The sequence below is a fragment of the Streptomyces sp. NPDC046716 genome (genome assembly GCF_040645755.1).
Classification (GTDB): domain Bacteria; phylum Actinomycetota; class Actinomycetes; order Streptomycetales; family Streptomycetaceae; genus Streptomyces.
In genome coordinates this window covers 1-56,186 of record NZ_JBEYYU010000044.1, presented here as the reverse complement: position 1 = coordinate 56,186, position 56,186 = coordinate 1, and the positions used below count along the sequence as shown (strand labels likewise).

55 protein-coding genes and 1 riboswitch (1 of these 56 running past the window's edge) are annotated in these 56,186 nt (G+C 71.8%); of the genes, 41 read left to right on the top strand and 14 right to left on the bottom strand.

Features of this window, described 5'->3' with window-relative positions:
- Window positions 1–77: the 3' portion of an ABC-F family ATP-binding cassette domain-containing protein gene (locus ABZ930_RS28615; protein ID WP_361553698.1), read on the top strand. 1,561 nt of this gene lie to the left of the window's left edge; the window shows 77 of its 1,638 coding nt (coding positions 1,562–1,638); the start codon falls outside the window, past its left edge; its stop codon occupies window positions 75–77.
- A gap of 64 nt (window positions 78–141) precedes the next feature.
- Here the strand turns inward: ABZ930_RS28615 and ABZ930_RS28610 are convergent, their stop codons facing one another.
- The 3 genes from ABZ930_RS28610 to ABZ930_RS28600 form a co-directional block, all read right to left on the bottom strand.
- Entirely contained in the window at window positions 142–2,496 is a 2,355-nt protein-coding gene (locus ABZ930_RS28610) for a Tex family protein (RefSeq protein WP_361553695.1), read from the bottom strand.
- 91 nt (window positions 2,497–2,587) lie between these two features.
- Window positions 2,588–3,463, bottom strand: coding sequence for a hypothetical protein (locus tag ABZ930_RS28605; RefSeq protein WP_361553692.1), 876 nt, complete (start codon window positions 3,461–3,463; stop codon window positions 2,588–2,590).
- Window positions 3,464–3,518: 55 nt separating this feature from the next.
- A complete protein-coding gene (locus ABZ930_RS28600; protein ID WP_361553689.1) occupies window positions 3,519–4,274 on the bottom strand; it encodes an enoyl-CoA hydratase/isomerase family protein in 756 nt (251 codons plus the stop codon).
- 221 nt (window positions 4,275–4,495) lie between these two features.
- Between ABZ930_RS28600 and ABZ930_RS28595 the strand changes: the two genes are divergently transcribed.
- Window positions 4,496–4,969 (top strand): ATP-binding protein, encoded by a 474-nt coding sequence (locus tag ABZ930_RS28595; RefSeq protein WP_361553749.1) that lies wholly within the window; start codon window positions 4,496–4,498, stop codon window positions 4,967–4,969.
- A 3-nt stretch (window positions 4,970–4,972) separates the two neighbouring features.
- On the opposite strand, the gene idi is transcribed toward ABZ930_RS28595, so the two are convergent.
- The 3 genes from idi to galE form a co-directional block, all read right to left on the bottom strand.
- Entirely contained in the window at window positions 4,973–5,566 is a 594-nt protein-coding gene (gene idi, locus ABZ930_RS28590) for an isopentenyl-diphosphate Delta-isomerase (protein WP_361553686.1), read from the bottom strand.
- Window positions 5,567–5,681: 115 nt separating this feature from the next.
- On the bottom strand, window positions 5,682–6,611 hold the full coding sequence (locus tag ABZ930_RS28585; RefSeq protein ID WP_361553683.1) for a cation diffusion facilitator family transporter: 930 nt from the start codon (window positions 6,609–6,611) through the stop codon (window positions 5,682–5,684).
- Between the two features lie 169 nt (window positions 6,612–6,780).
- Entirely contained in the window at window positions 6,781–7,773 is a 993-nt protein-coding gene (gene galE / locus ABZ930_RS28580) for a UDP-glucose 4-epimerase GalE (RefSeq protein WP_361553680.1), read from the bottom strand.
- A 276-nt stretch (window positions 7,774–8,049) separates the two neighbouring features.
- On the opposite strand from galE, the gene ABZ930_RS28575 reads away from it, so the two are divergent.
- The 20 genes from ABZ930_RS28575 to ABZ930_RS28480 all read left to right on the top strand — a co-directional run bounded on the left by ABZ930_RS28575 (window position 8,050) and on the right by ABZ930_RS28480 (window position 29,204).
- The gene (locus ABZ930_RS28575; protein ID WP_361553746.1) at window positions 8,050–9,807 is read left to right on the top strand and encodes a DUF5941 domain-containing protein; all 1,758 of its coding nucleotides are present in this window, start codon (window positions 8,050–8,052) and stop codon (window positions 9,805–9,807) included.
- Window positions 9,804–10,556, top strand: a complete 753-nt coding sequence (locus ABZ930_RS28570; RefSeq protein WP_361553677.1) for a phosphocholine cytidylyltransferase family protein — start codon at window positions 9,804–9,806, stop codon at window positions 10,554–10,556. The genes ABZ930_RS28575 and ABZ930_RS28570 overlap by 4 nt, the downstream gene beginning before the upstream one ends.
- Window positions 10,544–11,611: an iron-containing alcohol dehydrogenase family protein gene (locus ABZ930_RS28565; RefSeq protein ID WP_361553674.1), complete on the top strand. Its 1,068-nt coding sequence runs from the start codon at window positions 10,544–10,546 to the stop codon at window positions 11,609–11,611. The genes ABZ930_RS28570 and ABZ930_RS28565 overlap by 13 nt, the downstream gene beginning before the upstream one ends.
- Window positions 11,589–12,368, top strand: a complete 780-nt coding sequence (locus tag ABZ930_RS28560; protein WP_361553671.1) for a CDP-alcohol phosphatidyltransferase family protein — start codon at window positions 11,589–11,591, stop codon at window positions 12,366–12,368. Before ABZ930_RS28565 ends, ABZ930_RS28560 begins: the two co-directional genes overlap by 23 nt.
- A 44-nt stretch (window positions 12,369–12,412) precedes the next feature.
- Window positions 12,413–13,258: a glycosyltransferase family 2 protein gene (locus ABZ930_RS28555; RefSeq protein ID WP_361553744.1), complete on the top strand. Its 846-nt coding sequence runs from the start codon at window positions 12,413–12,415 to the stop codon at window positions 13,256–13,258.
- A 95-nt stretch (window positions 13,259–13,353) separates the two neighbouring features.
- Window positions 13,354–14,301, top strand: a complete 948-nt coding sequence (locus ABZ930_RS28550) for an ABC transporter permease (protein WP_361553669.1) — start codon at window positions 13,354–13,356, stop codon at window positions 14,299–14,301.
- The gene (locus ABZ930_RS28545) at window positions 14,294–15,079 is read left to right on the top strand and encodes an ABC transporter ATP-binding protein (protein ID WP_361553667.1); all 786 of its coding nucleotides are present in this window, start codon (window positions 14,294–14,296) and stop codon (window positions 15,077–15,079) included. Before ABZ930_RS28550 ends, ABZ930_RS28545 begins: the two co-directional genes overlap by 8 nt.
- 429 nt (window positions 15,080–15,508) lie before the next feature.
- On the top strand, window positions 15,509–16,411 hold the full coding sequence (gene hpnC, locus ABZ930_RS28540) for a squalene synthase HpnC (protein ID WP_361553664.1): 903 nt from the start codon (window positions 15,509–15,511) through the stop codon (window positions 16,409–16,411).
- The gene (gene hpnD / locus ABZ930_RS28535) at window positions 16,408–17,370 is read left to right on the top strand and encodes a presqualene diphosphate synthase HpnD (protein ID WP_361553661.1); all 963 of its coding nucleotides are present in this window, start codon (window positions 16,408–16,410) and stop codon (window positions 17,368–17,370) included. Before hpnC ends, hpnD begins: the two co-directional genes overlap by 4 nt.
- Window positions 17,370–17,549, top strand: a complete 180-nt coding sequence (locus tag ABZ930_RS28530) for a hypothetical protein (protein WP_361553658.1) — start codon at window positions 17,370–17,372, stop codon at window positions 17,547–17,549. The genes hpnD and ABZ930_RS28530 overlap by 1 nt, the downstream gene beginning before the upstream one ends.
- Window positions 17,546–18,958 (top strand): hydroxysqualene dehydroxylase HpnE, encoded by a 1,413-nt coding sequence (gene hpnE / locus ABZ930_RS28525; RefSeq protein WP_361553655.1) that lies wholly within the window; start codon window positions 17,546–17,548, stop codon window positions 18,956–18,958. The genes ABZ930_RS28530 and hpnE overlap by 4 nt, the downstream gene beginning before the upstream one ends.
- Window positions 18,959–19,047: 89 nt before the next feature.
- Window positions 19,048–20,106 (top strand): polyprenyl synthetase family protein, encoded by a 1,059-nt coding sequence (locus ABZ930_RS28520; protein WP_361553741.1) that lies wholly within the window; start codon window positions 19,048–19,050, stop codon window positions 20,104–20,106.
- Between the two features lie 103 nt (window positions 20,107–20,209).
- Complete coding sequence (gene shc / locus ABZ930_RS28515) at window positions 20,210–22,195, top strand: squalene--hopene cyclase (RefSeq protein ID WP_361553652.1); 1,986 nt, start codon at window positions 20,210–20,212, stop codon at window positions 22,193–22,195.
- Complete coding sequence (locus ABZ930_RS28510; RefSeq protein ID WP_361553649.1) at window positions 22,195–22,854, top strand: 1-hydroxy-2-methyl-2-butenyl 4-diphosphate reductase; 660 nt, start codon at window positions 22,195–22,197, stop codon at window positions 22,852–22,854. Before shc ends, ABZ930_RS28510 begins: the two co-directional genes overlap by 1 nt.
- A gap of 6 nt (window positions 22,855–22,860) precedes the next feature.
- On the top strand, window positions 22,861–23,883 hold the full coding sequence (gene hpnH, locus ABZ930_RS28505; RefSeq protein WP_361553647.1) for an adenosyl-hopene transferase HpnH: 1,023 nt from the start codon (window positions 22,861–22,863) through the stop codon (window positions 23,881–23,883).
- Window positions 23,884–23,890: 7 nt separating this feature from the next.
- Entirely contained in the window at window positions 23,891–25,054 is a 1,164-nt protein-coding gene (ispG, locus tag ABZ930_RS28500) for a flavodoxin-dependent (E)-4-hydroxy-3-methylbut-2-enyl-diphosphate synthase (protein WP_361553644.1), read from the top strand.
- A 39-nt stretch (window positions 25,055–25,093) separates the two neighbouring features.
- On the top strand, window positions 25,094–26,983 hold the full coding sequence (gene dxs, locus ABZ930_RS28495; RefSeq protein ID WP_361553641.1) for a 1-deoxy-D-xylulose-5-phosphate synthase: 1,890 nt from the start codon (window positions 25,094–25,096) through the stop codon (window positions 26,981–26,983).
- On the top strand, window positions 26,980–28,365 hold the full coding sequence (locus ABZ930_RS28490; RefSeq protein WP_361553638.1) for an aspartate aminotransferase family protein: 1,386 nt from the start codon (window positions 26,980–26,982) through the stop codon (window positions 28,363–28,365). Before dxs ends, ABZ930_RS28490 begins: the two co-directional genes overlap by 4 nt.
- 87 nt (window positions 28,366–28,452) lie before the next feature.
- Window positions 28,453–29,061, top strand: coding sequence for an XRE family transcriptional regulator (locus tag ABZ930_RS28485; protein ID WP_361553636.1), 609 nt, complete (start codon window positions 28,453–28,455; stop codon window positions 29,059–29,061).
- Window positions 29,058–29,204, top strand: a complete 147-nt coding sequence (locus ABZ930_RS28480) for a DUF6126 family protein (RefSeq protein WP_361553633.1) — start codon at window positions 29,058–29,060, stop codon at window positions 29,202–29,204. Before ABZ930_RS28485 ends, ABZ930_RS28480 begins: the two co-directional genes overlap by 4 nt.
- A gap of 25 nt (window positions 29,205–29,229) precedes the next feature.
- Here the strand turns inward: ABZ930_RS28480 and ABZ930_RS28475 are convergent, their stop codons facing one another.
- A complete protein-coding gene (locus ABZ930_RS28475; protein ID WP_361553630.1) occupies window positions 29,230–30,030 on the bottom strand; it encodes a tyrosine-protein phosphatase in 801 nt (266 codons plus the stop codon).
- A gap of 379 nt (window positions 30,031–30,409) precedes the next feature.
- Window positions 30,410–30,581: riboswitch (cyclic di-AMP (ydaO/yuaA leader) on the top strand.
- Between the two features lie 5 nt (window positions 30,582–30,586).
- Here ABZ930_RS28475 and ABZ930_RS28470 point away from each other — a divergent pair.
- Both ABZ930_RS28470 and ABZ930_RS28465 read left to right on the top strand, forming a co-directional pair.
- The gene (locus ABZ930_RS28470) at window positions 30,587–31,336 is read left to right on the top strand and encodes a LysM peptidoglycan-binding domain-containing M23 family metallopeptidase (RefSeq protein WP_361553627.1); all 750 of its coding nucleotides are present in this window, start codon (window positions 30,587–30,589) and stop codon (window positions 31,334–31,336) included.
- 211 nt (window positions 31,337–31,547) lie between these two features.
- Window positions 31,548–32,333: an SGNH/GDSL hydrolase family protein gene (locus ABZ930_RS28465; protein ID WP_361553738.1), complete on the top strand. Its 786-nt coding sequence runs from the start codon at window positions 31,548–31,550 to the stop codon at window positions 32,331–32,333.
- A gap of 23 nt (window positions 32,334–32,356) precedes the next feature.
- On the opposite strand, the gene ABZ930_RS28460 is transcribed toward ABZ930_RS28465, so the two are convergent.
- The 3 genes from ABZ930_RS28460 to ABZ930_RS28450 all read right to left on the bottom strand — a co-directional run bounded on the left by ABZ930_RS28460 (window position 32,357) and on the right by ABZ930_RS28450 (window position 34,780).
- Window positions 32,357–32,974 (bottom strand): TetR/AcrR family transcriptional regulator, encoded by a 618-nt coding sequence (locus ABZ930_RS28460; RefSeq protein WP_361553624.1) that lies wholly within the window; start codon window positions 32,972–32,974, stop codon window positions 32,357–32,359.
- A gap of 89 nt (window positions 32,975–33,063) precedes the next feature.
- Window positions 33,064–33,783 carry an alpha/beta hydrolase gene (locus ABZ930_RS28455; protein ID WP_361553621.1) on the bottom strand — a complete coding sequence of 240 codons (720 nt, stop codon included), beginning with the start codon at window positions 33,781–33,783 and terminating at the stop codon, window positions 33,064–33,066.
- A gap of 40 nt (window positions 33,784–33,823) precedes the next feature.
- Window positions 33,824–34,780 carry an alpha/beta hydrolase gene (locus ABZ930_RS28450; RefSeq protein ID WP_361553618.1) on the bottom strand — a complete coding sequence of 319 codons (957 nt, stop codon included), beginning with the start codon at window positions 34,778–34,780 and terminating at the stop codon, window positions 33,824–33,826.
- Window positions 34,781–35,021: 241 nt separating this feature from the next.
- Here ABZ930_RS28450 and ABZ930_RS28445 point away from each other — a divergent pair, with 241 nt between their 5' ends.
- From ABZ930_RS28445 to ABZ930_RS28435, 3 genes are all read left to right on the top strand, one after another.
- Complete coding sequence (locus tag ABZ930_RS28445; protein WP_361553615.1) at window positions 35,022–37,280, top strand: tetratricopeptide repeat protein; 2,259 nt, start codon at window positions 35,022–35,024, stop codon at window positions 37,278–37,280.
- A gap of 129 nt (window positions 37,281–37,409) precedes the next feature.
- Complete coding sequence (locus ABZ930_RS28440; protein WP_361553613.1) at window positions 37,410–38,426, top strand: helix-turn-helix domain-containing protein; 1,017 nt, start codon at window positions 37,410–37,412, stop codon at window positions 38,424–38,426.
- 95 nt (window positions 38,427–38,521) lie between these two features.
- On the top strand, window positions 38,522–39,100 hold the full coding sequence (locus tag ABZ930_RS28435) for a DNA starvation/stationary phase protection protein (protein ID WP_361553610.1): 579 nt from the start codon (window positions 38,522–38,524) through the stop codon (window positions 39,098–39,100).
- A 42-nt stretch (window positions 39,101–39,142) separates the two neighbouring features.
- Here the strand turns inward: ABZ930_RS28435 and ABZ930_RS28430 are convergent, their stop codons facing one another.
- Window positions 39,143–40,333, bottom strand: coding sequence for a Glu/Leu/Phe/Val dehydrogenase dimerization domain-containing protein (locus ABZ930_RS28430; protein ID WP_361553607.1), 1,191 nt, complete (start codon window positions 40,331–40,333; stop codon window positions 39,143–39,145).
- Between the two features lie 206 nt (window positions 40,334–40,539).
- Here ABZ930_RS28430 and ABZ930_RS28425 point away from each other — a divergent pair, with 206 nt between their 5' ends.
- A complete protein-coding gene (locus ABZ930_RS28425; protein WP_361553604.1) occupies window positions 40,540–41,700 on the top strand; it encodes an MBL fold metallo-hydrolase in 1,161 nt (386 codons plus the stop codon).
- 284 nt (window positions 41,701–41,984) lie between these two features.
- On the opposite strand, the gene ABZ930_RS28420 is transcribed toward ABZ930_RS28425, so the two are convergent.
- Entirely contained in the window at window positions 41,985–42,734 is a 750-nt protein-coding gene (locus ABZ930_RS28420) for a dienelactone hydrolase family protein (RefSeq protein ID WP_361553601.1), read from the bottom strand.
- Window positions 42,735–42,794: 60 nt separating this feature from the next.
- Window positions 42,795–43,238, bottom strand: a complete 444-nt coding sequence (locus ABZ930_RS28415; RefSeq protein WP_361553598.1) for a VOC family protein — start codon at window positions 43,236–43,238, stop codon at window positions 42,795–42,797.
- Between the two features lie 250 nt (window positions 43,239–43,488).
- Here ABZ930_RS28415 and ABZ930_RS28410 point away from each other — a divergent pair, with 250 nt between their 5' ends.
- The 8 genes from ABZ930_RS28410 (at window position 43,489) to ABZ930_RS28375 (ending at window position 50,740) form a co-directional block, all read left to right on the top strand.
- The gene (locus ABZ930_RS28410; protein WP_361553595.1) at window positions 43,489–45,255 is read left to right on the top strand and encodes an ATP-binding protein; all 1,767 of its coding nucleotides are present in this window, start codon (window positions 43,489–43,491) and stop codon (window positions 45,253–45,255) included.
- A gap of 149 nt (window positions 45,256–45,404) precedes the next feature.
- The gene (locus ABZ930_RS28405) at window positions 45,405–45,839 is read left to right on the top strand and encodes a roadblock/LC7 domain-containing protein (RefSeq protein ID WP_361553592.1); all 435 of its coding nucleotides are present in this window, start codon (window positions 45,405–45,407) and stop codon (window positions 45,837–45,839) included.
- Window positions 45,840–45,841: 2 nt separating this feature from the next.
- A complete protein-coding gene (locus ABZ930_RS28400) occupies window positions 45,842–46,213 on the top strand; it encodes a DUF742 domain-containing protein (RefSeq protein WP_361553589.1) in 372 nt (123 codons plus the stop codon).
- Entirely contained in the window at window positions 46,191–46,790 is a 600-nt protein-coding gene (locus ABZ930_RS28395) for an ATP/GTP-binding protein (RefSeq protein WP_111661226.1), read from the top strand. Before ABZ930_RS28400 ends, ABZ930_RS28395 begins: the two co-directional genes overlap by 23 nt.
- Window positions 46,787–47,353 carry a GAF domain-containing protein gene (locus ABZ930_RS28390; protein WP_361553585.1) on the top strand — a complete coding sequence of 189 codons (567 nt, stop codon included), beginning with the start codon at window positions 46,787–46,789 and terminating at the stop codon, window positions 47,351–47,353. The genes ABZ930_RS28395 and ABZ930_RS28390 overlap by 4 nt, the downstream gene beginning before the upstream one ends.
- A gap of 188 nt (window positions 47,354–47,541) precedes the next feature.
- A complete protein-coding gene (gene tdh / locus ABZ930_RS28385) occupies window positions 47,542–48,570 on the top strand; it encodes an L-threonine 3-dehydrogenase (RefSeq protein WP_361553582.1) in 1,029 nt (342 codons plus the stop codon).
- Between the two features lie 27 nt (window positions 48,571–48,597).
- Window positions 48,598–49,794, top strand: coding sequence for a glycine C-acetyltransferase (locus ABZ930_RS28380; RefSeq protein WP_361553579.1), 1,197 nt, complete (start codon window positions 48,598–48,600; stop codon window positions 49,792–49,794).
- Window positions 49,795–49,837: 43 nt separating this feature from the next.
- Window positions 49,838–50,740 carry a LysR family transcriptional regulator gene (locus tag ABZ930_RS28375; protein WP_361553576.1) on the top strand — a complete coding sequence of 301 codons (903 nt, stop codon included), beginning with the start codon at window positions 49,838–49,840 and terminating at the stop codon, window positions 50,738–50,740.
- 33 nt (window positions 50,741–50,773) lie between these two features.
- Here ABZ930_RS28375 and ABZ930_RS28370 read toward each other — a convergent pair whose 3' ends face one another.
- On the bottom strand, window positions 50,774–51,910 hold the full coding sequence (locus ABZ930_RS28370) for an SUKH-4 family immunity protein (protein ID WP_361553573.1): 1,137 nt from the start codon (window positions 51,908–51,910) through the stop codon (window positions 50,774–50,776).
- A 137-nt stretch (window positions 51,911–52,047) separates the two neighbouring features.
- On the opposite strand from ABZ930_RS28370, the gene ABZ930_RS28365 reads away from it, so the two are divergent.
- From ABZ930_RS28365 to ABZ930_RS28345, 5 genes are all read left to right on the top strand, one after another.
- Window positions 52,048–52,650 (top strand): helix-turn-helix domain-containing protein, encoded by a 603-nt coding sequence (locus tag ABZ930_RS28365; RefSeq protein WP_361553570.1) that lies wholly within the window; start codon window positions 52,048–52,050, stop codon window positions 52,648–52,650.
- Window positions 52,647–53,189 carry a GNAT family N-acetyltransferase gene (locus ABZ930_RS28360; RefSeq protein WP_361553567.1) on the top strand — a complete coding sequence of 181 codons (543 nt, stop codon included), beginning with the start codon at window positions 52,647–52,649 and terminating at the stop codon, window positions 53,187–53,189. The genes ABZ930_RS28365 and ABZ930_RS28360 overlap by 4 nt, the downstream gene beginning before the upstream one ends.
- Before the next feature lie 114 nt (window positions 53,190–53,303).
- Window positions 53,304–54,260, top strand: coding sequence for an alpha/beta hydrolase (locus tag ABZ930_RS28355; protein ID WP_361553564.1), 957 nt, complete (start codon window positions 53,304–53,306; stop codon window positions 54,258–54,260).
- A 47-nt stretch (window positions 54,261–54,307) separates the two neighbouring features.
- On the top strand, window positions 54,308–54,667 hold the full coding sequence (locus ABZ930_RS28350) for an MmcQ/YjbR family DNA-binding protein (RefSeq protein WP_361553561.1): 360 nt from the start codon (window positions 54,308–54,310) through the stop codon (window positions 54,665–54,667).
- A 79-nt stretch (window positions 54,668–54,746) separates the two neighbouring features.
- Window positions 54,747–56,096 (top strand): MFS transporter, encoded by a 1,350-nt coding sequence (locus ABZ930_RS28345; RefSeq protein ID WP_361553558.1) that lies wholly within the window; start codon window positions 54,747–54,749, stop codon window positions 56,094–56,096.
- Window positions 56,097–56,186: the final 90 nt, after the last annotated feature.

The following is a 56,186-nucleotide window of genomic DNA, read 5'->3' as shown; positions in this document are numbered from 1 at the left end:
ACGACCGCAGGATGCTCAACGCGATCACCACGACGCGCCGGCTCGAAATGGACGCGGGCAGGATGAGCGCCCCGTAAGGGGCGCGGGGAACTGCGCGCTCAGCCACAACGAACCCGCAGTTCCCCACCCACCCGACCGGCGCTACGCCAACCCGGCCTTCTTCAACGCGTCGGCCATGGCGGAATTGGCCGGCGCGGCAGCGGGCCGCCCCTTGCCCCCGCCACCGGAACCACCACGCCCACCCTGACGGGACTTCTGCTGCGGCGGCCGACGATCACCGCCGCGCCCCCCGCGCTCCGGGCCGGAGGCCTTCTCGTCGTCGAGCCGCAGGGTCAGCGAAATGCGCTTGCGCGGCACGTCGACGTCCTGCACCTTCACCTTCACGATGTCACCGGGCTTCACGACATCGCGCGGGTCCTTCACGAACGTCCGCGACAGCGCGGACACGTGCGCGAGACCGTCCTGGTGCACGCCGATGTCGATGAACGCCCCGAACGCGGCGACGTTCGTGACGACGCCCTCCAGGATCATCCCCGGCTCCAGGTCGGAGATCTTCTCCACGCCCTCCTTGAAGGTGGCCGTCTTGAAGGCGGGCCGCGGGTCGCGCCCCGGCTTCTCCAGCTCCTTCAGGATGTCCGTCACGGTCGGCAGCCCGAACGTGTCGTCCACGTAGTCGGCCGGCCTGAGCGAGCGCAGCGTCCCGGTGTCGCCCATCAGCGAACCGACCTCACCGCCGGTGGACTTCGCCATCCGCCGCACGACGGGGTACGCCTCCGGGTGCACGGACGACGCGTCCAGCGGGTCGTCGCCGCCCCGGATGCGCAGGAAGCCCGCGCACTGCTCGTACGCCTTCGGGCCGAGCCGGGCCACGTCCTTGAGGCCCTTGCGGTTGCCGAACGGGCCATGGGCGTCGCGGTGCGCCACGATGTTCTCCGCGAGACCGGCGCCGATGCCGGACACGCGCGCGAGGAGCGGCGCGGACGCGGTGTTCACGTCCACCCCCACCCCGTTCACACAGTCCTCGACCACCGCGTCCAGCGAGCGCGAGAGCTTCACCTCGCTCAGGTCGTGCTGGTACTGGCCGACACCGATCGACTTCGGGTCGATCTTCACCAGTTCGGCCAGCGGGTCCTGGAGGCGCCGGGCGATCGACACGGCGCCGCGCAGCGACACGTCCATGTCCGGCAGCTCCTGGGAGGCGAACGCGGACGCCGAGTACACCGACGCGCCCGCCTCGCTCACCATCACCTTGGTGAGCTTCAGCTCCGGGTGCTTGGTGATCAGTTCACCGGCGAGCTTGTCCGTCTCGCGCGACGCCGTGCCGTTGCCGATCGCGATCAGGTCGACCGCGTGCTCCTTGGACAGCTTCGCCAGCTTGGCGACCGCCTCGTCCCAGCGGTTCGCCGGGACGTGCGGGTGGATGACGTCGGTCGCCACGACCTTGCCCGTCGCGTCGACGACCGCGACCTTCACGCCCGTACGGAAACCGGGGTCGAGGCCCAGCGTCGCGCGCGTGCCCGCCGGGGCGGCGAGCAGCAGGTCCCGCAGGTTCGCCGCGAACACCTTGACCGACTCGTCCTCGGCGGCCGTGCGCAGCCGCATCCGCAGGTCGATGCCGAGATGCACGAGGATGCGGGTGCGCCAGGACCAACGGACCGTGTCCTGGAGCCACTTGTCGGCCGGACGCCCCTGGTTCCTGATCCCGAACCGGTCCGCGACGATCGGTTCGTACGAGCTCGGGCCGCCGTCCTCGACCGGCTCCTCGGGCTCCAGGACCAGCTCCAGCACGTCCTCCTTCTCGCCGCGCAGCATCGCCAGGACGCGGTGCGAGGGCAGCTCCTTGAAGGGCTCCGCGAAGTCGAAGTAGTCGGCGAACTTGGCGCCCGCCTCCTCCTTGCCGGACTTGACCTTCGCCGCGAGCCGGCCGCGCACCCACATGCGCTCGCGCAGCTCGCCGATGAGGTCGGCGTCCTCCGAGAAGCGCTCCGCGAGGATCGCGCGGGCGCCGTCGAGCGCGGCCTGCGCGTCCGCGACGCCCTTGTCGGCGTCCACGAACGCGGCCGCGGCGGCCGCCGGATCCACCGACGGGTCGCCGAGCAGGCCGTCCGCCAGCGGCTCCAGGCCCGCCTCGCGCGCGATCTGCGCCTTCGTGCGCCGCTTCGGCTTGAAGGGCAGATAGATGTCCTCCAGCCGCGCCTTGGTGTCCGCGGCGAGGATCCGCGCCTCGAGCTCGTCGGTCAGCTTGCCCTGCTCGCGCACCGAGTCGAGCACGGCGGTGCGCCGCTCCTCCAGCTCGCGCAGATACCGCAGCCGCTCCTCCAGGGTGCGCAGCTGGGCATCGTCCAGCGACTCCGTCGCCTCCTTGCGGTAACGAGCGATGAAGGGCACCGTCGAACCGCCGTCAAGGAGGTCGACGGCAGCCTTCACCTGCCGCTCCCGTACGCCGATTTCCTCGGCAATCCTGCCTTCGATGGACCCAAGAGTGGGTGTCGCCACGATCCCGTACCGCCTAAGTCGAATGAGGTTGCGCGGCAATTGTGGCAGGTGACACCGACAACGGGGGATCAGGGCGCCGACCGGCAGGGACTCAGGCGGCCCTGCCGATGAGGTCCGGCGGGAAGGCGCCGTTGCCGAGCGCGGTGCCGATGAACCCGGTCGCCAGTTCGGTCAGGCGGGCCACCCCGGCGTCGCCGAGGTGCTCGTAGGGGGCCCGGTCCAGCTCGTCGGTGAGCGTCTCGATCCCGGCCCGCAGCCGCGCGCCCTCCTCGGTGAGCGTCAGCTCCTCGTCCCCGGTGAGCAGGCCCCGCGCCCGCAGCCGCTCGGCCGCCGCGTCGTACTCCTCGCGGGTCCAGCCGCGCGTGGCGAGCAGGAACTTGGGGGCCATGCCCTTGCCGGTGGCGACATGGCTGACCAACGCCTCCACCGGGTCGAGACCGGCGCCGAGCAGGGCGGCGAGATGGCCGTCGCCCCGGTGCTCGCGCAGCAGCGTGGCCGCGTGCCAGTACGCCATGTGCGGCTGCTCGGGGACCGGGAGATCGGCGTGCGCGGCGTACAGCGGCCGGGCGTGGCGCGTGCAGGCCTCGGTCGCGCGCAGGGCGAGTTCGGCGGCCTCGGCCATCTCCGCGGAGGCGAGCGCCTCCTCGCCGATCAGCCGGCGCAGCGTCGTGTCGACGGCACGCGCGCGTGCGGCGAGCACGTCCTCGGGCGAGGCGGCCTGCCACACCGCGGGCACGTGCCGCGCCACCAGGTCGTGCTTGAAGTTGTAGAAGGCGGCCGTCACCGTGCCGGCGCCGACGGCCCCCATGGGCGCCGAACGTGCCGCGAAGTAGGCGGCATTGCGGTCCGCGACACCGAGGGCGGCCATTTCCCGGCCCAGATCGGGTGAGAAGTAGTGCGTGGAGTGAAACGGATTGAGCACGTTGTGGCAGCGACGGGCTGTGCGCAGGCGCGGGTCAGGAGTCATGCCCGTACGTTACCGACCGGTCGGTACGGATGGCGATACCGGGGAGCCGCCCGGCTCAGGATGTCGCGGTCCAGCTGAAGCGTGCCGCCCGGCGCTCCAGGAACGCGGCGACGCCCTCCGCGGTGTCGCCGCTGCCGCGTGCCTGCTCCGCCCAGTGGGCGTCCCGGTCGGTGCGGCCCGCCGCGAACTCCTTGGCGGCCGCCTGCGTCAGTTGCGAGCGGCCCACGAGGACGCGCGTGAAATCGGCCACCCGCGCATCGAGCTCCGCCTCGGCCAGCACCTCGTCGACCAGGCCGGTGCGCAGCGCCCGCTCGGTCCCGATCAACTCGCCGGAGAACAGCAGATACTTGGCGGTGGCCGGGCCCACCAGCGACGCGAGCCGCCGGGTCGAGGACGCCGGATAGACGATCCCGAGCTTCGCCGGAGTCACCCCGAACAGCGTGTTCTCGGCCGAGAACCGCAGGTCGCAGGCGGCCGCCAGCTGGCAGCCGCCGCCCACGCAGAAGCCGCGGACCGCCGCCAGGGTCGGCTTCGGGAAGGCGGCCAGGGCCTCCTCGGCGGCGACGGCCAGTTCCTGCGCGGCGCCCGCGTCCCCGCCGAGCGTGGAGATGTCCGCCCCGGCGCAGAAGGTGTCCCCGGCGCCGGTCAGGACGAGCACGCGGACGGCCGGGTCCGCCGCCAGGCCGTCGAGCAGCGGCGGCAGCGCGGCCCACATGGTGTCGGTCATGGCGTTGCGCCGGGCCGGGTGGTCGATGACGACGGTGGCGACCGCGTCGGTCACCGTGTGCGTGAGGGACGGTGCAGGGGACATGTGGCGGATGCTATCCAGCCCGCCCTCTCGTACTTCAAACTGAAGAGCCCTCGAAAGTGGAACAACCGGGACAGGATCGGTCAGACATCCGCCGCTGTCATGCGGCGACGGTCAAATTCCACCGATAGTCGCTGACTTCTGGTCAGTCCGGCGGTCCGGACCAGCGGATTCTCAACACTCAGAGCGTGGTGACAATCGAGCGCAAGGGCGGGGACCGGACGATGAACGACCACGGGAGCGCGCCCCCCGAGCAAGCCGCGGGCGGGCCGTTGCCGTACGAGGGGGTGTGGCGGTTCACGGCGCAGGCGGTCGACGCGTCGGTCCCGCAGGCCCGGCGGGCGGTGCGCGAACTGCTCGCCCGGCAGGGCGTGCCCGCGCCGGACGACCTGGTGCACGGGCTGCTCGTGATCGTCTCCGAGCTGGTGACCAACGCGGTCAAGCACGCCGCCCTGCTCTCCCCGATGCTGGCCGTCGAGGTCGCCGTCGGCGCGGAGTGGGTGCGGGTCTCCGTGGAGGACGACCACCCCTACCGCCCCACGGCCCTCGAGGCCACCAGCGGGCAGACCGGTGGCCGCGGGCTGCTCCTCGTACGGGAGATCACCGCGGAGGCGGGCGGCGTCTGCGACGTCGAGCACACCGCGAGCGGGGGCAAGGTGATCTGGGCCGCCCTGCCCCTCAAACCGGCGCAGGCCTGAGCCTCACCAGCCCGCGGCGGGCCCCGTCAGCTCCTTGACCGCCGGGCGGGCGGCGTCGAGCACGGTCATGAACCACGACGAGAACGGATCCTCGGCGTGTCGCTCGGCCAGCTCGCCCGCGGTCACGAAAGCGGTCTGCCCGACCTCCTCCGGATCCGGGTTCAGCGGGGCCTGCACCATTCCCACGAAAAGGTGATTGAACTCCTGCTCCACCAGGCCCGAATCGGGGTCCGGGTGGTTGTAGCGCACGGTGCCGGCCTCGGCCATCAGCGACGGCGAGACACCCAGCTCCTCGAAGGTGCGCCGGGCGGCCGCCGCGAACGGCGCCTCGCCCGGGTACGGGTGGCCGCAGCAGGTGTTCGACCACACGCCGGGGGAGTGGTACTTGCCGAGCGCACGCTGCTGGAGCAGCAGGCGCCCCTGCTCGTCGAAGAGAAAGACCGAGAAGGCTCTGTGGAGCTGTCCCGGCGCCTGGTGCGCGGCGAGCTTCTCCGCGGTGCCGATCGTCCTGCCGTCCTCGTCGACGAGTTCGAGCAAGATCGCTTCTCCGGTGCCGTTCGACGCGTTGTTCGCCGCGGTGGCAGGTGTGGTCGGCATACCCATCCTTCGCTTCGGTCCTCTGCCCCCAAGTCTGCCGTACGCGACGCACCGTCACGCTCCGCGCCGCGTCCCGCATGTCTCGCGCGTCGGACGTCTGTGCGGCCCGGCGTGATCAATGACACAGCCTCGCCTCGTGCTGCGCGTGACCGCCGGGCTCCAGCTGGAACGTGCAGTGCTCGACGTCGAAATGGCCGCCCAGGCAGTCCTGGAGGGCGTGCAGCATCTTCTCGTTCCCGAGGCTGCCGAGCGCCTCCGAGGAGACGACCACGTGCGCCGAGAGCACCGGCAGGCCCGAGGTGATGGTCCAGGCGTGCAGATCGTGGACGTCCTCCACCCCGGGCAGGTCCAGGATGTGCTCCCTGACCCGGGCCATGTCGACGCCCTTGGGCGCGGACTCCAGCAGGACGTCCAGGGTCTCCCGCAGCAGCTTCACTGTACGCGGGACGATCATGAGGCCGATGACCAGCGACGCGATCGGGTCGGCGGCCTGCCAGCCCGTGGTGAGGATGACCGTCGCGGAGACGAGCACCGCGACGGACCCGAGGGCGTCCGCGGCGACCTCCAGGAAGGCGCCCCGCACGTTCAGGCTCTCCTGCTGGCCCTTCACCAGCAGGGAGAGCGAGATCATGTTCGCGACCAGGCCGATCAGGGCGTAGACGATCGTCGTACCGCCCGCGGTCTCGGCCGGCTCCATGAAGCGCTGAACCGCCTCGTACAGGACGTAGCCGCCCACCCCCAGAAGCAGCAGGCAGTTGGCGAGCGCGGCCAGGATCTCGGCGCGGGCGTACCCGAACGTGCGCTGCTCGCCTGCGGGGCGGTTCGCGAAGTGGATCGCCAGCAGGGCCATCGCGAGCCCCAGCGCGTCCGTCGCCATGTGGGCCGCGTCCGCGATCAGGGCGAGCGAGTCGGCCACCAGGCCACCGACGATCTCCACCACCATCACGGTCACCGTGATGCCGAGTGCGACCCGCAACCGCCCCCGGTGGGCGGAGGCGGCCGTCCCCGCCGGTGCCCCGTGGCTGTGATCGTGTCCGGCGCCCATGGAACCGCACCACCCTCCGCATCGGCTCGCCGCGCCGCCCCGAGCCGGGGCGGCGATCACAGTGAACTACGGGTGGGGGGTATCCGCAAACAGTGCACTGAACACCGTTGTCATCTGCTGTGACCTGCGCAGATGCGGTTTCGGTGAGCCTCGCCGAACGGTGGCGCGATCAGTCGGCGCGCGCCTCGGGATGCCGCAGGCACCAGCCGGCCCAGGCCGACGCGACCATCTCGCGCACGCTGTGCGTCGCGGACCAGCCCAGCTCCTTCTCGGCCAGCGCCGACGACCCCACCGCGCGCGGCGCGTCACCGGGCCGGCGCGGCTCGACGAGCGCGGGCCTGGGATCGCCCGTGACCTCGGCGATCACGTCGACCAGTTCGCGTACGGAAACACCCTGGCCGGTGCCGATGTTCAGGGTCAGATCACCGCTCGCGTCCGCCCTGGAGAGCCGGCGCACCGCGGACAGATGTGCCTCGGCGAGGTCGGCGACATGGATGTAGTCACGGACACAGGTGCCGTCCGGCGTCGGGTAGTCGTCGCCGAAGATCCGCGGGGCCTCGCCCCGCGTGAGCCGGTCGAAGACCATCGGGATCACGTTGAACACCCCAATGTCGGCGAGCGCGGGCTCGGCCGCGCCCGCGACGTTGAAGTAGCGCAGACAGGCCGTCGCCATCCCGTGCGCGTGCCCGGCCGCCCGCACCAGCCACTCGCCCGCGAGCTTCGTCTCGCCGTACGGATTCACCGGAGCGCACGGCGTCTCCTCGGTGATCAGGTCCGAGACCGGGATGTCCGGGTTGCCGTAGACGGCGGCCGACGAGGAGAACACGAACCGGCGCACACCCGCCGCGGCGACCGCCTCCAGAAGAGTGGCGAGCCCGCCGACGTTCTCCCGGTAGTACAGCTCCGGCCGCTCGACCGACTCACCGACCTGCTTCTGCGCGGCCAGGTGCACGACACCGGCCACCTCGTGCTCGGCGCACACCCGGCCCACGAGCTCCGCGTCCGTCGCCGAGCCGCGCACCAGCGGGATTTCCTGCGGCAACCGGTCGGGCACCCCCGACGTCACGTTGTCGAGCACGACGACGCGCTCGCCCGCCGCCGCCATCGCCCGTGCGACGTGTGCCCCGATGTATCCGGCTCCGCCGGTGATCAGCCATGTCATGACGCACCACCCTAAGCCGGTCACGCCCCGGCCCGGGTTTGTGGCCCGGGCCCTTGATCGACAATGATGACGGGGCGGTCTCGGCAACGCGGATCGCGTGAGACAGGGGCTAATCGGGCCGTAAACGGGCGGTGAACGTCCGCTTCAGATCATCCGATAGCCTCTGCCGACATGCCGCCCGGCCCAGCCCCGTCGAACAGGGGTGCAAGGGTGCGGGGCGCCCCCTTCGTGCATGAGCCCGGCGCGCTCGCGTCGGCACCCAAGGAGTGAGTTCGTCTGTCGACCGCCATCGTCACCGGTCAGCCGGTTCCCGGGTCGTCCCTGGAGGGCGATCTGCGGGCACTCGGCTTCGACGTGCGGCTCGCCCCGGACGCGGCGGACGCCCGAGCAGCGCTCGCGGCCGTCCCCGGCGACCAGCGGGTCGCGGTCGTCGACGCGGGCTTCGTGGGTCATGCCCACGCCCTGCGCCTCGGCCTCACCGACCCCCGCTTCGCCGCCTCGGCCGTCCCCGGCGCGGTCTCCGCGCAGCCCGCCGCCCGACAGGCGCTGAGCCGGGCCGTCGCGGAGAACGGCATCGCGCCCGACGCCGTCGCCAAGAGCCTGGAGGCGGCCGGCACCGCGGTGCACCGCCCCGTCCTCGGTGAGCTCGTCGCCGCCGTGCCGCACGACCCGCAGGCCCGCAACGAAGCACGCCAGCGCGTCGCCGCCGTCGACGACGAGGCGATCCGGCTGCGCACCGCCGTCAAGGCGCGCGACGGGTTCTTCACCACGTACTGCGTCAGCCCGTACTCCCGCTACATCGCGCGCTGGTGCGCACGCCGCGGCCTGACCCCGAACCAGGTCACCACCGCGTCGCTGCTCACCGCGCTGATCGCGGCGGGCTGCGCGGCCACCGGCACCCGCCCCGGCTTCGTCGCCGCGGGCCTGCTGCTGCTCTTCTCCTTCGTCCTGGACTGCACCGACGGGCAGCTCGCCCGCTACTCGCTGCAGTACTCGACCCTCGGCGCCTGGCTGGACGCGACCTTCGACCGCGCCAAGGAGTACGCCTACTACGCGGGCCTCGCGCTCGGCGCGGCCAACGCGACCGGCGACGACGTGTGGGCACTCGCCCTCGGCGCGATGGTCCTCCAGACCTGCCGCCACGTCGTCGACTTCTCCTTCAACGAGGCGAACCACGACGCGGACGCCAACACCAGCCCCACCGCCGCCCTCTCCGACAAGCTCGACAGCGTCGGCTGGACGGTCTGGGTGCGCCGGATGATAGTGCTGCCGATCGGTGAACGCTGGGCGCTCATCGCGCTCTTCACGGCGCTCACCACCCCGCGCATCACCTTCTACGTCCTCCTCGTGGGCTGCGCGCTCGCCGCCTGCTACACCACCGCGGGCCGCGTCCTGCGCTCGCTGACCCGCAAGGCCCGCCGCACCGACCGCGCCGCCGGGGCCCTGGCCGAGCTGGCCGACTCCGGCCCGCTCGCGCAGGCGGTCGCCCGGGTCGGCAAGGGCGCCGCGGCCCCCGTCGTCGCCGCCCTCGGCGGCGCGGCCGTCGTCGCGGTGAGCGCCTTCACCGGCTTCGGCAGCGGCTGGCCCGTCCTCGCCGCGGCCGTGTACTGCGTCACGTCCGGGCTCGCCGTCGCCCGCCCCCTCAAGGGCGCCCTCGACTGGCTCGTCCCCCCGATTTTCCGGGCCTCCGAGTACCTGACGATCCTGGTCCTCGCGGCCCGCGCGGACGTGAACGGAGCGTTGCCCGCGGCTTTCGGTCTGGTGGCGGCGGTCGCCTACCATCACTACGACACGGTGTACCGCATCCGTGGCGACGCCGGAGCACCCCCGCACTGGCTCGTGCGGGCGATCGGCGGGCACGAGGGCCGCACGCTGGTGGTCACAGCGGTGGCCGCCCTGCTCACGCCCACAGATTTCACCGTCGCGCTCACGGCCCTCGCCGTGCTCGTGGCACTCGTGGTGCTCGCCGAGAGCATCCGCTTCTGGGTCTCTGCTGGAGCACCCGCCGTACACGATGAAGGAGAACCCGCATGATCGGCCTCGTCCTGGCCGCCGGCGCCGGCAGCCGGCTCCGCCCCTACACCGAGACGCTTCCCAAGGCGCTCGTGCCCGTCGTGGGCGAGGGAACCGAGAACGAGCTCTCCGTCCTCGACCTCACCCTGAAGAACTTCGCGGAGATCGGCCTCACCGAGGTCGGCATCATCGTCGGCTACCGCAAGGAGGTCGTCTACGAGCGCAAGGCGGCGCTCGAGGCGAAGTACGGCCTGAAGCTGACGCTGATCGAGAACGACGTCGCCGAGAAGTGGAACAACGCCTACTCCCTGTGGTGCGGCCGTGACGCCATCAAGCACACGGTGATCCTCGCCAACGGCGACACCGTGCACCCGGTCTCCGTCGAGAAGACGCTGCTCGCCGCCCGCGGCGACGGCAAGAAGATCATCCTCGCCCTGGACACCGTCAAGGACCTCGGCGACGAGGAGATGAAGGTCGTCGCCGACCCCGAGGCGGGCGTCCAGAAGATCACGAAGCTGATGGACCCCTCCGAGGCCACCGGCGAGTACATCGGCGTCACCCTCATCGAGGGCGAGGCCGCCGACGAGCTGGCCGACGCCCTGAAGGCCACGTACGAGCGCGACCCGCAGCTGTACTACGAGGACGGCTACCAGGAGCTCGTCAACCGCGGCTTCAAGGTCGACGTCGCGCCCATCGGCGACGTCAGCTGGGTCGAGATCGACAACCACGACGACCTCGCCAAGGCACGGGAGATCGCGTGCCAGTACTGACGAGGCTGATTCCCTCGCCGGTCGTCGTCGACATCCGGCCGGGGGCGCTCAACGACCTGGCCACGGTCCTCGCCGACCAGAGGATCTCGTCGTCGCAGGGGTGCCTGGCCATCGCGATCAGCGGTGGCTCGGGCGCCGCCCTGCGGGCCCGTCTCGAGCCCTCGCTGCCCACGGCCGAGTGGTTCGAGGTCGGCGGCGGCACGCTCGACGACGCCGTCAAGCTGGCCGACGACATCAAGAAGGCGGGCCGCTTCGACGCCATCGTCGGTCTCGGCGGCGGCAAGATCATCGACTGCGGCAAGTTCGCCGCGGCCCGGGTCGGTCTGCCGCTGGTCGCCGTCGCGACGAACCTGTCGCACGACGGCCTCTGCTCGCCGGTCGCGACCCTCGACAACGACGCGGGCCGCGGCAGCTACGGCGTGCCGAACCCGATCGCGGTCGTCATCGACCTCGACATCATCCGTGAGGCGCCGGTCCGCTTCGTGCGCTCCGGCATCGGCGACGCCCTGTCCAACATCTCCGCGGTCGCGGACTGGGAGCTCGCCGCCCGCGAGCGCGGCGAGGACATCGACGGCCTGGCCGCCGCCATGGCCCGCCAGGCCGGCGAGGCGGTGCTGCGCCACCCCGGCGGCATCGGTGACGACGGTTTCCTCCAGGTGCTCGCCGAGGGCCTGGTCATGACCGGTATCGCCATGTCGGTGTCGGGCGACTCACGGCCGGCGTCCGGCGCCTGCCACGAGATCAACCACGCCTTCGACCTCCTCTACCCCAAGCGCGCCGCCAGCCACGGCGAGCAGTGCGGTCTGGGAGCGGCCTTCGCGATGCACCTGCGCGGTGCCCACGCGGAGTCCGTCTACATGACCGAGGTGCTGCGCCGGCACGGGCTGCCCGTGCTGCCCGAGGAGATCGGCTTCACCGTGGACGAGTTCGTGAAGGTCGTGGAGTTCGCTCCGCAGACCCGTCCGGGCCGCTACACGATCCTCGAACATCTCGACCTGTCCACCGACCAGATCAGGGACGCCTACGCCGACTATGCAAAAGCCATCGGTAGCTGAGCTCCGCCCGGTCGTCCACCCCGCCGGGGTGAAGGACCGCCGGAGCGGTGAGCACTGGATGGGCCGGCTCTACATGCGCGAGGTCTCGCTGCGTGTCGACCGCCACCTGGTGAACACCAAGGTCACGCCCAACCAGCTGACCTACCTGATGACCGTCTGCGGTGTGCTGGCCGCCCCCGCGCTGCTCGTCCCGGGCATCTGGGGCGCAGTCCTCGGCGTGATCGCCGTCCAGCTGTACCTGCTGCTCGACTGCGTCGACGGCGAGATCGCCCGCTGGCGCAAGCAGTACTCGCTGGCCGGCGTCTGGATGGACCGCGTCGGCGCGTACCTCACCGACGCCGCCGTTCTCGTCGGCTTCGGCCTGCGCGCCGCCGATCTGTGGGGCACCGGCCGGATCGACTGGCTGTGGGCCTTCCTCGGCACGCTCGCCGCGCTCGGCGCCATCATGATCAAGGCCGAGACGGACCTCGTCGGCCTGGCCCGCGCGGCCACCGGCAAGGAGCAGGTCAAGGAGTCCGCGTCCGAGATGCGCTCCTCCGGCATGGCGCTGGCCCGCAGGGCCGCCGCCGCGTTCAAGTTCCACCGGCTCATCCTCGGCATCGAGGCGACGCTGCTCATCCTTGTCCTCGCGATCGTCGACCAGATCCGCGGCGATCTCTTCTTCACGCGCCTGGGTGTGGCCGTCCTGGCGGGCATCGCGCTCCTCCAGACCCTGCTCCACCTCGTGTCGATCCTCGCTTCGAGCAGGCTGAAGTGAGCACCCCGGCACCTACGCCCAAGGTCGGCGCGGTGGTCATCACCATGGGCAACCGCCCGGCCGAGCTGCGCGCGCTCCTCGACTCGGTCGCCAAGCAGGACGGCGACCCCGTCGAGGTGGTCGTGGTCGGCAACGGCTCGCCGGTCCCGGAGGTCCCCGAGGGCGTGCGGACCGTGGAGCTGCCCGAGAACCTGGGCATCCCCGGCGGCCGCAACGTCGGCATCGAGGCGTTCGGCCCCTCCGGCGGCGACGTCGACATCCTGATGTTCCTGGACGACGACGGCCTGCTGCCGCTGACCGACACCGCGCAGAAGTGCCGGGAGGCCTTCGCCGCCGATCCGAAGCTCGGCATCGTCAGCTTCCGGATCGCCGACCCGGACACCGGGGAGACCCAGCGCCGCCACGTCCCGCGGCTGCGCGCGGCCGACCCGATGCGCTCCTCGCGCGTGACGACCTTCCTCGGCGGCGCCAACGCCTGCCGCACCCGGGTCATCGACGAGGTCGGCGCTCTGCCCGGCGAGTTCTTCTACGCCCACGAGGAGACCGACCTCGCCTGGCGGGCCCTCGACGCCGGCTGGCTGATCGACTACCGCGCCGACATGGTGCTGCACCACCCGACGACGGCCCCGTCCCGGCACGCGGTCTACCACCGCATGGTGGCCCGCAACCGGGTCTGGCTCGCCCGTCGCAATCTGCCCGCGCCCCTGATCCCGGTCTACCTGGGCGTCTGGCTGCTCCTCACCCTGGCCCGACGTCCCTCGGGTCCCGCCCTCAAGGCCTGGTTCGGCGGGTTCAAGGAGGGCTGGACCAGCCCCTGCGGCCCGCGGCGCCCCATGAAGTGGCGCACGGTGTGGCGGCTGACCCGACTGGGCCGACCTCCCGTGATCTGACAAGCTCTGTTCTGAGAGCATGCGGGGCGAAACCTGTCCTCTGCTTGTGCCGATGCCCGACCAGGCTGCGCTTTTGTAGACGAAAGTTCCCTTCTGTGAGTGAGACAACGCATGACGGCGGTGTCGCGGTGAGCGCGTCCCCGTCACCCGACGACGGGCTCTCCCCTGCCGAGCTCGCCGCCAAGTACGGTTTGTCCGTCAGCGGTGCCCGCCCCGGTCTGAGCGAGTACGTACGCCAGCTGTGGAGCCGACGGCACTTCATCATCGCCTTCTCGCAGGCGAAGCTGACCGCCCAGTACAGCCAGGCCAAACTGGGCCAGGTCTGGCAGGTGGCGACCCCGCTGCTGAACGCCGCGGTCTACTTCTTCATCTTCGGCCTGCTGCTCGGCGCGAAGCGGGGGATCCCGGAAGACATCTACGTGCCGTTCCTGGTGACGGGCGTCTTCGTCTTCACCTTCACGCAGAGCTCGGTCATGGCCGGAGTCCGCGCGATCTCCGGCAACCTCGGCCTGGTCAGGGCGCTGCACTTCCCCCGGGCCTCGCTGCCGATCTCCTTCGCGCTCCAGCAGCTCCAGCAGCTGCTGTTCTCCATGATCGTGCTCATCCTGATCATGCTGGGTTTCGGCGTCATGCCGGCCCTGTCGTGGATCCTGGTGCTGCCCGCGCTGGTGCTGCAGTTCGGCTTCAACATGGGCCTCGCCCTGATCTTCGCCAGGATGGGCAGCAAGACGCCCGACCTCGCGCAGCTGATGCCGTTCATCATGCGTACGTGGATGTACGCGTCCGGCGTCATGTTCAGCATCCCGGCGATGCTGGCGGGCAAGGAGAACGTCCCCAGCTGGCTCGACGACGTGCTCCAGTGGAACCCCGCGGCCATCTACATGGACCTGATCCGCTTCGCCTTCATGAGCCACGAGGGATACGACGCGGGCACCTATCTGCCGCCGCACGTGTGGGCCTTCGCCGCCGCGTGGGCCGTCGTGATCGGCCTGGCCGGCTTCATCTACTTCTGGAAGGCAGAGGAGCGGTACGGCCGTGGCTGATCTCGACAAGACCGCCGATGCCCTGGTTCCCACGGTCATCGCGGACGAACTGCACATCGTCTACCGCGTCAACGGCGCCAAGACGGGCAAGGGCAGCGCCACTTCCGCGCTGAGCCGGATACTCAAGCGCGGCGAGGAGCGCGGGGTGCGCAAGGTGCACGCGGTGCGCGGCGTCTCCTTCACCTCCTACCGCGGCGAGGCGATCGGCCTGATCGGCTCGAACGGTTCGGGCAAGTCGACGCTGCTGCGCGCCATCGCGGGCCTGCTCCCCGCCGAGAAGGGCAAGGTCTACACCGACGGCCAGCCCTCGCTGCTCGGCGTGAACGCGGCCCTGATGAACGACCTGACCGGTGAGCGCAACGTCATCCTCGGCGGCCTCGCGATGGGCATGTCGCGCGAGGAGATCAGGGCGCGCTACCAGGACATCGTCGACTTCTCGGGCATCAACGAGAAGGGTGATTTCATCACCCTGCCGATGCGGACGTACTCGTCCGGCATGGCGGCGCGGCTGCGCTTCTCCATCGCGGCCGCCAAGGACCACGACGTCCTCATGATCGACGAGGCCCTGGCCACGGGTGACCGCAAGTTCCAGAAGCGCTCCGAGGCCCGCATCCGCGAGCTGCGCAAGGAGGCCGGCACGGTCTTCCTCGTCAGCCACAACAACAAGTCGATCCGGGACACCTGCGACCGCGTCCTGTGGCTGGAGCGCGGGGAGCTGCGTATGGACGGTCCGACGGCCGAGGTACTCAAGGAGTACGAGAAGTTCACGGGCAAGTAACCCGCGAACCCGCCTCCTGCGTCTTAAGGCCCCACCGGCTCATGGCGGTGGGGCCTTCGATGTGTCCACCCCGGATGCCTGTATTGAGCAGCTAATTCCCGATCATGGTCAAGGGGAGGTCAACTTCCGTGCCTCCAGGGAATCTTGGCGTCAATCGGTGTGTTGTTGTGATGCGCAGAACACCCCGACGTGGCAGCGGTCGTTGTACAACGTAAGCTGTACCGGTGCCGAATCGCGGCAAGTGGGGCGATAATGCACGGCCTCCCGGCTCTTCGGGCGGCCGGTCAACCGCGCGGACGGCCGGGCGGCGTGTCCGAAATGGGATGTATTGGGTCCGCAGTGTAGAACGGGAGATGTGACGGCAATGGCTACGGAAACTCTCCAGGTCCACGATGCTTTCGCCGTCGTTCCGGAAGCGGACCGCACCCGGTGAGCGCATCCTCTCGTGTGCGCCCGGACTCCACGACGGGCGCCACCCTCGACAAGGCCGCCGACGAGAACTTCCCGGTGGCCCCGGCCTTCCTGCCGCGCGCCTGGCGCGACGACCTGATGGCCGTGTACGGGTACGCGCGCCTGGTCGACGACATCGGCGACGGTGACCTCGCTCCCGGCGGCGCCGACGCCCGCCGGCTCGGCGTCTCACCCGAACGGGCGGACGACCGGCTCGTGATGCTGGACGCCCTGGAGGCCGACCTCCACAAGGTCTTCGACGGCACCCCGAGCCACCCGCTGCTCGCCGCCCTGCAGCCCACCGTGCGCCGCCGCTCCCTGACGCCCGAGCCGTTCCTCGGCCTCCTCCAGGCCAACCGCCAGGACCAGCTCGTCACGCGCTACGAGACCTACGACGACCTGCTCGCCTACTGCGAGCTGTCCGCCAACCCCGTGGGCCGCCTCGTCCTCGCCATCACCGGCACCTCGACCCCCGAGCGCATCCGCCGCTCGGACGCGGTCTGCACCGGACTGCAGATCGTCGAACACCTCCAGGACGTGGCCGAGGACCTCGGCCGCGACCGCATCTACCTGCCTGCCGAGGACATGAAACAGTTCCACGTCCAGGAAGCGGATCTCGCCGCACCCAGCGCGGGCGCATCGGTGCGCGCGCTGGTCGCTCACGAAGCGGATCGCGCCCTGCGGCTCTTGAATGAAGGCACCCCCCTGGTGGGTAGCGTCCACGGCAGGCTGAAGCTGCTGCTGGCCGGTTTCGTGGCAGGGGGGAAGGCGGCGGTCCACGCGATCACCGCCGTCAAGTACGACGTCCTACCTGGACCACCGAAGCCCACCAAGCTCCGGCTGCTGCGCGAGGTGGGAGCGACTCTGCGAGGAGAGGGGTGAGCAAGGCCGTGGAGTCTGACCAGCACGTGTCGGCACCGGTGCTCGCCGCATACGGCTACTGCGAGACCGTCACCGGACAACAGGCGCGCAACTTCGCCTACGGCATCCGGCTGCTGCCGACCGCGAAGCGGCGGGCCATGTCGGCGGTGTACGCGTTCTCGCGCCGCGTCGACGACATCGGGGACGGCACGCTGCCGCCCGACGTCAAGGCCGAGCGGCTCGACGAGACCCGGGCCCTGCTCGCCCGGGTGCAGGCGGGCAAGGTCGAGGAGGACGACACCGATCCGGTGGCCGTCGCCCTCGCGCACGCCGCCGACCGCTTCCCGATCCCGCTCGGCGGGCTCGACGAACTCATCGACGGCGTCCTGATGGACCTGCGCGGCGAGACCTACGAGACCTGGGACGACCTGAAGGTGTACTGCCGGTGCGTCGCCGGCGCCATCGGACGGGTCTCCCTCGGCGTCTTCGGCACCGAGCCGGGTGCCAGGGGCGCCGAGCGCGCGGCCGAGTACGCCGACACGCTCGGGCTCGCGCTCCAGCTGACCAACATCCTGCGGGACGTCCGTGAGGACGCCGCCGACGGGCGCACCTACCTGCCCGCCGACGACCTCGCCAAGTTCGGCTGCTCGGCCGGATTCGACTCCGCGGTCCCGCCCGCGGGATCGGACTTCGCCGGACTCGTGCACTTCGAGGTGCGGCGCGCCCGCGCCCTGTTCGCCGAGGGTTATCAGCTGCTGCCCCTGCTCGACCGGCGCTCCGGCGCCTGTGTCGCCGCCATGGCCGGTATCTACCGGCGCCTGCTCGACCGCATCGAGCGCGAGCCGGAGGCCGTGCTGCGCGGCCGTGTCTCGCTGCCCGGCCACGAGAAGGCGTACGTCGCCGTGCGCGGTCTGTCCGGGCTCGACGCGCGGACCGTCTCCCGCGCGTCGTCCCGCGCGGCTCTCAGGAGGCGCGTCTGATGGGCACGGTGGTGCGCGGTGTTCTCGACAGCACGGCGAACGTGAAGCGGCGGGCAACCCTCCGCGGCGACGCGGCGTCCCTGCATGCAACGGCCGGCCGCGGCTTCGTCACATCCGTCGAAACCCGCCGCACGCTGGCCGTACGCACCATCAGAAGCACCGAGGGGGAGGGCGCATGAGCAGCCACGCAGAGGCGTCGTCCGACGAACGGCGACGGCCCGTCGCGGTGGTCGTCGGCGGCGGGCTCGCGGGGATCACGGCCGCGCTCGCCCTCGCCGACGGCGGCATGGACGTCACGCTCCTGGACGGCCGCCCCCGGCTCGGCGGGCTCGCCTTCTCCTTCAAGCGCGGCGACCTGACCGTCGACAACGGCCAGCATGTGTACTTGCGCTGCTGCACCGCCTACCGCTGGTTCCTCGACCGCATCGACGCCACGGACCTCGCACCGCTGCAGGACCGTCTCGACGTGCCCGTCCTCGACGCGGACCGCAATCGGCTCGGGCGGCTGCGGCGGACGGCGCTGCCCGTGCCGCTGCATCTGGCGAAGAGCCTGGCCACGTACCCGCATCTGTCCCTGGCCGAGCGGGCCAACGTCGGACGGGCCGCGCTCGCACTCAAGGGCCTGGACCTCGACGATCCGGCGCTCGACGAGCGGGACTTCGGCTCCTGGCTGGCCGAGCACGGTCAGTCGGAGCGGGCCGTCGAGGCGCTGTGGGACCTGGTCGGGGTCGCGACGCTGAACGCGGTGGCGGGCGAGTGCTCGCTCGCGCTGGCCGCCATGGTGTTCAAGACCGGGCTGCTGTCCGATCCAGGCGCCGCCGATATCGGCTGGGCCCGGGTGCCCCTCGGCGACCTCCACGACACTTTGGCCCGCAAGGCGCTCGACTCCGCGGGTGTGACCACCGGACTCCGTACACGCGTCACCTCCATCTCCCGTACGGAAAACGGCCGTTGGGCGGTGGAGGTTCCCGAGGGACCCGACACTTCCGGCCAGATCCTCACCGCCGACACCGTCGTGCTCGCCGTGCCGCAGCGCGAGACGTACGACCTGCTGCCGGACGGTGCGCTCGACGACCGGGAGCGGCTGCTCGACATCGGCACCGCGCCGATCCTGAACCTGCACGTGGTGTACGACCGCAAGGTGCTCAAACGTCCCTTCTTCGCCGCGCTGGGCTCCCCGGTGCAGTGGGTCTTCGACCGCACCGAGGCGTCCGGACTGACCGAGGGCCAGTACCTGGCCGTCTCCCAGTCCGCCGCCCAGGACGACATCGACGAGCCCGTCGCCACGCTGCGCGAGCGCTATCTGCCCGAGCTGGAGCGGCTGCTCCCGGCTGCGCGCGGCGCACGCGTCATCGACTTCTTCGTGACCCGGGAGCGCACCGCCACCTTCGCGCCCACCCCCGGCACGGGCGCCCTCCGGCCCGCCGCGCGCACCCGTGCGCCCGGTCTCTACTTGGCCGGTGCATGGACCGCCACCGGATGGCCCGCGACGATGGAAGGCGCAGTTCGCAGCGGGGTCGGCGCCGCGGACGCGGCCCTCGCCGCTCAGGGCCGCCCCCGTGGCCATCTGTTCCGGGAGGCGGCGTGAGCCTCGACATTCCCTCGGTAGAAACGCCTACGACGGCCGGACCGTCGACAACGGCTGGAACGCCACATCAAGGAGAGACTGTGCCACCTGTGCCCTCGGCCGAAGAGGCTGCCGACGCGGTGGACGTGACCGCGCTTCTCGAGCGCGGCCGAACCCTGGCCACGCCAGTGCTGAAGAAGGCCGTGGACCGGCTCGCGCCGCCCATGAACACCGTCGCCGCCTACCACTTCGGCTGGATCGACGCAGCGGGCAACCCCGCCGACGGCGACGGCGGCAAGGCCGTGCGCCCCGCGCTCGCCGTGCTCTCCGCACAGGCCGCCGGTGCCGCCCCCGAGGTGGGCGTCCCGGGTGCCGTCGCGGTCGAGCTGGTCCACAACTTCTCGCTGCTGCACGACGATCTGATGGACGGCGACGAGCAGCGCCGCCACCGCGACACCGTCTGGAAGGTGCACGGCCCGGCGCAGGCGATCCTCGTCGGCGACGCGCTGTTCGCCCTCGCCAACGAGGTGCTCCTGGAGATCGCCTCGGTGGACGCCGGACGCGCCACCCGACGCCTCACCACCGCCAGCCGCGCCCTGATCGACGGTCAGGCGCAGGACATCTCCTACGAGCACCGCGAGCGGGTCAGCGTCGAGGAGTGCCTGGAGATGGAGGGCAACAAGACGGGTGCCCTGCTCGCCTGCGCCTCCTCCATCGGCGCGGTCCTCGGCGGCGCCGACGACGTCACCGCCGACGCCCTGGAGAAGTACGGCTACCACCTTGGCCTGGCCTTCCAGGCCGTCGACGACCTCCTCGGCATCTGGGGCGACCCCGATTCCACGGGCAAGCAGACCTGGAGCGACCTGCGCCAGCGCAAGAAGTCGCTGCCGGTCGTGGCCGCGCTCGCGGCGGGCGGACCGGCCTCCGAGCGGCTGGGCGAACTCCTCGCCGCCGACGCCAAGAACAACGACTTCGACAACTTCTCCGAGGCGGAGTTCGCCGCCCGGGCCGCCCTCATCGAAGAGGCCGGCGGACGGCAGTGGACCGCCGACGAGGCCCGGCGCCAGCACACGATCGCCCTCGAAGCCCTGGACACCGTCCAGATGCCAGCCACGGTGCGCGCCCAGTTCGCGGCGCTCGCCGACTTCGTCGTCGTACGAAAGAGATGATCACTATCGGCCGCATATGACTCGCAGTCGCCGGCCGGTGTCCCGCCAGGGCATCGGCCGACGGTTACCCAGCAGAGATGAGCCACTGCACGAAGGGATAGCCATGACAGCGACGACCGACGGAAGCACCGGAGCGGCAGCTCCCGCAGCATCCTCGGCCACCACTGCCCCACCGTCCGACACGACCCCCGAGGCGGCCGGGACGCTCCACGCCGCCAACCGAGCCATACAGCGCGCCACGGACTTCCTGCTCGCCCGGCAGGACGCCCAGGGGTGGTGGAAGGGTGACCTCGACACCAACGTGACGATGGACGCCGAGGACCTGCTGCTGAGGCAGTTCCTGGGCATCCGCGACCAGGACACCACCGACGCCGCCGCGCTCTTCATCCGCGGGGAACAGCGGGACGACGGCACCTGGGCCACCTTCTACGGCGGACCCGGCGAACTCTCCACCACCATCGAGGCCTACGTCGCCCTGCGCCTCGCCGGTGACTCCCCGGACGCTCCGCACATGGCGAAGGCCTCCGCCTGGGTCCGCGAGCGCGGCGGCATCGCCGCGAGCCGCGTCTTCACCCGGATCTGGCTGGCCCTCTTCGGCTGGTGGAAGTGGGACGACCTCCCCGAACTCCCGCCGGAGCTCATCTACTTCCCGAAGTGGATGCCGCTCAACATCTACGACTTCGGGTGCTGGGCGCGGCAGACCATCGTGCCCCTCACCATCGTGTCCGCGAAGCGACCGGTGCGGCCCGCGCCGTTCACCCTGGACGAGCTGCACACCGACGCCCGCGACCCGAACCCGGCCAAGCCCCTGGCCCCGGTGGCGAGTTGGGACGGCGCCTTCCAGCGGCTCGACAAGATCATGCACGGCTACCAGAAGGTGGCGCTGAAGCGGCTGCGCAAGGCCGCCATGAACTCGGCCGGGCGCTGGATCATCGAGCGCCAGGAGAACGACGGCTGCTGGGGCGGCATCCAGCCGCCCGCGGTCTACTCCGTCATCGCCCTGCACCTGCTCGGCTACGACCTCGATCACCCCGTCCTGAAGGCCGGTCTCGCCTCGCTCGACCGGTTCACGGTGTGGCGCGAGGACGGCGCCCGCATGATCGAGGCCTGCCAGTCACCCGTCTGGGACACCTGCCTGGCCACCATCGCCCTCGCCGACGCGGGACTGCCCGGCGACCACCCGGCGCTCGTCAAGGCCGCCACCTGGATGCTCGACGAACAGATCGACCGGCCCGGCGACTGGTCGGTGCGCAAGCCGGCCCTGGAGCCGGGCGGCTGGGCGTTCGAGTTCCACAACGACAACTACCCCGACATCGACGACACCGCGGAGGTCGTGCTCGCGCTGCGCCGCGTGACCCACCCCGACACCGCGCGCATCGAGAAGGCCATCGACCGCGGGGTGCGCTGGAACCTCGGGATGCAGTCGAAGAACGGGGCGTGGGGCGCCTTCGACGTCGACAACACCAGCCCGTTCCCCAACCGGCTGCCGTTCTGCGACTTCGGCGAGGTCATCGACCCGCCGTCCGCCGACGTAACCGGGCACGTCGTCGAGATGCTCGCCGTCGAGGGACGGTCGCACGATCCGCGCACCCGCCGCGGCATCGAGTGGCTGCTCGCCGAACAGGAGGAGAACGGCGCCTGGTTCGGCCGCTGGGGCGTCAACTACGTCTACGGCACCGGGTCGGTGCTGCCCGCGCTCACCGCCGCCGGGATGCCCGCCGCGCACCCCGCGATCCGCCGCGCGGTCGACTGGCTGGAGTCGGTCCAGAACGAGGACGGCGGCTGGGGCGAGGACCTTCGCTCGTACCGCTACGAGGACTGGAAGGGGCACGGCGTCTCCACCGCCTCGCAGACCGCCTGGGCGCTGATGGCGCTGCTTTCGGCCGGCGAGCGGGACTCCAAGGCCGTCGAGCGGGGGATCACCTTCCTCGCCGAGACCCAGACCGAGGACGGCACCTGGGACGAGCCGTACTTCACCGGTACCGGCTTCCCCTGGGACTTCTCGATCAACTACCACCTGTACCGGCAGGTCTTCCCGCTGACCGCGCTCGGCCGGTATGTCCACGGCGAGCCGTTCAAGGACGCCTGATGGGCGACAACCCGGTGGCCGTGCGCCCACCGGAGACCACGGCGCTGCTCGTCGCCTGCGCGCTGGGCATCGAGCACGTCGCCCTGCGCACCGGCAGCCGGGCGGGCGCGAGCGCTCCCGTGACCGTGCTGCGTACGGGTATGGGGCCCGTCGCCGCCGAGCGCGCGACGGCGCGCGTCCTCCAGGACCCGGCGCTGCGCGAGGCCGCGGTGATCGCCACCGGGTTCTGCGCCGGGCTCGCGCCCGGCATGCACCCCGGCGACCTCGTCGTGGCCCAGGAGACCCGCGACCAGCACGGCAGCACCCCGTGCGTGAGCACGGAACTGCTGGTGAAGGAACTGGTGAAGGCCGTGCCCGGACGGACCGTGCACACCGGACCGCTCACCGGTTCCGATCACGTCGTACGCGGTCATGAGCGCGGCGACCTGCTGGCCACCGGCGCGATCGCGGTCGACATGGAGTCGGCGGCCACACTGCGCACGGCGGTCGGGACCGGTGAGCGTCCGGTTGCGGCCGTCCGGGTGGTCGTCGACGCCCCGGAACACGAACTCGTCAGGATCGGCACGGTTCGCGGTGGACTATCTGCTTTCCGCGTCCTTCGTGCCGTCCTTCCCGCTTTTTTCGAATGGCACCGTTCTTTGCTGCTCCCTCGGAGGTGAGCCCAGATGGCCATGCCGCTGCGTCAGTCCATCAAGGTTGCGACGTATCTCGCTGAACAGAAGATCCGCAGGCGGGACAAGTTCCCGCTCATTGTCGAACTGGAACCGCTGTACGCCTGCAACCTGAAGTGCGAGGGCTGCGGCAAGATCCAGCACCCGGCGGGGGTGCTCAAGCAGCGCATGCCCGTCGCGCAGGCCGTCGGCGCCGTGCTGGAGTCCGGTGCGCCGATGGTGTCCATCGCCGGCGGCGAGCCGCTGATGCACCCTCAGATCGATGAGATCGTGCGGCAGTTGGTGGCCAGGAAGAAGTACGTCTTCCTGTGCACCAACGCGCTGCTGATGCGCAAGAAGATGGACAAGTTCAAGCCGTCGCCGTTCTTCGCCTTCACGGTGCACATCGACGGGATGCGCGAGCGTCACGACGAGTCCGTCGCCAAGGAAGGCGTCTTCGACGAGGCGGTCGAGGCGATCAAGGAGGCCAAGCGGCGCGGCTTCCGGGTCACCACGAACTCGACCTTCTTCAACACCGACACCCCGCAGAACATCATCGAGGTGATGAACTACCTCAACGACGACCTCAAGGTCGACGAGATGATGATCTCGCCCGCCTACGCCTACGAGAAGGCGCCCGACCAGGAGCACTTCCTCGGGGTCACGCAGACCCGGGAGCTGTTCAAGAAGGCGTTCTCGGGCGGCAACCGGCGGCGCTGGCGGCTCAACCACTCGCCGCTCTTCCTGGACTTCCTGGAGGGCAAGGTCGACTTCCCGTGCACGGCGTGGGCGATCCCGAACTACTCGCTCTTCGGCTGGCAGAAGCCCTGCTACCTGATGAGCGACGGGTACGTGCCGTCGTACCGGCAGCTGATCGAGGACACCGACTGGGAGGCGTACGGGCGCGGCAAGGACCCGCGCTGCGCCAACTGCATGGCGCACTGCGGCTACGAGCCGACGGCCGTGCTCGCCACCATGGGGTCGCTGAAGGAGTCCATCCGCGCCATGTCCGAGACCGTCGCCGGGAATCGTGGGTGAGCGTGGCATGACCGGAGAGCCCGTCTCACTGGGCCTCCCCGAGGTACCGGTCCGACCCATCGCCGAGCGGCGTGCCAGCCGCCGGATCATGGTCGGACCGGTGGCGGTGGGAGGCGGCGCACCGGTGTCCGTGCAGTCGATGACGACGACACGGACCTCGGACATCGGGGCCACGCTGCAGCAGATCGCCGAACTGACCGCGTCCGGCTGTCAGATCGTGCGGGTGGCGTGCCCCACGCAGGACGACGCGGACGCGCTCGCGACCATCGCGCGCAAGTCGCAGATCCCTGTCATCGCGGACATCCACTTCCAGCCCAAGTACGTGTTCGCCGCCATCGACGCCGGATGTGCGGCGGTGCGGGTGAACCCGGGCAACATCAAGAAGTTCGACGACCAGGTCGAGCAGATCGCCAAGGCCGCGTCCGACGCGGGCACGCCGATCAGGATCGGGGTCAACGCCGGTTCGCTCGACCGCCGGCTCCTGGAGAAGTACGGGAAGGCGACCCCGGAGGCGCTCGTGGAGTCGGCGCTGTGGGAGGCGTCGCTCTTCGAGGAGCACGGATTCCGCGACCTCAAGATCTCCGTCAAGCACAACGACCCCGTGGTGATGGTCAACGCCTACCGGCAGCTCGCCGCCGCGTGCGACTATCCGCTGCACCTCGGGGTCACGGAGGCGGGCCCCGCCTTCCAGGGCACCGTCAAGTCGGCCGTCGCCTTCGGCGCCCTGCTCTCCGAGGGCATCGGCGACACCATCCGGGTCTCGCTGTCCGCCCCGCCGGCCGAGGAGTGCAAGGTCGGCATCCAGATCCTGGAGTCGCTGGGGCTGCGCCAGCGACGCCTGGAGATCGTCTCCTGTCCGTCCTGCGGGCGGGCCCAGGTGGACGTCTACAAGCTGGCCGACGAGGTGACCGCCGGGCTCGACGGCATGGAGGTGCCGCTCCGCGTCGCCGTCATGGGGTGTGTCGTCAACGGTCCGGGGGAGGCCCGCGAGGCCGATCTCGGCGTCGCCTCCGGCAACGGCAAGGGGCAGATCTTCGTCAAGGGCGAGGTCATCAAGACCGTCCCCGAGTCGAAGATCGTGGAGACGCTGATCGAGGAGGCGATGAAGATCGCCGAACAGATGGAGAAGGACGGCGCCGCGTCGGGCCCGCCCGACGTCACCGTGGGCTGAGTGCCGGTTCGTGAGTTCGACCAGGAAGGGGGCTCGAGCGTGACGATTCTGGAAACCATCCGGGGGCCGCGCGATCTGAAGGCGCTGAGCGAGGAGGAGCTCGACGAACTGGCCGTGGAGATCAGGGAGTTCCTGATCCACGCGGTCGCCAGAACCGGCGGTCACCTCGGACCCAACCTGGGCGTGGTGGAACTGACCGTCGCGCTCCACCGGGTCTTCGAGTCGCCCGTCGACCGGCTCGTCTGGGACACCGGCCATCAGAGCTATGTGCACAAGCTGCTGACCGGCCGTCAGGATTTCAGCAAGCTGCGAGGCAAGGGCGGCCTGTCCGGCTACCCCTCGCGCGAGGAGTCCGAGCACGACATCGTCGAGAACAGCCACGCCTCCACCGCCCTCGGCTGGGCCGACGGGCTCGCCAAGGCGCGGCAGGTGCAGGGGGAGCGCGGGCACGTCGTCGCCGTCATCGGCGACGGCGCGCTGACCGGCGGCATGGCCTGGGAGGCGCTGAACAACATCGCGGCGGCCAAGGACCGCCCGCTGATCATCGTGGTCAACGACAACGAGCGCTCCTACGCGCCCACCATCGGCGGGCTCGCCAACCATCTGGCGACCCTGCGCACGACCGACGGCTACGAGAAGGTGCTGGCCTGGGGCAAGGACGTCCTGCTGCGCACCCCCGTCGTGGGACACACCGTCTACGAGTCCCTGCACGGCGCCAAGAAGGGCTTCAAGGACGCGTTCGCCCCGCAGGGCATGTTCGAGGACCTGGGCCTGAAGTACGTAGGGCCCATCGACGGGCACGACATCGGGGCCATGGAGTCCGCGCTGCGCCGCGCGAAGCGCTTCCACGGGCCGGTCCTCGTGCACTGCCTGACCGAGAAGGGCCGCGGCTACGAGCCGGCGCTCGCCGACGAGGCCGACCGCTTCCACACCGTCGGCGTGATGGACCCCCTCACCTGCGAGCCGCTCGCCCCGTCCAACGGCCCCTCCTGGACCTCGGTGTTCGGCGACGAGATCGCGGCGATCGGACGCGAGCGGGAGGACGTCGTCGCCATCACCGCGGCCATGCTGCACCCGGTGGGCCTGACGAAGTTCGCGGCCGAGTTCCCCGACCGGGTGTGGGACGTCGGCATCGCCGAACAGCACGCCGCCGTCTCCGCCGCGGGCCTGGCCACCGGCGGGCTGCACCCGGTCGTCGCCGTCTACGCGACCTTCCTCAACCGCGCCTTCGACCAGCTCCTCATGGACGTCGCCCTGCACAAGAGCGGCGTCACCTTCGTCCTCGACCGGGCCGGCGTCACCGGGGTCGACGGCGCCTCGCACAACGGCATGTGGGACATGTCCGTGCTCCAGGTGGTGCCGGGGCTGCGGATCGCCGCGCCGCGCGACGCCGACCAGCTCCGCGCGCAGCTGCGCGAGGCCGTCGCCGTGGACGACGCGCCGACCGTACTGCGGTTCCCCAAGGAGTCGGTGGGCGTGCCGGTCCCGGCCGTCGACCGGGTGGGCGGCATCGACGTGCTGCACCGGTCCGACAACCCGCGCGTGCTGCTCGTATCGGTCGGCGTGATGGCCCCGGTCTGTCTGCAGACCGCCGAGCTGCTCGAGGCGCGGGGCATCAACTGCACGGTCGTCGACCCGCGGTGGGTCAAGCCCGTCGATCCGGATCTCGCCCCGCTGGCCACCGGGTACGAGCTCGTCGCCGTCGTCGAGGACAACAGCAGGGCCGCCGGAGTCGGCTCCGCGGTCGCCCTCGCGCTCGGCGACGCCGAAGTCGACGTGCCCGTACGGCGGTTCGGGATCCCCGAGCAGTTCCTCGCACACGCCAAGCGCGGCGAGGTGCTGGCCGACATCGGTCTGACTCCGGTGGAGATCGCCGGGCGGATCAGTTCCTCCCTCAGTCTGAAGTCCGGCAAGGAGAACGACGCATGAGCAAGGAGTTCGACCTCCAGACGCTGCTCGCCGAGCGCGGCGCCGAACGGTACGAGCTGCACGCCAAGTACCTCAACCACCAGCTGCCGAAGATGCTGCACACCATCGGCTTCGACAAGGTCTACGAGCGGGCCGAGGGCGCGCACTTCTGGGACGCGGACGGCAACGACTACCTGGACATGCTCGCCGGGTTCGGCGTCATGGGCCTGGGCCGCCACCACCCTGTCGTCCGCAAGGCGCTGCACGACGTCCTCGACGCCTCCCTCGCCGACCTGACCCGGTTCGACTGCCAGCCGCTGCCGGGGCTGCTCGCCGAGAAGCTGCTCACCCACAGCCCGCATCTGGACCGGGTGTTCTTCGGCAACAGCGGTACGGAAGCGGTCGAGACGGCGCTGAAGTTCGCCCGGTACGCCACCGGGAAGCCGCGGGTGCTCTACTGCTCGCACGCCTTCCACGGCCTGACCACCGGGTCACTGTCGGTCAACGGCGAGGACGGGTTCCGCGACGGATTCGCCCCGCTGCTGCCCGACACCGCCGTCCCGCTCGGCGACCTCGACGCCCTGGCAAGGGAGTTGAAGAAGGGCGACGTCGCCGCGCTCATCGTCGAGCCGATCCAGGGCAAGGGCGTGCACGAGGCGCCGCCCGGCTATCTGCACGCGGCGCAGCAACTCCTGCACCAGCACAAGGCGTTGCTCATCGCCGACGAGGTGCAGACCGGGCTCGGCCGCACCGGCGACTTCTACGCCTACCAGCACGAGGACGGCGTCGAGCCGGACCTGGTGTGCGTGGCCAAGGCGCTCTCCGGCGGGTACGTGCCGGTGGGCGCCACGCTCGGCAAGGACTGGATCTTCAAGAAGGTCTACTCGTCCATGGACCGGGTCCTCGTCCACTCGGCGAGCTTCGGCTCCAACGCCCAGGCGATGGCCGCGGGCCTCGCCGTGCTCTCCGTGATGGAGGACGAGCAGACCGTCGCGAACGCCCGGGCCATGGGGGAGCTGCTGAGGTCCCGGCTCGCCGGGCTCATCGACCGCTACGAGCTGCTGAGCGACGTCCGCGGCCGCGGCCTGATGATCGGGATCGAGTTCGGCAGGCCCAAGTCGCTGAAGCTGCGCAGCCGCTGGACCATGCTGCAGGCCGCGCGCAAGGGTCTGTTCGCGCAGATGGTCGTGGTGCCGCTGCTGCAGAAGCACCGGATCCTCACCCAGGTCTCCGGGGACCATCTCGAGGTCATCAAGCTGATCCCGCCGCTCGTCCTGGACGAGGCGGACGTCGAGCGGTTCGTCGAGGCGTTCACCGCCGTCATGGACGACGCGCACGGCGGCGGCGGAATCATGTGGGACTTCGGGAAGACCCTGGTGAAGCAGGCGGTCGCCATCCGCTGAGGACACCTCGAGATCGAGCGCCCCAGGGGCCTTGCCTCTGAGGCAATAAATTTGCCTCTCGGGCAGGGCTCTGGCTGAATCGTCGGTATGAGCCCTGCCCTCCCGGAGGAGGCTCCGGAACCCCCGGAGCTGCCCGCCGTCGCGCCCCAGCTGCGCGCCCTGCGCCGTCGAGCCTCCCTCACCCTGGAGGCCGCGGCCGGCACGGCCGGTCTGTCACCGGCCCATCTCTCCCGGCTGGAGACCGGACAGCGCCAGCCCTCGCTGCCGATGCTGCTCGCACTCGCCCGCACCTACGGTACGACGGTCTCCGAACTGCTGGGCGAGGCCCCCGCCGATCGCGACGCCGTCGTGCGCGCCGGGACCATGGAGGCGACCGAGGCGGGCGGCTGGACCTATGTCCAGGCCGGCGCCTCGGGACGCGGCATGCAGGCGCTGCGGGTGCACGTCCCGTACGGCGCCCAGGGCGACATCGTGCGCGTGCACCCGGGCGAGGAATGGCTCTACGTCCTCGAAGGGCGGCTGCGGCTGCGCCTCGGTGACACCTCGTACCGGCTGGGGCCGGGGGACAGTGCGCACTTCGACTCGCTCACCCCGCACCGCATCGCGGCCGCGGACACCGGCGGGTCCGAACTCCTCTTCGTCCACACCTTGCTGCAGAGCCCGACCACCGCACTGTGCCTGGGAGGCATGTCATGAGTGACGCACAGCGGCCGGGCGGCCGCGACATCGAGGACAAGCTGCCGCGCGGCATCTGGGTGCGGGTCCTGATCTACGTATTCGTGGGACACGCCTTCGCCGCGTTCGTCTACCTGCTGTTCACGCTGGGCGGGAACCGCTGAGACCGCCGGGCCGGTCCTCCCGGTCTCAGTCGACCAGCCGCTCGCGCAGCCGGTCGCGGTCGGCCGCGCCGAGCTTCAGGCCCTCCGAGAAGTAGCGGTCGGTGGTGCCCCACGTCTGCTCGATGGTCTCGAAGGCCGCGTGCAGATACTCGGCGCGCGCGTCGAAGAGCGGCGCGAGCAGCTCCATGACCTCGGGCGCGTAGGCGTCGCCCGTGGCGCCGCCGGCGCGGCGGATCTTGTAGCGGCGGTGCTTCTCGTTCGACTTCAGGTAGTCCGCCTCGATGGCGTCCCGCTCGACGCCGACGGCGAGCAGCGTCACGGCGATCGACAGGCCCGCGCGGTCCTTGCCGGCCGCGCAGTGCATCAGGGCGGGCATGCTGTCCTCGGCCATCGCGTGCAGGACCCGGCTGTGCTCGGCGGTGCGGTCGGTGACGATGGCCCGGTACGAGGTGATCATGCGCTGCGCCGCCTGTCCGTCGGAGAGCAGCGTCCGCAGTTGGTCTATGTCGCCGTCGCGCACCATCTTCCAGAACTCGGCTCCGTCGGCCGGGTCGGTCAGCGGAAGATTCACGTTGCGCACGCCGGGCAGCTCGACGTCGGCGCCCTCCAGCTTCTGGTCCGCCGCGTTGCGGAAGTCGAAGACCGTGTGCAGGCCGAGGGTGGACAGGAACGCCGCGTCCTCGGCGGTGGCGTGCGCGAGGTGGCCGCTGCGGAAGAGCACGCCGGGCCGTACCCGCCCGCCGTCCACGGTCGGCAGGCCGCCCACATCGCGGAAGTTGCGCACTGCGGTCAGTTCGGGCTCGGTGGACGGGGCGTGCTGCGTCACGGGGGCTCCTCCGAATCGGGCGCTCCGGCGCCGCTCGCCGGTGGGCCTGCACCTGACGATACGACATCGATTCCCCGGGCAACCATGTGTCTGATTTATCCAGTTCTGCGCCAACTATCCACAAGTGAAGGGGGATTGCGGACGGCCGCGTGAGCGGGCTCATAGCGGTGACCGTGCGTGGCGGTTCCCGTCGCCGCCGGACGACGGAATTCCCGCAGGTATGGCGTTGGTAAAGGTGCGGGCGCGACAGAGGGTCACACAGAAATCCCTCAGTTGATCAAAGAAAACCCCGAAATTCGAATTCGGTGTTTGTCGCGGCCGGTTGCGCTGCTTTACGGTCACCCATCACACCGGACGGAACGCCTAGTCCTGCCGCCGCCCGGAGTTCCCACCACGACCCGTGACGGCAGGAGCGGGGGACCCACAGGCAGTACGCCGCCGAGGGATTTCCCGACGTGGCTCGGGGTGCAGCCGGTCCCCTTCCCGGGAGGCCGGCCGGACATCTCCAGTCCGAACCCGACAGCTCACCTCGCAGGCGACGGAGAGGAAAAGCGTCATGCCCGCACAGGGGAAGCACCGCCGCCCGAAGACCCGCCGCGCCACCCGCGCCGCTGCCCTCGCCACCGTCGGAGGGGCCGCGCTCGCGCTGCCGCTCATCGGCGCCACCGGGGCGCAGGCCGCGGACTCCGGCAGCACCACGTACACCGTGAAGTCCGGCGACACCCTGGCGAAGATCGCCAAGAGCCAGAACGTCGACGGAGGCTGGCAGCAGCTCTACAAGGACAACAAGAGCGTCATCGGCGGCAACGCGTCGCTGATCACGCCCGGCACCGAGCTCACCGTCGGCGGCGCGAGCGGGACGTCCGCCACGGCCACCCGGGCGAGCACGGCCTCGACCGGGTCCGGCTACGTGAAGCCCGTCGAGGGCTCCGTCGGCACCCAGTACCACTCGTCCGGCGCAATGTGGTCCAGCGGCTACCACACGGGCACCGACTTCGTGGTGGCCACCGGCACCCCGATCAAGGCCGTCTCCAACGGCACCGTCGTCTCGGCCGGCGACGGCGGCGCGTACGGCAACCAGATCGTCATCAAGAACGCCGACGGCTACTACTCCCAGTACGCCCACCTCTCCTCGGTCGGCGTCTCCGCCGGCCAGACGGTCACGGCGGGCCAGCAGATCGGCCTCTCGGGCGCGACCGGCAACGTCACCGGACCGCACCTGCACTTCGAGATCCGGACGACCGCGAGCTACGGCTCGGACGTCGACCCGGTCGCCTACCTGCGGAGCCACGGCGTCACCCTCTGACCCCCGGCACACCCCACGCGCCCCACGCGCCACACCCGGCCCCCAGATATTCCCTGGGGGCCGGGTGTGCTTTCTCACCACTCGTCAACCCCTGGTTACGGTCGCGTAGGTCACACCTCGGGGTGAAAGATGTGTGGTCGTGGCAAACGAATCGAGAGCACTCACGGACGCAGTGAACCCGGCCGACGCGACGGACGCGCACGACAGCGGGCTGATCCGCTCGTACGCCGCGGTGGGGGACAGCTTCACCGAGGGCGTCGGGGACCCCGGCCCCGACGGGACCTTCGTCGGCTGGGCCGACCGGCTCGCCGTCCTCCTGGACGACCGGGCCCCCGAGGACACCTTCCAGTACGCGAACCTCGCCGTACGCGGCAAGCTCATCGACCAGATCATCGAGCACCAGATCCCGCGGGCCGTCGAGCTCGCCCCGGACCTGGTGACCTTCGTCGCGGGCGGCAACGACATCATCCGGCCCGGCACCGACCCCGACGACGTGGCCGAGCGCTTCGAGAAGGCCGTGGTCCGGCTCACCGAGGCCGCGGGCACCGTCCTGGTCGCCACCGGCTTCGACACCCGCGACGTCGCCGTCCTCAAGCATCTGCGCGGCAAGATCGCCACGTACAACATGCACGTACGGGCCATCGCCGACCGGCACGGCTGCGCGATGCTCGACCTGTGGTCGCTCAAGTCCATCCAGGACCGCAGGGCCTGGGACGAGGACCGGCTGCACCTCGCCGCCGAGGGCCACACCCGGGTCGCGCTGCGCGCCGCGCAGGCCCTCGGTATCGAAGTGCCCGCCGACCCCGAGCAGGCCTGGCCGCTGCTGCCGCCCCGCGGCACGTTCGAGGTGCGGCGCGACGACATCCACTGGGCCCGGGAGTTCCTGGTGCCCTGGATCGGGCGCCGGCTGCGCGGCGAGTCCTCCGGCGACCGGGTGCAGGCCAAGGGGTTCCTCGACCCGCACGAGATCAAGCTGCAGCTGGAATCCGCGTCCTGAACCGTCGCCGCGGGAGTGGGGAGTCAGCGCCCTGACGTCAACTGGGCGCGCTCCAGGCCCAGTTCGCGGGCCAGGGCCTCGTCCACCCATTCCTGGGCGCGGGCCCGGGACACGGCGCCCTGGTACGTGGTCATCTGCACGGCGAGGCCGTCGAGGAGGGCCGTCAGGCGCAGCGCCGCACCCATCGGGTCGGGGCAGCTGAACTCGTCGGCCGCCACGCCTTCGGCGACGACCTCGGCGAGAGCCGCCTTCCACTGCTTGTCGAGGTCGCGGGCGACCTCGCGCAGGGCGGGCTCGCGCAGCGCGGCGGCCCAGCCCTCGATCCACAGCCGCCATCCCTTGGCCTGGCCGGTGGGCGCGTACCAGCGCACCGCCGCGCGCAGCCGCTTGAGCGCCGTGGTCCGCCGGCCGAGCAGTTTGTGGAGACGGGCCAGGTCGTCCTCGGCGGCGTAGGTGAACGCGGCCGAGACGAGCTTCTCCTTCGTCGAGAAGTGGTACAGCACCAGGGCGTTGCTCACCCCCAGCGCCGAGGCCACGTCGGAGATGCGCACGGCGGCGACGCCGCGCACCTCGATCTGCTCGATGGCGGCCCGCAGCAGTTCCGCGCGCCGTTCGGCAACGCTCAACCGGACTCTGGTCACCGGGCAACCCTATGTCGTCCGGGGCATCCGGTGCTTCGGCTCCTGCGAGACCGCCGTGCTCGCACGAGCACGGCGGTCTGCGGGCGGGGTCAGCCGGCGGCGCGCACCGCCGTGCGGATCACCTCGGCGACCTCCTTCGGGCGGGAGACGGCGATCGCGTGCGACGCGCCGTCCACCTCGACGACGGTGGCGCCGGCACGGCTGGCGCCGAACCGCTCGACCTCGGGGTTGATCGCCTGGTCGGCGCCGGCGATCACGGCCCACGACGGCGTGGTCCGCCAGGCCGCCGCGGTCGCCTTCTCCTCGAACGCGCCAGCGGCGAGCGGGCGCTGGGCCACCGCGAGGACCGAGGTCGTCTCCGCGGGCACATCGGCGGCGAAGATCGCGGGGAAGGCGTCCTCGGCGATGGTGACCTCGACGGCAGGCTCGCCGTCCGCGACCGGGTACGTCCACTGCTTCAGATTGCTGACCAGCGGCGACGCGGGGAAGCGGCCCTGGAGTTCGCCCAGGCTCTCGCCCTCTTCGAGGACGTACGCGGCCACGTAGACCAGGCCGACGACGTTCTCCGCGGCACCCGCGACCGTGATCAGGGCGCCACCGTAGGAGTGGCCGGCCAGGACGACGGGGCCGTCGATCTGGGCGACGAGCGAGGCGACGTACGCGGAGTCGGCGGCCAGACCGCGCAGCGGGTTGGGCGGGGCGATCACCGGGATGCCGTCGCGCTTCAGGTCGGCGATGACACCGGCCCAGCTCGCGGCGTCGGCGAAGGCGCCGTGGACCAGGACCACGGTCGGGGTGGGGTTCGTCATGATGAGTCCTTCGACAGGTGCAGCGGGGAGGAGGCGGGCGTCAGGCGGAGTGCAGGGCGGAGCGCAGGGTGCTGATCGCCAGCGCGATCGCGGCCTCGGCGGCGTGCGTCTCGCGCAGCGCGTTCAGCATCACGAAGTCGTGGATGATGCCCTGGAAGCGGACGGCGGTGACCGGGACACCGGCCGCGCGCAGCTTGTTCGCGTAGGCCTCGCCCTCGTCGCGCAGCACATCGGCCTCGCCCGTGATGACCAGGGCCTTCGGCAGTCCGGTCAGCTGCTCGGTGGTGGCGCGCAGCGGGGACGCGGTGATCTGGGCGCGCTCGGCCTCGTCGGTCGTGTACTGGTCCCAGAACCACTGCATGCCGTCGCGGCGCAGGAAGTAGCCGGTCGCGAACTGCTCGTAGGAGCCCGTGTCGAAGGCCGCGTCGGTCACCGGGTAGAAGAGGACCTGCTGCAGCAGCGGGACGCCGCCGCGCTGCTTGGCCATGAGGGTGAGGGCGGCGGTCATGTTGCCGCCCACCGAGTCACCGGCGACGGCGAGCCGGTCGCCGTCGAGGTCCTTGGTCGCGCCCTGGTCCACGATCCAGCGGGCGACGGCGAAGTTCTGCTCGATGGCGACCGGGTAGCGGGCCTCGGGCGAGAGGTCGTACTCGGGGAAGACGACGGCCGCGCCCGTGCCGACGGCGAGCTCGCGCACCAGCCGGTCATGGGTGTGGGCGTTGCCGAAGACCCAGCCGGCGCCGTGGATGTACAGGACGACCGGAAGGACGCCCTCGGCGCCCGCGGGACGGACGATGCGGGCGCGGACGCTGCCCGTGGGACCACCCTCGACGGTGATCCACTCCTCGTCGACCTCGGGCAGCTCGACCGGGCCCGACTGCACGTCGTCGACGGCCTTGCGGCCCTCCTCGGGGTGCAGCTGGAAGAGGTAGGGCGGGTTGGCGGTGGCCTCGGCGAAGGCGGTCGCGGCGGGCTCGAGTACCGGATCGACGGACATGGGTGTGCTCCTGGGGATCGAGGGGGGTGGCGGGTGCCGGTCCGGACGGACCGTGCCCCTGGACGCTAGGCGCGTCCGGCGACCGGCAGTTGACCGCGAGCGCACCGGGCCTGTCCCGACCGTGCACGTCCGGACGGGACTGACCGGATTGGCCCGATGGCGACGGTTAACACGCCTGATGCCCGCAACCACCCCCCACCTCCTAGAATGAAGAACTGATCAGGTGCTTGTGGGGGTAGTGGTGTCAGAGGATCGAACGTCGTTCGGGGCGTTGTTGCGGAATCTGCGGGTGGCCAGGTCGCTCACCATCGAAGGGCTCGCCGAGGCGTCGGGCATGAGCGTGCGCGGCATCGGCGACCTGGAGCGCGGCCGCCGCGCGGCCCCGCAGCGGCGCACCGTCGCCGCGCTCGCGGACGGCCTGGGCCTGGCCGAGACCGAGCGGGAGCGGCTGCTCGCGGCGGCCAGGACCGGCCGGGACTCCGGCTACAGCCCGGCCGGTGTACGCGCGTTCCCGCGCGGCGTCGACGACTTCGTGGGGCGCGAGCCGGAGCTGCGGCGACTCGCCGACCTGGCCGCGACGGACCGCACGGCCGGCGGACAGGCCGTCGTCGTCGCCGTGTCCGGCGCTCCCGGCGCGGGCAAGACGACCCTCGCGCTGCACGCCTCGCGGCAGCTCGCCGGGCACTTCCCGCACGGCCAGCTGATGATCGACCTGTCCGGTACGGACGAGGAGCCGCCGCCCGCCGCCGAGCTGATGGTCTCCGTCCTCAAGGCCCTCGGCACCCCGGACCGGGACCTCGCCAGGACGGGCCTCGCCGGGCGCCCCGAGCTCTACCGGCGCGTCCTCGCCGAGCGGCGCTGCCTGCTGGTGCTCGACAACGCACGCGACGAGGCACAGGTGCGGCCGCTGCTGCCGGGCTCGGGCCCGGCCATGGTGATCGTCACGAGCCGGCGCATGCTGACCGGACTCGACGCCGTGCACCGGGTCCCGCTCGGCGAACTGAGCCCCGACGAGGCCGCCGAGTTCCTCACCCTGCTGATCGGCAAGGAGCGCGCGGCGGCGGAGCCGGACGCCCTCGCCGACGTCGCCCGGCGCTGCGGCCATCTCGCCCTCGCCCTGCGCATCGCGGGCAACTGGCTGGCCACCCGCACCGGCTGGACCGTGCGCCGGCTCGCCGACCGGCTCGGGCACGCGGAGCGCAGGCTCGACGCGCTGACCGCGGGAGACGTACGGGTGAGCGGCGCCTTCGACCTGTCCTACCGGCAGCTCACGGCGACGGCCGCCCGGATGTTCCGGCGCCTGGCACTGGTTCCGGGCCCGGACGCGAGCGCCGCGCTCGCCGCGCGGCTCACCGGGCAGGAGCTGTTCGACGCCGAGGACACCCTGGAGGAGCTGGTCGAGGCCGGACTGCTCGGCTCGCGCGCGGACCGCTACCGGCTGCACGACCTGCTGCGCCTGTACGCGCAGGCGCGCCTGGCCACCGAGGAGTTCGGGCCCGCCGTCGACGCCTCCCGGCAGGCGCTGCACCGCTGGCTCCTGGAAACCGCCGTGGTCGCGGGCCGCTGGTACGAGCCCGACCACGGGGCGCCGCCCGCCTCCTGGCGGGGCACCGTCGACCTGTCCAGCGCCGAGCGGGCCCGGCACTGGCTCCAGGCCGAGGGCGCCAACTGGCTCGCCGCGCTGCGGGCCGCCGCGCGCGAAGGCGACCACGCCACCGTGGTCGAGGTGGCGGAGGCGCTGCACTGGTTCTCCGACCAGTGGCTCTTCTGGGGACACTGGTCGGAGGTCTTCGGCACCGCGGCGCGCAGCGCGCGGGCCCTCGGCGACCCGCTCGTCGAGGCGACCCAGCTCAACTACCACGCGTGGGCGGTCATGTTGTGCGAGGGCAGGCCGCTCGACAGCCTCCCGCTGTCCGCCGCGGCACTCGCGGCCGCGCGGCGGGCGGGCGATCCCGTGCAGCAGGCGTGGGCGCACCACTACGCGTCCTGGGCGTACCGTCTGCTGCGCCGGCCCGAGGAGGCGTTCGAGGCGGCGGACCGGGCGGCGGAGATGTTCCGCGAGGCCGACGACGTCCTCGGACTGCTCCAGGTCCTGCACGGCCGGGCGATGACCCTGGAGGTCGAGAAGCGCGACGAGGAGGCGCTGACGGTCTACCAGGACGTGATCGTGTTCCTGGACGAGGCGGGCGACCAGGTGGAGCCGCACAGCGCCACCATCACCCGGCTCGGCGCGCTCTCCGGTATCGGCCAGTGCTCGGGGCGGCTGGGCCGCTGGGACGATGCCGTCGACCACCTGGAGGCGGCCATCGCCCTGTGCCGGTCGTCGGGGAACATCGGCCTCGAGGGACGCAGTCTGCTGCTGCTCGTCGACGCCCTGCTGGCCGCGGGCCGGCCGGAGCGGGCCCGGCAGGCACTCGCGCACTGCGCCGAACTCGGCCCGGACGCCAATCCGGAGATCGTCGCCCGCGCGCGTGAGCGGCTCGCAAAGTGGGAGCACTAGGCAGGGCGCCCCTTCTTCTGCACCCGGTGTTCGTGCCTCCCGTTTCTGCCTCCTTTGTGCCTGGAGTCCGGCGCGGGGCACCGCTTGACTGGTGGGACGGAGTGACCACGGGTGTAGAGGAGAGCCTGGTTGAACCTGTTTCCGACCACTGAGGCGACGTCAGCCGGGGAGCGGCTCGCTCACTGGCGCGACACCGTCGGCCGCGCCCTGGTGCCGATGCGGGTGACTCCGTACGCGGCGGAGGGGAGCGAGGCAGCCGGGGACGGCGCCGTCCCGGGACGGATCGTCCCGGGACGGCTCGGACCGCTGCGGCTGGCCACGATGGAGGCCGGCCCCCAGCGACTGATCCGCAGCCGGGCGGACATCGCGCGCTCACCGCGGCCGTTCGTCGCGGCGCACATCCAGACCTCCGGCCGGGCCGAACTCCGGCAGGACGGCCGCACCGCCACCGTCGAGGCGGGCGGGCTCCTGGTCCACGACACGGCGCGCCCGTACACCCTGGACTTCCCCGAACCGTTCGCGTGCCGGACCGTCCTGCTGCCGCGGCACGCCCTCGACCTGCCCGACGACGAGCTGCGCCGGGTCACCGGCACCGCCGTCGGCACCGAGACGGGCGTCGGCGCGATCCTCGTGCCGTTCCTCACGACCCTGGTGGAGTCCGCGCCGTCCTGCCCGCCCGCGATCGCCGACCGGCTCGCCGCGGGCGCCCTGGACCTGTTCGGCACGCTGGCCGCCGAGCGGGCGCGGCCGGGGGACGGCGCGCGCGACGACCTGGTGCGGCGCATCCGGGACCACATCGACCGCCACCTGGCCGACCCCGCGCTCTCCCCGGAGACGGTCGCAGCCGCCCACCACATCTCCGTGCGCTATCTGCACCGTCTCTTCGAGAAGGAGAACCTCACCGTCAGCCGGCTCATCCAGCGGCGCCGACTGGCCCGCTGCGCCCGCGAACTGCTGCGCGGCGGCGCCGCCGGGCCCAGCGTGGCGGCGGTGGCGCACCGGTGGGGGTTCGTCAGCTCCGCGCACTTCAGCCGGTCGTTCCGCGGGGTGTACGGGCACTCCCCGCGCGAGTGGCGGGCCCTGAAGACGGCGGCCGTCAGCGGCGCCGTGGACGAGGCCGCGGTACTCCGGCCGATCGGACACTGAGGGGCACGCGCGCGTGCGCCGACAGACAACACGGGGGCCGCGCCCGCGCCTAGCGTCACTGTTCCAGTACAGCGGCACGGCCCCGGAGGCGCACCATGACGATCACATCCACCACCACCCCGACGGGCGCCGACGCGGCCGCCCGGCAGGAGCCGGTGATCCAGCGGTTCGGCACGCTCAAGGGCTTCCCGCTGGGCCTGACCGACGAGGCGCGTGCCTACGGGTGCGAGCGCCTGAACAAGATCCTGGCGGACACCCAGATCCTGTACGGCCTCTACAAGAAGCACCACTGGATCATGCGCGGCCCGACCTTCTTCCAGCTCCACCTCCTTCTGGACAAGCACGCGCAGGCGCAGCTGGAGATCGTCGACGCCCTCGCCGAACGCGTCCAGACGCTGGGCGGCGTGGCCGTCGGCGACCCCCGGCACGTCGCGGAGCTGACCTCGGTGCCGCGCCCTCCGGACGGAGTGGAGCCCGTCCCGGCGATGCTGTCCCGGCTGCTCGACGCCCACCGGACGATTCTCGTGGAGAGCAGGGAGAGCGCCGCGAAGGCCGCCGCCCTGGGCGACGACGGCACCAACGATCTGCTGGTCTCCCAGGTCGTGCGCACCGGCGAGCTCCAGGCGTGGTTCCTGGCGGAGCACCTGGTCGACACCCCGCTGGTCGCCGACTGACCGCTTGCGGCACCGACCGGCTCTCGACGCCGCCCGCCTACGTCACCGGTACCAGCCGAACCGCTCGGCCAGCACGGGCAGCCGCTCGGTGACGATCGCGTGCGCCGCGGCCCGCGGCGTCGTCCCGTCGGCCGCGGCGCGGGCCAGCATCCGGTCGATGAGGTCGCGCATGGAACGCCGCGTACGGCCGAACGCCTCGTCCGCGTCGGCGCCGATGTCGCCGAAGAGGGTCCACCACCACCAGGCGTTCGTCCCGGAGTTGACCACCACGTCGGGCAGGACCGTGATGCCGCGTTCCGCGAGCAGGTCCTCCGCCTCCGGCAGGACCGGCATGTTGGCCGCCTCGACGATCCAGCGGGCGGTGATCCGTCGCTGGTTCTCCGTGTCGATCGCGTACGAGACGGCGGCCGGGACCAGTACGTCCGCGTCGGCCGCCAGCCACGCGTCCCCCGGCAGCTCACGGTCCCCGGGGCGCAGGCGCGAGCGGTCCACGCCGCCGTACGCGTCGCGGCCCGCGAGCAGCGCCTCCACGTCGAGGCCCTCGGGGTTCGCGACCGTCCCCGTGAGGTCGGCGACGGCGACGACCTTCAGGCCCGCGCGGGCGAGGAACCGGGCCGTCGCGCCGCCCATCGTGCCCAGCCCCTGCAACGCGACACGGGTGCCCGCGTGCGGGACGCGCGCGCGGTCGAGCGCGGCGAGCACCGACTCGGCGACACCGCAGCCGCCCACCAGCTCGTCGAGGCCGATGCCGTCCACGTCGACCGCGAAGGCGGCGGCGAGCCGCGCCCGCGCGGCGGCCTCGTCGTCGAGCAGCGGGTACACCGCCTGGATCGAAGAGACGAGCCCCGCCTCCTCCGCCGCCGCGTCGACCAGGTCCTGGGTGAGCCCCAGATCCTCGCCGGTCGTCCAGACGGACTCGATGAACGGGCGCATCGCCTTCAGGTACCGCACCAGGACGCCGTACGCCTCCGGGTCCCGCGGATCGCAGTCGATGCCGCCCTTGGCGCCGCCGAGCGGGACGTAGCGGGCCTGCGGGTCGTAGTGCAGGGCCTCCTTCATCGTCATGCCGCGCGCGAGTCCGGCGACCTCGGCGAGGGTGCAGCCCGGGCGCATCCGCAGGCCGCCGCTGGACACCCCACGGACCAGCCGGTCGACCACCAGGTAACCCTTGCGGCCGCTGACGTGGTCGGTCCAGGTCAGCTCGATCAGCGGGCTGGCGGGGAGTGCCGGCACGTAGTCCTCCAGATGTGTTGCTGAATGGTCGGTCAGTATCGGGAGGGGGCGGGAGCCCTGTCAACGTGCGCGGGGCACGGGACGGGACACTGAACGGGGAATCAGCGCGGAATCACCCGCGCTGGGCGGGGACGAAACCGGGGGCGCCGTGCGTTGTCCGTGGGGCCGCACATAATGGGAACCCTGATCGATCAACGGGAGGCGCCGTGTCACGTTCTCTGAGTTCCGGGCTGCGATCGCTGCAACCCGCCGCTTTCGGCGCCGAGCCCACCGGCGCGCGCCTGGAGCGCATCCGCAGGTCGCCGAACTTCGCGGACGGCTCCTTCCAGAACCCGGAGGGCGCCCGCACCCGCCCCGACGGCTCCATGATCGAGTTCGCGAAGGTCTACTTCCGCAAGGAGGAGCGCGCCCTGCGCGCCCCCGCCGGGACCGTGCCCGTGCACGCCACGACCCTCGCCGACCTGTCGAAGCCGTCGGCGAGCGGCCTGCGCATCACATGGATGGGCCACTCCAGCGTGCTGGCCGAGATCGACGGGGCGCGGGTGCTCTTCGACCCGGTCTGGGGCGACCGCTGCTCCCCGTTCCCCTTCGCCGGCCCCAAGCGGCTGCACCCCGCGCCGCTGCCGCTCGCCGCGCTCGGCCCGGTCGACGTGGTGGTGATCTCGCACGACCACTACGACCACCTGGACATGCCCACGATCAAGGCGCTGGCCGACACCGACACCGTCTTCGCGGTGCCGCTCGGAGTGGGCGCCCACCTGGAGCACTGGGGCGTGCCCGCCGACCGGCTGCGCGAGCTGGACTGGAACGAGGAGACCACGGTCGCCGGGGTGACGCTCACCGCGACCCCCGCCCGCCACTTCTGCGGCCGCGGCCTGCGCAACGCCCAGCACACGCTGTGGGCGTCGTGGGTGGTCACCGGGCCCGACCACCGCGTCTTCCACAGCGGTGACACCGGCTATTTCCAGGGCTTCAAGGAGATCGGCGCGGAGCACGGCCCGTTCGACGTCACCATGATCCAGATCGGGGCGTACTCCGAGTACTGGCCGGACATCCACATGACGCCCGAGGAGGGCATGCGCGCCCACCTCGACCTCCAGGGCGGCCCGGTGTCCGGGCCGATGCTGCCGATCCACTGGGGCACGTTCAATCTGGCCCCGCACCCGTGGACCGAGCCGGGCGAGCACTCCGTCGACGCGGCCCGCCGTGCCGCCGCCCGACTCGCCCTCCCGCGCCCGGGCGAGCCCTTCGAGCCGTCGGCCGAGTCGCTGCCCACGACCCAGTGGTGGCGCGTGGCCGCCGCGGTGCCGGCGGGCGGCTGGCCGGTGGCGGACGCGGGGGAGCCAGAGGTGGCGGTGGCGGGCTAGGGCCTGTCTTCACACTCCCCTCGTCGCCCGAAGGGCGGCCCCGCGGCGTCTGGTGCGTGCTCTCGCCGTGCCGGGTGCAAGGCCTCGTACTGGACGTACTCGGCCTTGTGCCCGGTGCGGCGAAGGGGGTACCTCCCGCACGAGCCGTGCGAAGCCGGTTCGAGTGTGGGGGAGCGTGCCAGGCGTCGCGGGGCAGAGGGGAGTTTGAAGACAGGCCCTAGGGGCCGCGACGGAGGGCACGCCAGGGTCCCGGCGCGGGTGCGCCGGCCCGTCCCCGGGGCCTCTCAGTCCTTGCCCAACGCCCTCTCGAGCAGCGGCAGCAAGCGGTCCCAGTGCCGCTCCAGCCCCTCCGCGTCGAATGCCGACGTGTCCGACATCGTGAAGCCGTGGACGGTGCCCGGGTAGATCTCCGTCGACGCGGCGCGGCCCGCCGTGGTCAGGGCCTGGTCGAGCGCGGCCAGGGACGCGGGGGTCATGTCGCCCTCGGCCAGGCCGAGATGGATCTCCCCGGTGATCGCGGAGAACCGGCGGTGCGGGCTGTCCGGTGCGTCCGTGACCAGGGCCGCGGGATGGAACCCGGCGACGGCCGCCACCCGGTCGGGACAAGCCGCGGCGGTGCGCAGGGCCAGGGCGGCGCCCATGCAGTACCCGACCGCGGCGACCGGACCGTCGGCCACCTCGGGCTGCGCGGTGAGGAACGCGAGAAAGGCGTCGGCGTCCCGCAGAGCGCGCTCCGCGGTGTGCGCCTCGATCATCGGCCACAGCGTCTCGAACAGCACCGGCCGCGAGGCGTCGTCGATGTGCTCGGGGAGGTCGACCACCGGGGTCGGGCTGTCCCGGTAGAAGACGTTCGGCACGAGTACGTAGTAGCCGTGGGACGCCAACTCGCGGGCCTTGCGCTCCAGCTCGGCACGGAGACCGAAGGCGTCCATGTACAGCAGCACCCCCGGGTGCCGCGAACCGTGGTCCGGGAAGGCGGCGAAGGCGTCGGCCGTGCCGTCGGGGGTGGGGATCAACAGGGTCTTGGTGAACAAGTTCTTCCTCTCCTATCGACATCCCAGGCTAGCCCCGCGGCCCGCACGGCCGACGGATCCTCACCCCGCGGGACGCGAACGCGCCCCCACGCAGAACTCGTTCCCCTCCGGATCCGCCATCAGGACGTGATGGCCGTCGAACGACGCCACGATCGAGCCGCCGGCCCGCACCAGCCGCTCCGCCTCCGCGACGATGCGGGACCAGCGCTCCTCCGGTGAGCCGTGGCCCGGTACCCGTACGTCGATGTGCAGCCGGTTCTTGGCCGTCTTCGGCTCGCGCACCTTCAGGATCGACAGCCGCGGCCCGACCCCGTCCGGATCGCACAGCCACGCGCCGTCGTCCTCCTCCTCGTCCTCGGGCGGCCCGAAGGAGGCGAGCCACTCCTCGCGCGTCGCGAACGGCGCGGGCGGGGGCTCGTCCACGTAACCGAGCGCCGTCTTCCAGAAGTCGGCGAGCACGGTCGCGTCCGCGCAGTCGAGCGTGAGGTCGAAGGAGGTGGCCATGAGAGCCGACCGTACGCGCGGGCACTGACAATCCGGTCCGCCGCACCGCAACCCCACGCGATATCGCTCTGCAGTGCGAGGACTCATACCAGAGCGGGACCTCGACCGTCCGAGTTTGGCAACTGCCCACCGCACTTACGACGTGGACGACTACCGTGAGTGGCCGCCGAGCGACGCGCGGTCGTCGCGACGTGCCCTCATCAGCCCAGACCCGAGAGCCCCCCCACACCTGAGAGTCCGAGGACGCCGCATGTCTCAGCTTCGCCAGCCGGTCCCACGCGCGGACCGGCGTGAAGGCGGCCGGCACGGCAAGCCGGCCGGGCGGGCCGCCGCGCCGCGACCGGCGGAGACCCACATACGGCCGCAACTGCTGCGCATCGCCGTGCTGCCCCCACTCGCGGTGGCGCTCGGCGCCTGCGCCGCCGTCATCTTTCTCGTACGGTCCACCGGCGTACGCCCCAGCACCGAGCTGTGGGCGGTACTCACCGGAGCCTGCGTGGTCACGACGGCGGCCATCCTGATCGCCGCGGTGGCCGCCGACCGCACGGCCACCGCCGTCCACGACCGGGTCGTCGGACTGCGCCGCGCCAGCGCCCGCGGCCAGGCCGAACTGCGCGGCCTGGTCGACCAGTTGCGCAAGGGCGAGGAGCCGCCACCGCGCCGCGCCCCCAAGACCCCGCCGCCGGGCGCCGACGACTTCGACAGACTCTCCGCCGACATGGCCCGCGCCCAGGACATCGCGGTCACCGCCGTCGTCCAGGCCTCCCAGCTCTCCAGCCAGGCGGGCAGCCGGCAGAAGGTCGAGGTCTTCGTCAACCTGGCGCGACGCCTGCAGTCCCTCGTCCACCGCGAGATCTCGATCCTCGACGACCTGGAGAACGACGTCGAGGACCCGGACCTGCTCAAGGGCCTGTTCCATGTGGACCACCTCGCGACCCGCATCCGCAGGCACGCGGAGAACCTCGCCGTCCTCGGCGGCGCCGTCTCGCGGCGCCAGTGGAGCCACCCGGTGTCCATGACCGAGGTGATGCGCTCCGCCATCGCCGAGGTCGAGCAGTACTCCCGGGTCAAACTGGTCCCGCCGATCGACGGCACGGTGCGCGGACACGCCGTCGCCGACTGCATCCACCTGCTCGCCGAACTCGTCGAGAACGCCACGGTGTTCTCCGCCCCGCACACCCAGGTCCTGCTCCGCGCCAACCTGGTGACCTCCGGACTCGCCATCGAGGTCGAGGACCGCGGACTGGGCATGCCGGTCACCGAGCAGAACAAGATGAACGCCCTGCTCACCGACCCCGACCAGGTCAACGTCGCCAGCCTGCTCCAGGACGGCCGGATCGGCCTGTTCGTCGTGTCCCAGCTCGCTCGGCGGCACGGCATCACCGTGCGGCTGCAGACCAACATCTACGGGGGAGTCCAGGCCGTCCTCGTCGTACCCCAGGAGCTGCTCGGCTCCGAGGACGGCGAGCGCGCGCCCCGGGTGCGCAAGGCCACCGCCGCCGCGACCGCCGACAGCGTGCTGGGCCCGCAGGCCGCCGCCGCGGCTGTCGCGTCCCCGCCGCCCGTACGGCAGGTCCCGCCCGCCGACCCGCGGCCGCCCGCCGCGGTACCGCCCCGGCCGCAGCCGGAGACACCCCCCGCCCCGTCCGGCCTGCCCAGGCCGCTGCCCCAGCGCATCGCCGGCAGCACCCGCTCCACCCCGGCCGAGGCCGTGCCCGGCATCCGCCCCGAGGACCGCGAGACCGTGGTCCAGAGCACGGAGGACCCGCCCGCACCCCTGGCCGGACCGGTGCGCGGCACCATGGGCCGGCCTCAACTGCCCCGGCGCAGAGCACAGGAACACCTCGCGCCACAGCTGCGCGGCGGACCCGCACCACGCCAGGACGACGAGTCGCCCGCCGGGCACGACCCCGGCCTCATGGCGGCGTTCCAGCGCGGCATCACCCTCGCCGAGGCCGCCGATCCGCGCGAGGTCCCGCACCGCGACCCACGGAACGAGGGCGGGAACGGCACATGACGCCCCGCCACGCGCGCGTACAGCGCCAGGAGACACCCGCCGGGCCCCCACGCCCGACCGGTCCCTCTCCTGACTCTCCCTGTCCCGCCTCTCCCGTGTCCCCGATCACCAGCACCACACCGAGCAGTCCACCAAGGAGTCGATCCCCCATGGCGAGCGATGTGCCGACGGGTCATGTGTCCGATCTCGACTGGCTGATGAGCGGCCTCGTCCAGCGCGTACCCCACACCAACAGCGCCGTGCTCCTCTCCTCCGACGGCCTGGTCAAGTCCGTACACGGCCTGGACACCGACAGCGCCGACCACATGGCGGCGCTCGCCTCCGGCCTCTACTCGCTGGGCCGCAGCGCCGGCGTCAGGTTCGGCGACGGCGGCGACGTACGACAGGTCGTCGTGGAGCTGGACTCCGCGCTGCTGTTCGTGTCGACCGCGGGATCCGGCACCTGTCTCGCGGTGCTCGCCGGGCGGGAGGCCGACGCCGCCGTGCTCGGCTACGAGATGGCCATGCTCGTCAAGAGCGTGCGGCCCTACCTGGTGACCGCGCCCCGGCAGACCTCGGCCGAACCCACGGCGATGAGGAATTGAGGGTGACGGCCCCGCAGGACGGGCCGTGGCTCGACGGTGCGGCAGGCCGCCTCGTACGTCCCTACACCGTCAGCAACGGGCGCACCCGGCCGAGCACCTCGCTCGATCTGCTCACCCTCGTCATGGCCACCGGGACGACCCCCCTCGGCTACCTGGGGCCCGAGCACGGCCAGGCGCTCGAACTGTGTGCCCGGCCCACATCGGTCGCGGAGATCGCCGGGCACCTGAAGCTCCCCGCAGTCGTCACCAAGGTGCTCCTGTCCGACCTCGTCGACTGCGGGGCGGTCACCGCCAAGCCCCCCACGTTCCACGAAAACCCCACTGACCGGTCCCTACTGGAGGCAGTGCTCGATGGACTACGACGACAGCTCTGACCTGTTCCCCACCGCACTGAAGATCCTGGTCGCGGGCGGGTTCGGGGTCGGCAAGACGACCTTTGTCGGAGCGGTCAGCGAGATCGCTCCGCTCAGCACGGAAGAGCTGCTCACGACGGTCAGCGCCGACACCGACCATCTCGACGGCATCGAGAACAAGGTCGAGACGACGGTCGCGATGGACTTCGGCCGGATCACCCTGGACCCCGAACACGTGCTCTACCTCTTCGGTACGCCCGGCCAGGAGCGTTTCTGGTTCATGTGGGACGAGCTCTCCGAGGGCGCGCTGGGGGCGGTGATCCTCGCCGACACCCGCCGCCTGGAGGACTGCTTCGCCGCCGTCGACTTCTTCGAGGAGCGCGGCATGGGCTTCATCGTGGCGGTCAACGAGTTCGACGGCTCCTACCGCTACGAACCCGAGGAGGTGCGCGCCGCCATCGACCTGGACCCCCGGGTGCCCGTGGTGCGCTGCGACGCGCGCATCTCCAGCTCCGGCATCCAGACCCTGCTCACCCTCGTCCGGCATCTGCTGGCCCACGCGGCTCCCGCGGCCACCGGCTACGGAGCCCACACGTGACGTACGACGCGACCGGACGTCTGCTGCTGACCCCGGTCGACAAGGAGGGACCGGAGCGGGCCCGGCGGCTGCTCCGGCTCGATCTGGGGCGACGGCCGGAAGCCGCCTTCGACCTGTTCGCGGACCGGCTCGCCGAGGTGGCCGGGGCGCCCTTCGCGGGGGTCAACTTCATCGACGGGGACCGCCAGTTCTTCGCCGGTCTGCACACCCCGGACGGCGTCCGGCCGAGTGCGGCGAGCCGGTCCGTGGCGCGCGACCACGGCTACTGCCCGCACGTCGTGGCGCGGCGCAAGGCGCTCGTCCTCGACGACGTCCGCGACTACCCGCGGTTCGCGGGCAATCCGGTGGTCGACGAGACCGGCACCCGCTCGTACCTGGGCGCTCCGCTGCTCGACGACCGTACGGGGCTCGCGCTCGGCACCGTCTGCGTGGTGGACACCGAGCCGCGCCTGTGGGGCCGCTCGGGGCTCGCGACCATCAAGGCGATGGCCGGCGAACTGATGCACATCGTGCGCGGACGCGGCGACCCGACCGGGAAATTCTCCCGCGCGCACCCGAGTTGACCGCCCGCGCCGAGGGCCCCCGGGGCCTGTAGGAAAGCTGCGGCGGCGCTTAAGAAAACCTCGATGGACCCGGACAGCCCTGGTGAGGAAGAGTCGGGGGCGGCGGCGGAGGACGGCCGCCACCCCCCTCTGCTTGCTACGCGGGTGGCCGCGTGCTGCCCGCGTGCGCGACGACAGGAGCCGAGCCGTTGAAGGCGCTGGTCAAGGAGAAAGCCGAACCGGGACTGTGGCTGACGGACGTGCCCGAACCGTCCGTCGGCCCCGGCGACGTGCTGATCAAGGTGCTGCGCACCGGTATCTGCGGCACCGATCTGCACATCCGCGCCTGGGACGGCTGGGCGCAGTCGACCATCAGCGCCCCGCTCGTCGTCGGCCACGAGTTCGTCGGCGAGGTCGTCGGGACCGGTCGTGACGTCGCGGACATCACCGTCGGCGACCGGGTCAGCGGCGAGGGCCACCTCGTGTGCGGCAAGTGCCGCAACTGCCTGGCCGGCCGCCGCCACCTGTGCCGGGCGACGGTCGGCCTGGGCGTGGGCCGCGACGGCGCGTTCGCCGAGTACGTCGCGCTGCCCGCCTCGAACGTGTGGGTGCACCGGACCCCCGTCGACCTCGACGTCGCCGCGATCTTCGACCCGTTCGGCAACGCCGTGCACACCGCGCTGTCCTTCCCGCTGGTCGGCGAGGACGTGCTGATCACCGGCGCCGGGCCGATCGGCCTGATGGCCGCCGCGGTCGCCCAGCACGCCGGCGCCCGCAACGTCGTGATCACGGACGTCAGCGAGGAGCGCCTGGAGCTGGCCCGCAAGGTCGGCGTCAGCCTCGCCCTGAACGTCGCCACGTCCACCATCGCCGACGGCCAGCGCGAGCTCGGCCTGCGCGAGGGCTTCGACATCGGCCTGGAGATGTCCGGCAACCCGACGGCCATGCGCGACATGCTCGCCAACATGACCCACGGCGGCAAGATCGCCATGCTCGGCCTGCCGTCGCAGGAGTTCGCCGTCGACTGGGCCCGCATCGTCACCTCGATGATCACCATCAAGGGCATCTACGGACGTGAGATGTTCGAGACCTGGTACGCGATGTCGGTCCTCCTGGAAGGCGGCCTCGACCTCGCCCCGGTGATCACCGGCCGGTACGCGTACACCGACTTCCACGCCGCCTTCGACGACGCGGCGAGCGGCCGCGGCGGCAAGGTCATCCTCGACTGGACCGCCTGAACTCCCCCCGCACCTAAGGACTTACGCATGTTCGACAACGTACGCGAAGACCTCCGGGTCACCCTCGACGAGATCGTCGCCGCGGGCCTGCACAAGCCCGAGCGCGTCATCGGCACCCCGCAGTCGGCCACCGTCGGCGTGACCTCGGGGGGCCGCCCCGGCGAGGTGCTGAACTTCTGCGCCAACAACTACCTGGGCCTCGCCGATCACCCCGAGGTCATCGCCGCGGGACACGCGGCCCTCGACCGCTGGGGCTACGGCATGGCCTCCGTCCGCTTCATCTGCGGCACCCAGGAGGTCCACAAGGAACTGGAGGCGCGCCTGTCCTCCTTCCTCGGCCAGGAGGACACGATCCTCTACTCCTCCTGCTTCGACGCCAACGGCGGCGTCTTCGAGACCCTGCTCGGCCCCGAGGACGCGGTGATCTCCGACGCCCTCAACCACGCCTCGATCATCGACGGCATCCGGCTGTCCAAGGCCAAGCGCTTCCGCTACGCCAACCGCGACATGGCCGACCTGGAGGCCCAGCTCAAGGCGGCCGGCGAGGCCGGTGCCCGCCGCAAGCTCATCGTCACCGACGGTGTCTTCTCCATGGACGGCTACGTCGCCCCGCTCGGCGACATCTGCGACCTCGCCGAGGCGTACGACGCCATGGTCATGGTCGACGACTCGCACGCCGTCGGCTTCGTCGGCCCCGGCGGCCGCGGCACTCCCGAGCTGCACGGCGTCATGGACCGCGTCGACATCATCACCGGCACCCTCGGCAAGGCGCTCGGCGGCGCCTCCGGCGGCTACGTCGCCGCCCGCGCCGAGATCGTCGCGCTGCTGCGCCAGCGCTCGCGCCCCTACCTGTTCTCCAACAGCCTCGCGCCGGTCATCGCCGCCGCCTCCCTGAAGGTCCTCGACCTCCTGGAGTCCGCGGGCGACCTGCGCGAGCGGCTGGCCGCCAACACCAAGCTGTTCCGTACGCGGATGACGGAGGAGGGCTTCGACATCCTCCCCGGCGACCACGCCATCGCCCCGGTGATGATCGGCGACGCCGCTGTCGCGGGCCGCATGGCCGAGCTGCTGCTCGAGCGCGGCGTGTACGTGATCGGCTTCTCGTACCCGGTGGTCCCGCAGGACAAGGCCCGGATCCGGGTCCAGCTGTCGGCCGCGCACTCCACCGAGGACGTGAACCGGGCCGTCGACGCGTTCGTCGACGCCCGCGCGCAGCTCGGCTGAGCGGCCGGTCGGCCGAGGCTGATCGGTTTGGGAGAATAGGGGCATGATCGAAGCGCGGCGGCTGCACATCCTCCGTGCGGTGGCCGACCACCGCACCGTGACGGCGGCTGCCGCCGCGCTCTATCTGACGCCCTCCGCGGTCTCCCAGCAGCTCACCGCCCTGGAGCAGGAGACCGGCCACAAGCTCGTCGAGCGCGGGGCGCGCGGCGTACGGCTCACCCCGGCCGGCGAGATCCTGCTGAAGCACACCAACGCCGTTCTGGCGCAGCTGGAGACGGCCGAGGCGGAGCTTGCCGCCTACAGCACCGGCGAGGCGGGGACGGTCACCGTCGCCTCCTTCGCGACCGGCATCGGGCTCGTCGTGGGCCCCGCCCTGGCCCGTCTGGGCAGGACCGCCCCCGGCATCCGCGTCCGCGTCCAGGACGCCGAGGGCGACGCCAGCCTGCCGATGCTGCTCGACCGCCGGATCGATGTCGCCGTCGCCGTCGAGTACCGGGGCGCGCCCGGCGCCGACGACGACCGGATCACCCGGGTGCCGCTGTACGCCGAGCCCTTCGACGCGGTGCTGCCCGTCGCGCACCGGCTCGCCGACGCGGAGTGGGTGCCGGTCGCGGACCTGGCCAAGGACACCTGGATCGGCCCGTACCCCGGCAACCCCTGCCACGACGTGGTGGTCCTCGCCTGCGAGCACGCCGGGTTCTCCCCGCAGTTCGAGCACCTTTCCGACGACTTCCGCGCGGTCGTCTCGCTCGCCTCCGCTGGCGGCGGCGTCGCGCTCGTGCCACGCTCGGCGCTGCGCGGCATGGACCTCGCCGAGGTCGTCGTCCGGCCCATCGACGGCGTGGTGCCGACCCGCAAGGTCTTCGCCGCGGTCCGGCACGGCGCCGAGACCCATCCGCTGATCCGGCCGGTGCTCGACGCGCTGGGGGAGGCCGCGGCGGCCTGAGAGCGCGACCCACCCGGCGTCGGGCCGGTGCTGTCAGAGCACCCCGCCCGCCGCGTCGTGGAACACCTCCGGCCAGTACACGTACTCGTCCAGGTCCTCCGATTCCCGGCAGGCCTCCGGGTCGCACGCGGCCAGGGTCGTCAGCATGATCTCGGCGAGATGGACGTAGAAGTCGTCGGTGCTGCCCTTGAGGTCGTAGCGCTCCACGACCTCCCTCTCCACCCCGTGCATCCACAGAGCGAAGGCCAGCGAGGAGATGTCGGCGTTCATCGGAGTCAGCCGGTCGTAGGTGCACGGCGCGTGGTGGACCGCGCCCGAGCGACCGTCGAGCACCACGTCCACGTCCTGCGGGGTACTGCCCAGGTGCAGCCACTGATCGGCGTCGGCCACGGGCGGACGGCCGTCGGCGCCTTCGTACAGGTGCCGCAGTTCCGGATCACGGGCGGACTCCGCGTGATCCTCGGCGAGGGTGCGCAGCGGGGCGTCCGGCGACCCGGCGGCGCAGAACGACGGCGCCTCCCTCGGCAGCCCGACCTCGACGAGGAACCGCCGCGTCGGCTCGTGCACGAGCGCGGGCGGCAGCTCGTCCGGCGTGAATCGCCGCACCCCGTCCGGCCCGAACACGTCCACCAGCGCCCGCGCGGGCAGATCGAGCAGCAGCCCGCGCCCCGGCGCCGCGATCAGCGCCAGCGGCTTGACGACCGCCACGATCCGCCACAGGTTCGGCAGCCCGAGCGGCCAGTGCTCCGGCCCACTCCCGACGCCCCAGTCCTGCGCACCCCAGGCCTCCTCGCCCAGGACCGAGACCAGCCGCTCGCGCGCCTCCCGCACGGTCCCGGGCCCCGCCCGCCCGGCCAGATCGGCGAACCGCCCGCACCGACCGTCGAAGTCCGCGACCGCGCCCACCAGGCGGTGCAGCGACTCCATCGAGGGGGCCAGCGGATGGACCTCGGCATGGCGCGGGTCGTACATGTCGAGGAGGTACACCCGGTCCGAGCCGGGGTCTCTGACCACCTCCTGCTCCAGGGGAAGGAACTGCCCGACCACGTCGAGCCCCGCGATGAACGGATCGAGTCCCGCGGGATCGAACTTGTCCGGGACGAACTCCACCGCCCGCCGCACAGGAGTCCCCGCCGCCCATAACGCCACCAGTGCCGATCCCTGCCCCATGAACACCCTCACCCCGTAGTGGACCGTGAACGGCGTCCACCGTAATGGCGGGCTCTGACAATTCCGCCGACTCCACGTGACCGCCGCATGCGACCCGCGTAACCTGCTCGTTTCATATGTGGGATACCGTGCCGAATATGAGACGCGAGAGTGAGTCGCCGCGGAGCGGCACCGATGGGGAGGCGGACCCCGTCGACACCCGGCTCGGCGCCCGCCTGTCCGAGCTGCGGGCTGAGCACGGCTGGTCCCTCGGCGAGCTGGCGGAGCGCAGCGGAGTCAGCCGGTCCACCCTGTCCCGCGCCGAGCGGGCCGAGATCAGCCCGACCGCGGCCCTGCTCAACCGGCTGTGCGCCGTGTACGGGCGGACCATGTCGCAGCTCCTGAGCGAGGTCGAGTCCGCCCCGGCCCAAGTGGTGCGCGCCGCCGACCAGCCCGTCTGGCGCGACGACGCCAGCGGCTTCCTGCGCCGCTCGGTCTCCCCGCCGCTCGCCGGACTGCGCGCCGAGATCGTCGAAGGCACCCTGGAGCCGTACGGCGACATCGCCTACGACCGGCCGCCCGTCCCCGGCCTCGAACAGCACATCTGGGTCCTGGACGGCCTCCTCGACCTCACGGTGCAGAGCGTCACCCACCGCCTCGCCCCCGGAGACTGCCTCCGCTTCCGGCTGTGGGGCCCCACGCACTTCCACTGCCCCGGCCCCGACCCCGTCCGCTACGCACTGGTGGTGGTGCTCCCATGACGACCCCGGTCCTGCTGACGCCCGCCGACTTCCCCTCCTGGACGACGCCCCTGGGCGATCTCCTGCTGGACGTCGTCGCGGGCGGGGGCTCCCTCGGATTCCTCGACGGACTCACCCGGGACGAGGCGATCGCCTGGTGGCGCGACCTCACCCCCGCCGTCACCCGCGGCGACATCGCCGTCTGGGCCGCGCACGACACCGACGGCCGCTGCCTCGGCACGATCACCCTCGGCTTCACCGGAATGCCGAACGGCCGGCACCGTGCCGAGGTGCGCAAACTGATGGTGCACAGCGCCGCCCGCGGCCGGGGTCTCGGCCGTGTCCTGCTCGCCACCGCCGAGCGGGCCGCCACCGCCCGCGGCATCACCCTGCTCGTCCTCGACACCGAGACCGACAGCCCCGCCGAGGGCTTCTACCGCGCCGCCGACTGGCAGCGCGTCGGCACGATCCCCGACTACGCGTCCGATCCCGCCGGAGTGCTGCGGCCCACGACGCTCTACTACAAGCGCCTCCAGCAGCGGACCGGATCCGCGGCCTGACCGGGCCGCCGTCCGGGCACGGCAGGAATGGAGGCCGCCGGGGTAGGGGAGATGCAGGTCGGCACAGCACCGGCCGCGTTCAGAGTCCGCCGGACCGTCCGAGAAGGAGCCCCCATGTCCGACGCCGAACCCACGTACACCACCAGCGCGCTCAGCACCGGCGACGGCGCGGCCGTGGCCACGTACACCTGGCTGCCCGCCGGCGGCAGGCCGCGCGCCTTCGTGCAGATCGCCCACGGAGCCGCCGAGCACGGTCTGCGCTACGACCGGTTCGCCCGTCACCTCACCGCCCACGGCTACGGCGTCATCGCCTCCGACCATCGCGGCCACGGCGCCACCGCCGCGACCACCGGCGGCTACGGCGTCACCGACGACGGCGACCCCGCCACCGTCGACGCCTGGGTGTCGATCATCGAGGACCTGAAGGCCATCGGCGACCAGGCGAGGGCCCTGTACCCGGACGTCCCCTTCGTCCTCCTCGGCCACAGTCTCGGCTCGCTCCTCGCCCGCGACTACGCCCAGCGGTACGCGGACGACCTGGTGGGCCTGATCCTCTCCGGCACCTTCCGCTCCCTGCCCGGAGCCGACAACGAGAGCTCGATCGCGGACCTGGAGAGCCGGATCGCCCGCGACGGCCGAGCGGCCCCGTCCTCGTACGTCCCCGACCTCTTCACCTCCTTCAACGACCCCTACGAGCACCGCACCGGCTTCGAGTGGCTCTCGCGGGACGAGGCCGAGGTCGACAAGTACGTCGCCGACGAGCGCTGCGGCTTCCCGTTCTCGGCGGGCCTGTCCCTGGACTGGGTCCGCGCCGTGCGCCGCATCAACGACCCCGCGAACCTCGCCCGCATCCCCGCCGACCTGCCGATCCACCTCGCCGTCGGCACCGAGGACCCCTGCAACCAGCGCATGACCCTCGTCCACGAACTGCTCGAGGACCTCCGCTACGTGGGCGTGGAGGACCTGACCTGGAAGGGCTACGAGGGCGCCCGCCACGAGATCCTCAACGAGACCAACCGCGACGAGGTCCAGGAGGACCTGACCGTCTGGCTCGACAAACGCGTGCCCTGAGACGTCTCGGCGGGCCGTTGTCAGTGGGCTTGGCTACGGTTCCTTCCATGCCGGACGCCGAAGACGTACGCACCATCGCCCTGTCCCTGCCGGACACGACGGAGAAGACCGCCTGGAGCATGCCCACGTTCCGGGTGGCGGGCAAGATGTTCGCCACGATGCCCGAGGAGGAGACCTCGATCGCCGTGCGCTGCCCCAAGGTGGAGCGCGACGAGCTGGTGCGGGCCGAGCCGGACAAGTTCTGGGTCGCCGATCACGAGGCGTTCTCCGCGTGGGTGCGCGTCCGGCTGGCCGCGCTCGACGACACGGACGAACTGCGCGACATCCTCGCCGACTCCTGGCGCCAGGCCGCACCGCCCCGACTCCTCGACTCCCACCCGGAACTGGGCGTGATCACCGCGGACTGAAATCGGCTGGGGCGGGCGGGGGAGCGCGTGACATCATCCGCCCGTCGGGGGATCACGCGTGGGAGGGGCCGGGGCGGGGATGAGGGCTACGACAGCGCGGGGCCGCAGCGGCGGACGCGGCATCTGGTCACGGGACTTCGGGCTCTTCTTCACCGCACGGGCCGTCGCCAAACTGGGCGACACCATGCTCCCCGTGGCGCTCGCCGCCGGACTGCTCCAGTACGGGTACGGAGCGGGCGCGGTCGGCCTCGCGATGGCGGCGTCCGTCACCTGCTTCGCCGGCCTCGTCATCTTCGGCGGGGTGATCGCGGACCGCTTCGACACCCGCCTCCTCATGATCGGCGCCGACGCCACCCGCCTGGTCACGCAGTCCCTGGCCGCCGTCATGTTCTTCACGGGCCATGTCGTGCTCTGGGAGATCTGCGTCATCGGCGCGGTCAACGGCACGGCGGCCGCGCTGTTCCAGCCCGGCGTCGCCAGCACCGTGCCCCGCCTCGCCGACGACGTCCAGGCGGCGAACGGCGCGATACGCGTGGCCGAGTCGGGCTCCCAGCTGGCGGGCCCCGCCGTGGCGGGGATGCTCGTCGCGTTCGTCTCCCCGGGCCTGGTCTTCGCCGCGCACGCGGGCACGTACGCCCTGAGCGCCCTGTGCCTGCTGCTCCTCAGGCTCCCTCCGGCGCCTCCGGACGACAACCCCACCTCCACGGCGACGACCTTCCGCACCGAACTGGTCGAGGGGTGGCGGGAGTTCCGCTCCCGAACCTGGCTCTGGGGTGTCATAGCCGTCTGGTGCGTGCTCATGATCGGCGCCTTCGGCCCGGCCGTCCCGCTCGTCGCCACCCAGGTCACGCAGGAACACGGCCCGCGCGCCTACGGCCTGGTCAACTCCGCGCTCGGCGCGGGCACCGTCATCGGCGGCCTGATCGCCCTGCGCCTGCGCCCGCGCCGCATGCTGCGCGCCGGTTCCCTCGCCCTGTTCTCCTTCGCCCTGTTCCCGGCGGTGGTCGGCGCGGGCCTGAGCGTCCCCGGGATGATGGCGGGCTGCGTGGTCGCCGGCGCGGGCATGTCCTTCTGGGGCGTGATGTGGGCGACCAGCGTCCAGACCCAGGTCCCGCGCGACGTCCTCAACCGCATCCACGCCTACGACGTCGCCGGCTCCCTCGCCATGCAACCCGTCGGCCAGGCCCTCGCGGGCCCGGCCGCCGGCGCCTTCGGCACCCACCACGTCCTGCTGACGGGCGGCGCGGTCACCCTCGGCTGCGCGGCCGTCCTGCTCCTGATCCCGGCCGTCCGCGGCCTCGTACGCGCCGACGCGACGCCCGTACGATCGCAGCCCGCCGCCTCCAAAACCCCCTTCCCGGACCTCCCCGGAGCCACGCCACCCGACCCGCAGGCCCCTCCGACGGCCAGAGCCCCGCAGGCGCCCTAGGGCGTGTCTTCAAAGTAGGCGAAGCCAGAGGAGCGTTGATGCGAGGGTGACCGCGGCTTCGAAGGAGGTCGCGGTCTTGTCGTATCGGGT

What these genes read in the sequence shown, in the direction of transcription:
- ABZ930_RS28605 (WP_361553692.1), bottom strand. Translation starts at nt 3,463, where the DNA reads ATGACTCCTGACCCGCGCCTGCGCACAGCCCGTCGCTGCCACAACGTG.
- ABZ930_RS28600 (WP_361553689.1), bottom strand. Translation starts at nt 4,274, where the DNA reads ATGTCCCCTGCACCGTCCCTCACGCACACGGTGACCGACGCGGTCGCC.
- ABZ930_RS28595 (WP_361553749.1), top strand. Translation starts at nt 4,496, where the DNA reads ATGAACGACCACGGGAGCGCGCCCCCCGAGCAAGCCGCGGGCGGGCCG.
- idi (WP_361553686.1), bottom strand. Translation starts at nt 5,566, where the DNA reads ATGCCGACCACACCTGCCACCGCGGCGAACAACGCGTCGAACGGCACC.
- ABZ930_RS28585 (WP_361553683.1), bottom strand. Translation starts at nt 6,611, where the DNA reads ATGGGCGCCGGACACGATCACAGCCACGGGGCACCGGCGGGGACGGCC.
- galE (WP_361553680.1), bottom strand. Translation starts at nt 7,773, where the DNA reads ATGACATGGCTGATCACCGGCGGAGCCGGATACATCGGGGCACACGTC.
- ABZ930_RS28570 (WP_361553677.1), top strand. Translation starts at nt 9,804, where the DNA reads ATGATCGGCCTCGTCCTGGCCGCCGGCGCCGGCAGCCGGCTCCGCCCC.
- ABZ930_RS28560 (WP_361553671.1), top strand. Translation starts at nt 11,589, where the DNA reads ATGCAAAAGCCATCGGTAGCTGAGCTCCGCCCGGTCGTCCACCCCGCC.
- ABZ930_RS28555 (WP_361553744.1), top strand. Translation starts at nt 12,413, where the DNA reads ATGGGCAACCGCCCGGCCGAGCTGCGCGCGCTCCTCGACTCGGTCGCC.
- ABZ930_RS28530 (WP_361553658.1), top strand. Translation starts at nt 17,370, where the DNA reads ATGGGCACGGTGGTGCGCGGTGTTCTCGACAGCACGGCGAACGTGAAG.
- hpnE (WP_361553655.1), top strand. Translation starts at nt 17,546, where the DNA reads ATGAGCAGCCACGCAGAGGCGTCGTCCGACGAACGGCGACGGCCCGTC.
- shc (WP_361553652.1), top strand. Translation starts at nt 20,210, where the DNA reads ATGACAGCGACGACCGACGGAAGCACCGGAGCGGCAGCTCCCGCAGCA.
- ABZ930_RS28510 (WP_361553649.1), top strand. Translation starts at nt 22,195, where the DNA reads ATGGGCGACAACCCGGTGGCCGTGCGCCCACCGGAGACCACGGCGCTG.
- hpnH (WP_361553647.1), top strand. Translation starts at nt 22,861, where the DNA reads ATGGCCATGCCGCTGCGTCAGTCCATCAAGGTTGCGACGTATCTCGCT.
- ispG (WP_361553644.1), top strand. Translation starts at nt 23,891, where the DNA reads ATGACCGGAGAGCCCGTCTCACTGGGCCTCCCCGAGGTACCGGTCCGA.
- ABZ930_RS28490 (WP_361553638.1), top strand. Translation starts at nt 26,980, where the DNA reads ATGAGCAAGGAGTTCGACCTCCAGACGCTGCTCGCCGAGCGCGGCGCC.
- ABZ930_RS28485 (WP_361553636.1), top strand. Translation starts at nt 28,453, where the DNA reads ATGAGCCCTGCCCTCCCGGAGGAGGCTCCGGAACCCCCGGAGCTGCCC.
- ABZ930_RS28480 (WP_361553633.1), top strand. Translation starts at nt 29,058, where the DNA reads ATGAGTGACGCACAGCGGCCGGGCGGCCGCGACATCGAGGACAAGCTG.
- ABZ930_RS28470 (WP_361553627.1), top strand. Translation starts at nt 30,587, where the DNA reads ATGCCCGCACAGGGGAAGCACCGCCGCCCGAAGACCCGCCGCGCCACC.
- ABZ930_RS28455 (WP_361553621.1), bottom strand. Translation starts at nt 33,783, where the DNA reads ATGACGAACCCCACCCCGACCGTGGTCCTGGTCCACGGCGCCTTCGCC.
- ABZ930_RS28450 (WP_361553618.1), bottom strand. Translation starts at nt 34,780, where the DNA reads ATGTCCGTCGATCCGGTACTCGAGCCCGCCGCGACCGCCTTCGCCGAG.
- ABZ930_RS28435 (WP_361553610.1), top strand. Translation starts at nt 38,522, where the DNA reads ATGACGATCACATCCACCACCACCCCGACGGGCGCCGACGCGGCCGCC.
- ABZ930_RS28415 (WP_361553598.1), bottom strand. Translation starts at nt 43,238, where the DNA reads ATGGCCACCTCCTTCGACCTCACGCTCGACTGCGCGGACGCGACCGTG.
- ABZ930_RS28410 (WP_361553595.1), top strand. Translation starts at nt 43,489, where the DNA reads ATGTCTCAGCTTCGCCAGCCGGTCCCACGCGCGGACCGGCGTGAAGGC.
- ABZ930_RS28405 (WP_361553592.1), top strand. Translation starts at nt 45,405, where the DNA reads ATGGCGAGCGATGTGCCGACGGGTCATGTGTCCGATCTCGACTGGCTG.
- ABZ930_RS28395 (WP_111661226.1), top strand. Translation starts at nt 46,191, where the DNA reads ATGGACTACGACGACAGCTCTGACCTGTTCCCCACCGCACTGAAGATC.
- ABZ930_RS28380 (WP_361553579.1), top strand. Translation starts at nt 48,598, where the DNA reads ATGTTCGACAACGTACGCGAAGACCTCCGGGTCACCCTCGACGAGATC.
- ABZ930_RS28375 (WP_361553576.1), top strand. Translation starts at nt 49,838, where the DNA reads ATGATCGAAGCGCGGCGGCTGCACATCCTCCGTGCGGTGGCCGACCAC.
- ABZ930_RS28370 (WP_361553573.1), bottom strand. Translation starts at nt 51,910, where the DNA reads ATGGGGCAGGGATCGGCACTGGTGGCGTTATGGGCGGCGGGGACTCCT.
- ABZ930_RS28365 (WP_361553570.1), top strand. Translation starts at nt 52,048, where the DNA reads ATGAGACGCGAGAGTGAGTCGCCGCGGAGCGGCACCGATGGGGAGGCG.
- ABZ930_RS28360 (WP_361553567.1), top strand. Translation starts at nt 52,647, where the DNA reads ATGACGACCCCGGTCCTGCTGACGCCCGCCGACTTCCCCTCCTGGACG.
- ABZ930_RS28355 (WP_361553564.1), top strand. Translation starts at nt 53,304, where the DNA reads ATGTCCGACGCCGAACCCACGTACACCACCAGCGCGCTCAGCACCGGC.
- ABZ930_RS28350 (WP_361553561.1), top strand. Translation starts at nt 54,308, where the DNA reads ATGCCGGACGCCGAAGACGTACGCACCATCGCCCTGTCCCTGCCGGAC.
- ABZ930_RS28345 (WP_361553558.1), top strand. Translation starts at nt 54,747, where the DNA reads ATGAGGGCTACGACAGCGCGGGGCCGCAGCGGCGGACGCGGCATCTGG.